This window comes from Methanobrevibacter sp. V74 (assembly GCF_963082495.1).
Classification (GTDB): Archaea; Methanobacteriota; Methanobacteria; order Methanobacteriales; family Methanobacteriaceae; genus Methanocatella.
The window spans coordinates 251,372-309,042 of record NZ_CAUJAN010000004.1 but is presented as its reverse complement, the minus strand read 5'-3'; the positions used below and the strand labels follow the sequence as shown (position 1 = coordinate 309,042).

The window sequence follows — 57,671 nt, the reverse complement described above, 5'->3', positions numbered from 1 at the left end:
CTTCTCTGGCTTTAATAATGTCCCACATGTATTTTTCACCAATTCCCGGAATTAATTCAAGTGAATGAAGTCTTGTACTTACGGAATCTGCCGTGTTAAAGAACTCAACATATTTCTCTTCATTAGCTTCAACAATGTCACGAATAGCATAATCCAATTCGATTCTGCTTGTTGCAGTTAAATTTTCGAAATCTAATTTTCCAAGAACCTTGTATATTTTCTCTCTTTTATCTCTTCCAATATACACGGTTTCTTGCATTTCTAAATCAACACCATTTTTAGGAGATAATTCAAGTAAAGTGAATCTTTCTGTACCAATAGCTTGAGCAATAGGCTTTCCACCAAATTTGGACATATCGGATTTAATATATCCTCGACTTAGGTAATCAAGCACAACAGCATTTTCTTCTTTTTTAACTGTTGGAGTCTTTCCATTTTTATTTTTATTATTCATATTATCACTCACTATTGTTTTTATTATATAACTAAATTAGCTATAACATTAACTTATTCTATAAGTTTAATCTTTAACTATAATAAAGATATCTAAAAAAAGTTGCTTTTTAAGTTAAAATTTAAAAATAAATAAAAAGAGGGAATAGTAAAAATACTATTCGACATATTCATATTGTTCAAGCATCTCAAGGATTTTTTCCATGTCCTCTTTGCTTGTTTTGGTTGCTTCTTTAGCAAAGATTAATCTCATATCTGCTAAATCTTCTGGAACCATATCAACAATATGAGCAGCGACTTTATCTCTTAATCCAAATTCCTCTTGGAGTTTTTTTAAGATTTCATCTGCATCATCAGCAGAATATCTTTTAAACCTTGAAAGATGGTTTAATGTAAGATTTTGTTCGTAATTTAATTCATTATCTTCAGCAAAATCTTCAAGTACTTTTTTAACTTTGGAACTTGGTATGGGTTCGCTTTTGATAATTTCTTTTCCAATCATAGAAATCAGTTTTGTAATTTTAAGTGGTCAGGTCGTACTATTAACTCTTTTGCTTTATTTCCATCTTTTAAAGCGACGAGGTATGCTTTTCCTTTTTGACCCACGATTGCACCGGTTTTTCCATGGAATCTAGGAGCAGGCTGTCCTTTTTGGATGGATGGGTTAATAGTAATGTGAACTATATCTCCTTCTTTAAATCTTTGGAGTCTGTTAGTAATTGGGTTAGTTCTACCAGGTCTTTGTACTTTGGTCATTTTTTTTCTTGATCTACTTTTTAATCCTCTTGATCTTTGCATTATATTACCTCGAATCTGTTAAGTCTGGGTATGAATCTATGTTATCAGCGATCTAGTATTAAATTAGCCCATAAATACTAGTAACATAGAATGTGAAAATAACTATTATCATCAGTGATATGATAATATTACAATTTTAGTTTAATGTTATTAATATACTTTTAGTTTTGATGGTTGTGGGCTCTTTCAAAAACTTAGGTGATTGCACTTTAAAGAAATTCTTACATTATAGTTGGAAGTATTTTTAAAAACAGATTAATATGGTGTTGTTAAGATGGTGTGAAAAGAAGATAACTTCAGTTATCTTCAAATCTTCTTCTATCCATTAGTTCCTGCCGTTTACCTGGGTTCCATCCTCCGGATGCAGATTTTGCACGTCCGACTTGTTGCACGTAACCGGTAATTCTGTCATACCATTCTACATCTTCTTTTTCACCACAGGTAGGACAAGCATTGTTAAGTCCTTTCATTAAAGTTTTACAATTTAAACAGAAGCTCAATGCTGAACTGTAAGCCCAGAATCCGATATCTGATTTTCTTGCGATTTTATTAGTTAAACTCATTAATGAATCTGGATCGGAGTAAGATTCTCCCATGAATGCATGGAATATGTGTCCGCCAGGAGTTAATCTGTGGTATTGTTCTTCAATTTTGATTTTTTCAACTAATGACAATCCAGTATCTACAGGTACATGTGAGGAGTTTGTGTAGTAGTTAGCGTTTCCATCACCTTGCACGATAGCCTGATCGGCATATTGTTTTTTATCAAGTGTTGCAAATCTGTAAGCGGTAGATTCGGCAGGGGTTTGTAAAACAGTCCATCTGAGTCCGGTTTCTTCCTGTAATTTTTTAGCTCTGTCATTAACATATTCGAGACATTTTACACCGAATTTATTAGAGTCAGGGTTTTCAATTCCTTCACCGAACAAGCTCAATAACATTTCGTTAAGTCCAACAAAACCGAAGGATAAGGTTGAGTTTTGGATTCTGTAGTATGAATCTTCACCTACTTGTTGTTTTAAAAACGGTAAAATGTGGAAATCATTTAAACATTTTAATCCTTGTTCTCTTCTAAGCATTAAAGTTTCAACTGCTAAATCCATGTATTCGTCTAAATATTCAAATACCTGAGATTCATCTTTGGATTGGTATCCGATTCTTGGGAAGTTTAAGGTTACGTATGCGAGGTTACCGGTTCTTAAACAATCTTGATCCCAGTCACCAGTCCAAGTATCTTGTAAACATGTTCTGCATCCCATGTAGTTTGCCATTTTTCCTCTGTATTCGGGGAACATGTTTACAAAGTAAGATGAACCGAATTTTGCAGATAATTCATGCACTAGTCTTAAATCATCTTCGTATTCACCGGTCATTGTTTCAGGCCTTAAGGTATAAATAGTATTTGGGAATAAATGAGGTTTACCTTCGTTATCTCCTTCAAGTAATGTTTCAGTGAATGCTCTCTGGATTAATCTAGTTTCATCTTCAAAGTCAGCGTAAGTTCCAACAACCTGGCCTTTTGGCCCGTATGCGGTTTCTTCTTTTAAGAAATCAGGAACACCAAATTCCAATGCCATACTGGTAAATGGAACTTGTGATCCACGAGCTGCGTATGCCATGTTTAAGTTGTAGATAAGCATTTGCACAGACTGTTTGATTTCTTCATAGCTTCTGCCTCTTGCAAATGGTGCAACAAACACGTTCCATAAGGACATTCCTTGTCCACCAGACATGTTTTGCTGTGCTGCAAGCATAATTTCACCAGTGTGGTTCATTAAAGTTTCCATATGGTTTGGTGCACCTGCAATGGAGGTGTGGTCACCTGTACCATCTACTTTAAGCCCGTATTTGATGAAAGTTCTGATATCATGTTGCATACAGTTCATAGGTCTTCCTGCGAAGAATTCCAAATCGTGTATGTGGATGTCACCGGACATGTGTGCATCTGCTAAGTGTGCCGGCAGCATTTTTAAGAGTGCATATTGTTTCAGTGCTTCGTCCGCTACATGCTTGTGGATACTTTCTGGGTTGTGAATCATGTTTGCATTATCTCTGTTACCATTTTCGATTAAAGAGGTAATGTTGTATACTGGAATACCTAAACGAGTGTAACGGCTTCTTAAATCTTCTAATCCGTATTCTACTAATTTGGTGTTAACCATTTCCCTAATCATAGGTGCAGTTAAGTATTCCACATTTAATTTTTTGAGTTCCTTCCATGTTTCAGTGGCAATTTCGAAAGCGGTTTCTTGGCTAGCTCCGGTTTCTTCAATTAATGTGTTAGCAATTTTTGATAAGTCAAATGCTTCGATAGTATCTCTGGAAGTGCGTACTTTTAATTGAGTACTTGCTAAATATTTATTTGCAATTTCAGGATCAATGTCTTCTAAGCATTCGTGCACGATTTTTTTGATTTCTTTGGTTTTAATTCCATCATATAGTTGAGACACTACGGTTGCAATTATTTTGTCTGACTCAAAAAATGGAGTTTCGACCATAATTAATGATTTCATTAATTTTTCGTAACTAAATCTTTCTTTAATTCCGTTGTTTTTTTCTACATTGATTTTAATGGATTCTTGTAAATTATTTCCTAATTCTGATATTTTTTCCATTTTCACACCATTTTTCCATTAATAAAAATTTATATGTCAAATTCTGAGAGGGGTGCCTCTCACTTACTATAGTATTAGTACTCCCTTGTATAATTATTGTTCGCAATTACACGAACTTCTATTTAGTACATAGGATTTAATCATATATAAAATGTCCATCTTGAACCGAACAAAGTTTATATACTCTGAAATATCTTATATTACTGATATAAAAAATCAATAATCCAAGAGAGCATTTGGGAAGTATCTAGAAGAATACATCCAGCGAGCTCTGTTTGGATTTATCACTTTCAAACAACGAGTTAATACCGTATTCTTGGATTTCAAGACGTTGCTCGAGATAATGTGATACGGGATATCTGTTAACCAGATCTCTTGAAATTTCAAGATACTTGGTAACCGATCCTTTTGATACAGATAAAATTAAATTACCTCCACATCTGCATTTTCCGTTAAGGGGCATTCTGCGATATTTGGCTCCACACTTTGTACATCTGACTTTTTGTTTGGAAAATGCACGGGAATTGCCCATAATATCTGGCAGGAAATGTGAAGATAAAACCTTTTCAACAACACCCCGTTGATCAACAGCTCTAATAGTCTCAGCAAGGGAAATTTGTGCTTCTACTTTTTCTTTCATGGAAGGTAGCCTCTTATAAAGGCAAACTGTAGGTCCTGCATGGATGCTTGAAGTATGATGAGAAAACATTAATCCTTCATACTGCTGGGGAGTTCCTAAATGCATTTCAACATTGTCAATATATTCAAGTACATCAGCAGGTTTATGTGGAGTATATGTTTCTTCATAAAACTCAACAGGGAATCTTTCAAAAATATCCAAGTTGTGGGACTCGTCATCTATTTCTTCAGGGTCAATTCTTGAGGACAAAACCAAAGGAGCATCCATACTGCCTCCTCTAGTGTTTGGCAAGTAAGTCTTTGAAAAGTTAATTAAAGCATCTAAAAGTAACATTACAGCATCTTCGTCACTGTCACAGTTCCTACGTTTAGCAGAATGGAAGTAAGGATGAGCATAACAACCTAATGCTTTTGTAAATCCAACAATTCTTCCCAATACTCCGGCGGAGGTATGGGGTGCAAGGCCTGCCACTAAATGTCCAATCAAATCACTTCTTTCTTTAACATTATAAAACGGATCCATATCATAATACCTTGTAAGCTCATCATCAATAAATTGAGCAGTTCTAAGCAGATATTCTCCGCAATTTTCAGATATTACAATATCCTGCACTCTTAACTCAATAATTTGGTCAATATTTTCAATCGGATTTCCATAGCAGTCCTTTTCATAACCCATTTCATGTAATTTTTCAACGCTAACTCCAATTTCTCTTGGGATGAAATGAGTCAGCGGCAAATCAGTTGAATCGTGACGTATTGTTCCATCTTTAAAAGTAAATACTTCATGTTTAGCTCTTAGTATTCCTTTTTCAATAGGTTCAGGTAGTTTTGATTCTGAAATCATACCGACAACACCTTTAACCTCATCAACACGTCTTACTTTAACATTATCAGATGCTTTTTTAAGCATGCTTCCAAGAGGAATATTTTTCTTAGAAGGATTACCCATTTCAGTTGGATGGCCACATTTGGGACAAAGTGCACCAAATGAGCTAATTCCACATTCGGGGTTAGTACATTTCCTTCTTGAAATGTCTATCTTGATATTGCCTTTTTTAGCAGCTGTTGCAACTAATCTTCTAGCTCCACCATTATTGCCAATTGGTATTAATCCATGAGGTGCAGGTTTCATCAACCTTTCTTTTGATTTTTCAGGTCTGCCTACACGGGTGCCAATGTAGGCGGGAGCTTTATTTTTAATTTCAACAGGCGAAACACTATTGACAGCTTCAATAGTAGTTTTCATTTCTGGTAATTTCCGGGATAGTGTTATTAAAAGGGCATAAGAGTGATCTTTATCAATAATTATTTTTCCATCTCTTACAATATGGGGAACACCTATAATTTCCAAAACTCTTTTTGGATAGGATAACTCCAGTTCAATTCCTTCGCCCTGTCTGTAAGTTGATTTGGATTTTTCAAGCAAATCAATTAAAGCATTCAAATCCTCAATGCTCACGTCATTGTAGCAATAAGTGTATTTTGGATGGAGAGGTATACCATAATCCTTAGATAATTGGAAAGCTTCAACAGAGGGGATATAATCATATTCAAGCCTGTGCAAATCCAAGTCATCACTAAAATTTTCACTTCTCATTAATAGCCGAATCCACCATTCTTCAACCCATCCGGATGGGCATAACGGTTGGTTGTTTCTTAAAAACTCACCAAATGCAACAAGCATATCTCCTAGGAACAATATTTCGACAACATCTTTTTTAAGTTCACGTGCCTGTTTAACACTATCAATAATTATTACATCGCCGTTTTTAAGTTTAACAGTTGGTCCTTCAATAGAATCCACCGGAACGACACAATTTCCTTTTCCAGGATATTCAATTTTAAGCTGTGTTCCTACTGCTAAAAATTCAAGCAATGCCATAGTAGCTGGATGAACTCCCATAGTGGCAAGGCCTGTGTTTCTAGATCTTCCATATCTTAATCTAAATGCACCCTTTTCGGAAGGATATCCAAGAATGGGTCTTCCTCCAATAATGTCCTGAATATATTTTGGTTCGCTGGCAACGTCTGAATTTCCACTATCGTCTGAAGAGTCATTTGTTTTAGGTTTTGAATACTCTTCAAGCCAATCCCAGTCAAGACCTAATTTATTAGCGATTTTTTTAATTTTTTTAGATTTCTGGATAACTCCTTCAACCATAGCTAAAAGCGCTCCGCCACGAATATTGTTAGTTTCCACACGTTCTAAATCTCTATGGGACACTTCTACTTTATCAGTTTGCTCTCCTGAAACTTCTACTGGGATATGGGTGGCGGCAAATCTCACTTCTTCTGGCGTTGGTGAGTATTGTAAATTTGTAACTTCGGACTCGTAAAGCTCAACTTCTTCTACATATCTTTCGATTTCATCATCGATTGGTTTAAATTCATCAATATTAATTGCTCTTCTGATTTTATCCCCTAAAAGTACAGCCAATGCAGCAGCTGTACCTCCAGCACTTCTAATAGGTCCTGCAAAGTAAACTCCAATATACTTTGTCCCATCAAAGTTTTCTTTAATTTTTACTTGAGAAATTCCTTCCAGAGGAGCTGCTACCACTCCTTCTGTTAAAATAGCAAGAGCAGTTCTTAAGCCTTGGTCACATCTTTGCTCTTCATTCCATTTTGCTTTTTCACCACTTAATTCGAACTTTCCAGATGCAATTTCAGCGGCAATTTCAAAAGCAACAGACTCCCTGTCCAAATCTGTTTCCAATTCTTTAATTCTTTGCGCTACACCTTCGGGACCTACAAGCCCTTCTACTCTTTCAGCTAAATCCTTTGCAAGTGGTACTTCAGTTTCTGTTTCAACGTCTAAACCCCGTGACCTTGCCATATTTGCAATTTCGTATAGGTGATTGGTTTCTTGTTCTAATCTATCAAAATAATCCATTGTATCGCCACAAGTTACAAAATTAATTTAGTATGTTACTATTAGTTTTCATGATTATTAAAATTTTTTTTAATAATACTTAAATATCTCAAGATATTAATCTATTAGTGTATATCGTAGTTGAATTTATATTAAGTAGTATTGTTATTATGGTGATTTTAATGTCTGATGATAAACCATTAAATGCTATGTATGGGCAAAAAGTAAAATTAGATTTAGATAAATTAAAAAACAAACGTGTAGTTAAAACAGATAAAAAAGTTGTTAAGGAACCAGTTGCTGAAAATAAAGTTCCTGATCCTGTAGTTGAAGAAACTATTGATGAAAAACCAGAGGCTATTGGAGAAGAAAAGTCATTAGTCGAAGAATCTGTTGAAGAGGAAGTTCCTGAACCGGTAGTTGATGAGGAAGTGGCTGATGAGGACATTGTTGAAGATCCTATTGTGGAAGTTGATGAGGAAGTTCCTGAACCGGTAGTTGAAGAAACAGTTGAAGAATCTGGTGAAGAGGATGTTGAAGAACCTAAAAAACAACCAAAACAAAAACCTTCTAAATTAGATGAATTTAAAGATAAGTTAGATGAAAAAGATAAAAAATTATCTAATCAATCAGATGAACTTAACTACTTAACTAACAAACTAATTCCCGATCTTAAAAAGGAAAATGCCGAGCTTAAAAAACTTAAAAATGAATTAACTCGAGCGCTTGAAAAATCCACTAGAAAATACTTTGACCAATTAGATATTAATGCGGATTTAAGTAATAATATTGTTAAATTAGGTGCTGAAAGAGCAGTTTATAAAGTAAAATCTGATAAATTCGAATCCAAACTAGCTAACCTTAAAAAAGATTTGGAATCTAAAATATCTGATCTTAAAGCTAAACTTGATGAAACCGATATTGAAAAACTTTTAAAGGATAATTCTAAGTTATCTAAAGAAGTCAATGAGTTAAAAAGAAAATTGTCTAGTGCAAGAAAAGAAAACATTTCTCTTTCAGAAGAAATTGACAAACTAAGATCTGAAATCCTTAACCTTGGAAATTATAAAGATGAACTTGATGCAAAAAATGAAAAGGAAATTTCTGTTTACAAAGAAGAAATATCTGCTCTTAACACTCAATTAAAAATTAAAGAGAGCACTTATGATAAATTATCTAATGAAAACGGTAAAACAATTTCAAATTTAAGAAAACGAGTCAAAAAACTTGAAGATGCATTAGAAAAAGAATCCAATAAAAAAGGATTATTCACTAGATTCAAATAAATGAATTAAATTTCATTTATAACATTATTTTTTTCATGAAATCTGATAATTATTTTATGAGCGAAGCTATTAAGGAAGCTGAAAAATCTTTAGCTGAAGGAGGTCTTCCTATTGGATCTGTACTTGTTAGGGATGGCGAAATAATATCCAGAGGACATAATCGTCTTATTCAAAACAATTCCGTAATTTTACATGCTGAAATGGATGCAATAGAAAATGCGGGTCGCTTATGTTATGATGATTACAGAAGATGCTGTTTATATACTACATTGTCACCTTGTCCAATGTGTTCAGGTGCTGTAATATTATATAATATTCCCCGTGTTGTAATTGGAGACAATACTACATTGATGGGTGCTGAAAACTTATTAAAATGTAATGATGTTGAAGTAGTTGTATTAAACGATATTACATGTCGTGATTTATTTTTAGAATTCTCATGTAATAATTGTGAAATTTGGGATGATGAACTTAATAAAGTCGGAAACACTACAGAATCAAGATAAAATGGAAATAGTAGTAACAGATGAGAACGATGAAAGATTTATTGAATTCTGCAAATCTTTCGGATGCAGTGTTGAAGGTCCTCAGATAGCTTTACTCTTAAATAATTATAAAAAGACAGTAGGTTGCGCTAGTTTTAAGGCATATGACTCAAAATCTGCTGAAATCACCACCTTATTTTTAAACTCTTATGATAATCGTGAAAAAATATCTTATAAATTAATTAGGCAACTTGAGAAAATAGCTATGGATTATGAATTTAAAAGTGTTGTAGTTAATTTCGATAGTCGCGAAGACATTTTGGTTGAGATATTTGAAAAATTAGATTATCAATTTGTTGATGAACTTTTAATGAAAAAAGAATTTAAAAGTTTAATTTAATGTTAATAGGATTTAATAGTTTCTTTTCAATGTTTTAACATGATATATATTTTGCAATAATACATAGACATATGTAAGTGTTGCCGAAACTATAATTGAAAGTAATGTTGGTCCTAAGACAACCGAATCGAATAATCCGGCCAATTGATAAACCATAAATCCTACAAACCATGCAAACATATTCCATTTCCAATGAATAACATTGTCGTCATGATTTTTATTTAAGTAAAACGAAATCAGTAGCACTGCAGCCATTGGAGCAAACACTGATGAAATTAGGTAAAGAAAACCTATGTAATGATTCATAATTCCTGAAATGGCAATTCCTACACTTAAGATGCTGACTATAACTCCTGCAATTTTGGGATTTAGTCTGCTGTAAATGGATTTTGCAGATTCCCCCGCCGAATTTGTTGCTAACAAGTTTGTAGTCACGGTTGAAAACACCATGATTATGACTCCAGGAGTTCCAAGGCCCATTATGAGTATGGCATCTGCAATGTTTTTTGATCCAATGCTGACAACCCCAATTCCTATGAAATACATCCATAGGCTTGCAAGTGTGTATGCTATTGCTGATGCTGCTGTAGCCTTAACAGGATTTTCAACATCCTTGGTGTAGTCAGATATTACAGGCAACCATGAAATAGGCATTGCAATCGAAATTTCAAAGATATTCCAAAAACTAAGCGCTTGTGAGCTGCTAAAAATCGAATTCACTCCAGCAGGTGTGCTGAACACGAACAATTTAACAGACAATATCACAAGTAAGGCTATCAATACCGACATGACGCTTGTTGTTATTTTTGTTGAACGTTGAAGTCCAATATAAACCCATAGGCCAACAAGTGCTGCAAGAATAGCCGAAGTCATCTCAAAAGATATTGGCAAATTCAGGCTAACAAGGGCAACCGCTCCTTGTGCATTCAATACCGCTACCCATGCAATTAATTGCAATACATTCAATGTTGCAAAAAACTTGGATCCATATTTGCCAAAAGCCGATTTTGTTGTTTCCATTGCATTTATTCGAAGTTTTGCACCAATAAACCCAATGAAAAATAGCAATATTCCACCAAGTACATGTCCAAGGACTAGTGGAAGCCATAATGAATTTAGTGAAGACGCTGAAGCTATTTGAATGCCCGCTTCGATTTCAGAAACTGATATTGCAACACCAAACCATATTAAAGTGTTTGTAAAAATTCCTGTGGGATTTTCCATATTCTACTTCCTAGTGGGAAAATTATTAAAATCACGAACGCTGTTCTGAAGAAATAAAAAGTTAAAAGATTAAGCTTCTTTTCTTAATCTTTTTACAACAAAGTCTTTGTCTAAACTCAACAAGAATGACGCCGCTCTTGGGCCTTGTTTTTGTCCAAGAATCATTTTATAAATAGCTTGGAAACCTTTTTGCGGTTTTAATTCTTGAGCTTCTAAGATTTCATACATTGCATCGTGCAGGTCAGCTGCATCACTGAACTCAGTAGTTTCCATCAAACCGGCTAGGTCAGTTAAGAATTTGTCTTGTTCAGTGGTTAAAGGTAATTTCGGTATACTTTTCTCTTGCACTTGGAATTTAACAAATTTAGGTGCATAAGTATCCAACCAGTAAATTACATTATCAACTCTTTGTCTGTATTGGGCTAATTCCGTTTCAGTTAAATCGCAGAATTCTTTATCTTCAAAGCTTTTAGTTAACTGTGAATTCCTTTTAAGAATGCCGAATATTTTTTCAAGGTCATCACCAGCTATTTGATAAGCATTAACTAAGAATCTAAATGAAGGTCTGAAAGGCAGAGGGCTGCCTTCATTAATCTGAACTATTTCATAGATTTCCTTGAATTTTTTACCTTCTTTTTCAGATGGAGCTTCTATTTCATCGTAGAATACTTTTTCAACTGTATCAAACTGGTCAATGAAGTCTAAGAAAGGCATTTTTGGTGAGAAATCTTTCGCTTTCATAGGTTTTGATCTAAATAAATAGTAATTAAGGCTTTCTGCAGGTCCAACTTTTAACCATTCTTCAGGAGCAAAGAAAACACCGTGGGATTTACTCATGGCTTCCCCATCAAGAGTAATCCATTCGTATGGCACTGGGTATGGTGCAGGATAGTCGAATATTTTTTCTGAAATCACGCTACTTACATCATATGATCCGCCACTTGCTGCATGGTCTTTTCCAAATGGTTCGCAAGTAGTTTTAAAGATTTTCCATCTTGCCGCCCATTCAACTCTCCAGGTAAGTTTACCATTTCCAGATTTAATGTCCATTTCACCGTCATGGCCACATTCGCATCTGTATTTGATGGTATCTCCATTGTAGTCATATGCGTAAGTGGTATTTACTCTATGGCATTCATCACAAATCGGATTGTACGGTAACCAATCGTCTGCTAATTTTTCTCTTCTGTATTCGTTAAAGATTTCTTTGATTTCATCAACTTTTTCAAGTGAAGTTCTAATGTAGTCAAGGTAATCTCCGTTTTTATACATTTCAAAACCGGATTTGGTTTCCATTTCAATTCCATAATCTTCCATCACTGAAAGCAAAGGTTTTTCAAAGTGTTCTACAAAGTTATCACAACAACCGTCAGGGCATGGAATCATTGAATATGGCATCCCCAGGTATTTGTCATAATCTTCAGGTAAAGGATATGGGACTTTTCTTAAAGGATCGTGGTCATCAGCAATCCAGATTGTTTTTGCCTCTTTTCCCATTTCTCTTAATTTTTTACCGATTGCGTTAGCTATAAAAATATCGCATGAGTTTCCAATATGAATGGAACCTGATATGGATGTTCCACTTGCAATAATATGTTCTTCTGTATCTTTTTTAGCCAGTTCAGTAGCTACATTTTCAATCCAATGTGTCATCTATATTCTCCATTATAATAATAAAAATAAGTTTTATATTAATCTTGTTTTTATATTTAATAATATAAAAATATTATATCGATTTGTCTTTTTAAAAAACTCGTGCGGCATTTTTTTGATATTCAGAGATATTCAAGTGATGATAGTAGTTTGTTTAGAATATTAATTAATTTTATTTAAGTATTGGGTAATTATCTATTATTTTTTAAACACAATATTCTAAACTAATTGGGATGCATATCCCCTATAAAACTCTAAGGAAAAGAAAACAGTACGGCCTATAGGTAAATAATTTAAATAGATGATTGTAATCAGAATATGGAAATAGAACATATCTCTGCTTTTATACGATACATGTCGAAGAAAAATACATGCCAGAATAATAAAGGGAATAAATTTTATCTCACATATCAAATAATAAAAAAGAGAATTAAATAGATGGGATATCTATTTAATTAATTCAGAATCAGATTGGTCTAACCATTCGTTCACGATTTTTACTGCACAGTAGTTGCCACACATGGTACAGGTGTCTTCTTCTTCAGGTGGTCTTTGGTCTCTTTTTGCACGTGCAGCTTCAGGAAACATTGCACATTCATATTGTGCTTCCCAATCAAGTTTTTTACGAGCTTCTGCCATCGCGAGGTCTTGTGTGCCGTCGATTCTACCAGTTGCCAAATCTCCTGCATATGCTCCTATTTTAGTTGCAATAACTCCTTCTTTTACATCATCAGGGTCTGGGAGAGCTAAATGTTCTGCTGGAGTTACATAGCAGATAAAGTCAGCACCTGCTTTTGCAGAGGATGCAGCTCCAATAGCCGATACGATGTGGTCATAACCTGGTGCTACGTCACATACGATAGGTCCAAGCATGTAGAAAGGTGCATTTGAACACATTTTCTTTTGAATCATTACATTTGTTGGAATTTCATTAATTGGAATGTGTCCTGGACCTTCAATCATACATTGTACTCCTGCTTCACGGGATCTGTCAATTAATTCGCCTAATATAATCAATTCCTGTATTTGTGCCCTGTCGGTCGAATCAGCAATAGATCCTGCTCTCATACCGTTTGCAAGAGATAATACTACATCGTGTTCTTTTGCGATTTCTAATACGTAATCGAAGTTTTCGTATAGTGGGTTTTCTTTTTCGTTTTCCACAATCCAACCGGACATGAATGATCCTCCACGGGATACAAGTCCAGTTACGCGGCCTTGTCTTTTGAGTCTGGTTAATGTTTCAATGTTAATGCTGCTGTGGATTGCCATAAAGTCAATACCATCTTTTGCTTGTTTTTCAATGGTGTTGAATAATTTATCTTCTTCCATGTAGACTACGGAACCTTCTTCCCTTATAGTTTCAATCGCTGCTTGGTAGACTGGCACTGAACCTACAGGTAGTGGGAACATGTCTAAAACTCTTCTTCTTATTACATCCAAGTCTCCACCAATACTTAACTCCATTAAGCAGTCTGCGCCATGGTCAATTGCAATTTGTGCCTTTTCCACTTCTTCATCGAAATTAACAATGTCGGTTGATGTTCCCACTGTCGCATTCACTTTTGTTCTAAGTCCTGCTCCAATACCTGCAGCTTCAATGTCTCTGTGAACATTTCCAGGTATTACAATAGTGCCTTCTGCCACGGATTTTAAAATAAAATCTTCACTTACACCTTCAATTTTGGCAACATGCTTCATTTCCTCTGTTAAAATGCCTTTTTTAGCATCACTGATTTGTGTCATTATTATCTCTCCACATAGATTTAAAATAGTCAAATTTACTTTATACTCTTATCATATAAAGTTGATAATTTCTTATTTTAATTTAATAGTATTTAAATTAGTAGGATATTTTTTAATTCCAACTTTATTGATTTAAATCAAGTTTTTTTTAAAAAATAGTAAATTTTATGTAGATATAACAAAAATAAAGGTGTTTTGAGAAAAATAAAGTATAATTGAAAAAATAAAAGAATTAATAAAATTCATTCATTCTTTCAAATGCTTCATCAAAAGTAGGCATATTGGTTTGACAACCTTGATGTTCAACGATAAATGATGAAACTGATGATGCAAATTTAGCAGATTCTTCAAGTGATTCTCCATTTAAGAATCTTGATAAAAATCCGGCTCTGTAGGAATCTCCAGCACCTGTTGGGTCAACTGCATCTCTTTTAACAGCATCGATAATAATTTTTTCCTCGTTTGAATAAATTTCACTACCGATATCGCCGCAAGTTTTAACGATTATTTTAGGTCCAAGAGCTCTAAGGCCGTCTAAATCAACTTCAAGTGCATCAAGGATTCTTTCAATTTCATGATGATTTCCAAATAGTATTGTCGTATTTTTAATAACGTCACATAGTTTTTTAGTATCATACATTCCAAGATCCTGACCGGGATCAAATGAAACAAGCAAATCTTCATCCTTGGCTTCTTGTGAACATTTCCAATTAAAATTAGGATCACCGGTAGCTAAATGAACTGCTTCAGCATTTTTAATAGCTGCTGCCGGTACTTTGCTTTCTGCAAATTCACGTGCTGCACCCCAGTAGAAATAACTGATCTGGTCATCATTATCGTCAGTTAAGACAAATGCTGTAGGTGTTGCTTCGCCAGGAACTATAATTAATGAATCAGTATCGACACCTAAATTTTGCATATGTTCATAATATTCGTTTTTTTTGAAATCCCCACCGACAGCTGAAACAAGGGAGGTTTTCAATCCTAACTTCGCTCCAACACAAGCCACATTTGCAGCCGCCCCACCATTAAAAGTTTCCATATTGGTTATGGGAGCTGAAAAATTAGCTTTTGGAAATTTAGGCACTCTTATAATATAATCATGAGCAGAGTGGCCAACCGCTACTAAATCTCTGTTTTTAACCATAATATCGCCTTTTTATTTTTTCAATATAATATTGTGTTTCATCATTATTTAATGCTTTTGAAAGTGCATATGGTCGTTTATATGCAATTTCATAAACTGTAAAAATGAGTGATGTTACTTAATATGTATAATTATCTAATATTCATTTTTTCCAAGGGCATTTGAAAAGTATTAGTGCGACAAGTTAGGGTCTATTTCCCATTTAAATCAGTGAAATTTTATTTCAATCACAGTTATGACGGGATTTTCCCTATTGAAACTTATAATTGAGTGATTGATTATGAGGTTGCATGATATTATGCCTAAATAAATATAAAGCATTCATCATGTTTATGGCTAGGGAAAGAATGAAAAAGGTTAACGACAGTGAACAATTGCAAGCTTCGTAAACCAAACCAATAGGCAGAATGCAATGTTAAATTTAATTTAACTACTATTGAATGTAAATTCATAGAAATAATCAGTTAGTACATGATTATTTAGTCATAATCTTATAGTAATTGTCGGAGTAAAGATTGAACCTTAATTCATTCGCTTCTGAAGTAGATCAACTTGGTAAGCCTCACAAGGTCTCACAACTATTTGTGAGTAAGTGGATTGTGAATGAAACCTAATTCCTTAGGAGGTAGAGGATATCAGAGAAAGCAAAAGCCATTAACAGTCGAAAGACAATAGGAAATTGTGGGAATAATAACTATAATGGATACCGCGCCTTTGTGTGTGGCATGGATAATATGTCAGACTTCTGATTGGCGGAAAACGTGAATATAAAACGAAATGAAGTAATTTATTCAAAGGATTAGTGATAAGATGAGATATGCTCAAAACGATAATGTTTATGGGTCCACAGCACAATACGCTACGGATTGGTCTAGTAATTGGTACAAGGTCGGGAAGTATGTAGATAAGTTACAGAAACGGATACATCATGCCGAAAGCATATGAGATTCAAGAAAAGTTCGAGAGTTACAAAGAATATTGGTGAGAAATTCACCATATGGCAGAAGTAAATAGGACTATTTTATGAATCGATGAATTATTATAATTGAACTTTTGGATTAAGTTCTGCTTGAGCCGTGTGTTCGGCTAACGGACACGCACGGTTCTTAAGAGAGTGCGGATGAGCAATCATCCAATCCTAACTCCCATAGGTGTGAAACCTTGTTTGGCAATATCTTTTTGGGCATCATTAATTAAAAATCTAACAAAATCATCAACATCAGTTTTATCTTCGCTGACCTTAACAACGCTGATTACATGTTGGGTATCATACTTTAAAAGTTCATTTCCTTTAAAATAACTTGCATTTAAAAATGTATATAAATTTTTGGAATTTCTTACCATTTTAAAGGCATCAAATTGAGAGCTGACACTTTCTTTTATGTTATATTTAATATCATAATGTTTTAAACTGTTCCAGGCAAGTCTTTGAGCAGATCCGTTAACATTGACAAAATCCAATCCCTCCAAATCAGATATGCTTTCGATATTTTTTGATTGGGGATTTGCAACCAAAACAAGATAGTCATAAGCTATTGGCATAAAGTTGATGTCTCGCTCATAGGCGATTAATGGGTCATCCAACGTTAGGATATCAACGGCACCTCTTTTTGCAAGTTCAAAAGCATCTTCATCAGAGCTACTGTAAATATTGATGTCAAAAGGTGTTTCGATACTTTCTAGAAGTCCGGTACTAATGTGCCCTCCTGCAATGTTAATGTTAGATGGCTTTTCAATTTGAATGAGATATTTTTTAAATTCTTCAAGTAAACTCAACCCTTCCGATGTTAATATGGTGCCGTTTCCAACCTTTCTGGTAATTTCAACACCTAACTTATCTTCAGCTTTGAGTAATCTCCTATTAAATACTGTATGGGATATATTTAATTCTTTAGCAGATTTTCTTTGGGATTTAGTTCGAGAAAGTGAGTCTAGGCTTTGGTATAATTTATAATCGTAAACATTGCCATTTATCTCTAAACTAATTAAGCCTTTACTTTCGAATTTCATTAATTATATATAAAATTGTAACTATAATTAATATTATTGATTTATGAGTTGGATAAAATGGAAATAATGAAAACCTCTATTGAAGCTATATTGAATAATATAAAAACTGCGGAAGAATTTTTAGATGACAAGTCTATTGAAAAATTTGAAGAAATCATCGTAAACTCAAAAAATATATTTGTCACTGGAGCTGGAAGGTCAGGTCTTGCTGCAAAAGCATTTGCAATGAGATTGATGCACCTTGGGTTAAGTGCATATGTAGTTGGTGAAACTATCTCTCCTGCCATTTATGAAGATGATTGTATTGTTGCTATTTCAGGTTCTGGTGAAACTAATACTATAGTTTCCGCTGTTAAAATTGCTAAAAATAGAGGTTCTAAAGTTTTAGCTTTAACGTCTTATCCTGATTCCACTTTAGGTCAATTAGCAGATACATTTATTCTTGTTAAGGGAAGAACAAAAAAAGAAGTTGATGATGAGAATTATATTAAACGTCAAATTCATGGTAATTATACTTCTTTAACCCCTTTAGGAACTGCATTCGAGCTAACCACTTTAGTATTCTTGGATGCTATCGTCTCCGAGTTGATGGAAAAGATGCATCAAACTGAAAGTGACCTAAAAGCAAGACACACTGTATTAGAATAAAATCCTATTTTGGTTATTGTATATATTACAACGTTGGTCTCTTAAAAAGCCGACTAAAGTAATATTTCCTTTTTTTGCAATATTATATCCTGAATTGGCTGGAGCTGCATTCGATGCAAGTATTGGAATTCCAGCTCTTGTCATTTTAATGACCATGTCTGCAGGCATTCTTCCACTGTAAATTACATATGAATTTTTCAAATCAAAGTCATTTAATATTCCATGACCTATTACTTTGTCAACTGCAACATGGCGGCTCACATCTTCTTTTACTATAAATTGATCTTTATAGACAATTCCCGCTACATGTGTTCCCCCTGTGGCCTGCCAAATTTCCGCGTTATCTTTTAGCTCTTCAATTCTTGATATTAATTCATGAACATCAACCTGAAAATCAGATTCAACTGCTTTTACTTCATCAATTTTGCTTCTCCATCCTCCTGCCGAGTCTGAACAAAGGACAGTTTCGTTTGTTTTAAGCAATGTGTCATCTATTTCAACATTAATTTGCGGTCCGTCTATTTCAATTTTTTTAATATCTTCCAGATCCCTAACCATGTTTTCATTAAATAAATATCCAACTGCAAATTCTTTCAGAGAATCTTCTATTGCAGAGAGGCTGCGTGAAATATTTCTGTTGATTGTTAGTGTGATTGTTTCATCCTTTACAACTTTTTCTTTTGTGTTTTTTACAACACCTTTTTTGAAATTTATTGCATCAACTTCTTCAATTTTCATTGTATCACCATTAAATTATAATTATTGATTATCGTATATGTATTATTTTGTCAATGCCTTAATTTGCTATATGCAATTGTTTTTTGTTAAACGCCTCATAATTTTTTGGCATACCTAAATTTTAATCATTACTTTTTCTTTTTAAAATTTTCATTAATTTCATGTATTTTTCAGCAATTTTAAGCAAAATCAGTCGAATTAAAGCTTATTTCATATGGTTACTTTTATTGAGTGATTAAGCAATAAGCAATTTTATGTAGTTTTTTTATAAAATAAGTATTATTAATCTGTTGTAAAGTATATTATCATTAATTATGGAGTAGCATATTAAAAAAATAGAATTTTCATGTGTGCATATAATCCATCATGATTTATCATTATATTAAATTTTAGATGGATATAGTATTTAAATATTTCTTTTACATTCGAATAATAAATCCTTTTTATATAAAAAATCTAAATATACTACTATAATACTGATTGAACTAAATTGTGGGTTTCATTAAGTATTATAAAATTTAATATAAAGGGAATAAAAAGAGGTTGATATAATGAGTTCATCTTTTAAAAGTCCAGTAGATGTTGCGAAAGCAATTTCCGCAACCGCTGGTTCTAAAAACTCTGCAAATGTGGTTAATGTAATATTGCTCTCATTTTTAGCAGGAGCTTATATTGCATTTGGTGGTTTATTAGCTGTAGTGGCAAGCGCAGGCATGTTAAAAGCAGGCGCACCGATTGGTTTGGAAAAATTCGTATTTGGTGCAGTGTTCCCTGTAGGATTAATTATCGTAGTTCTTGCAGGATCTGAATTATTCACTGGGAACATACTGTTCATGTCTATTGGTGTTTTGGATGGTACTGCATCTATTGGAGGTCTTGCTAAAAACTGGGTACTTAGTTGGGTTTTCAACTTTATTGGTGCATTATTTGTAGCATATGTTTTAACTGTAATGGGAGGAATCACTCCTACTGATACTGCTGCACCAGCATATGCGATTTCTGCAAAAGCGATTGCTGTAGCAGAAGCTAAAGTTACCATGCCATTTTCAGTAGTGGTTATTAAAGGTATTGGTTGTAACTGGCTTGTATGTTTGGCTGTATGGTTAGCTAATGCATCTGACGATATCATTGGTAAAATTGTAGGTATTTGGTTCCCAATCATGGCATTTGTATGTATTGGATTTGAGCACAGTGTTGCAAACATGTTTTTCATACCATTAGGTATGTTTTTAGGTGCTGAAGGTGTAAACTGGGGAACTATCCTTATTAATAACTTAATTCCAGTAACTATCGGTAACATTATCGGTGGTGCAGTATTTGTAGCATGTATTTACTGGTACACTTTCTTAAAAGAATAAGCTAGTAAACTTAATTTAAGGAGCTTTTTAAAAGCTTCTTATTAAATTATTTCATAAAAAATATTTTGGAGATTATAAAATGGTTGAGATTAAATATGTACCAACTATCTGTCCATACTGCGGTACAGGTTGTGGACTTAACTTCGTTGTAAAGGATGGTAAGATTGTTGGTGTAGAACCTTTAAAAAGACACCCTGTAAATGAGGGTAAAGTATGTCCAAAAGGAAACTTTGGATACCAATTTATTAATAGGGAAGACAGATTAACTACTCCATTAATAAAAGAAAATGGTGAATTTAGAGAAGCTTCTTGGGATGAAGCATTGGATTTAGTTGCTAAAAAGCTCAAAGAAGTGTCTGATGAAGATCCTAATAAAGTAGGATTCTATGCATGTGCTCGTTCACCAAACGAGAATATTTATATTACTCAAAAATTAGCAAGAGTAGCTTGTGGTACTCAAAATGTAGATCATTGTGCACGTATTTGTCACGGACCTACTGTTGCAGGTTTAGCTAACACTTTTGGATCAGGGGCTATGACTAATGGATTCGACAGTATTAAAGAGGCTGACTACATTTTCTGTATTGGTTCAAACAACATGGAAGCACACCCATTATTTGGACGTAAATTGATTCAAGCTAAACAAAATGGTGCTAAGTTAGTTGTATTGGATCCAAGATTCACTCCTACTGCAAAAATAGCAGATGAATATGTTCAATTCGAAACAGGTACTGATGTTGCATTAATGAATGCCATGATTAAAGTCATAATTGACAATGACTTGCAAGATGATGAGTTTATCGCTAACAGGACAAAAGGTTTCGAAGAAATGAAAGAAACAGTGCAAAAATACACTTTAGACATGGCTTCTGAAATCACTGGAATCAAACCTGAAGTAATTGAGCACTTGGCTATTGAATATGCATCTGCTGACAAAGCAGCTATTGTATACTCATTAGGTATCACTGAACACTCTCATGGTGCAGATAATGTTATGTCTACTGCAAACCTTGCAATGTTGACTGGTAACATTGGTAAGCAAGGTACTGGTGTAAATCCATTAAGAGGACAAAACAATGTACAAGGTGCTTGTGATATGGGGGCATTACCTTCTGATTATGTAGGCTACAGAAAAGTTAAAGATCCAGAAACTACAGCATGGTTCAATGAATACTACAGCGGGGAAGGTTATGAAGTAAACTTGCCATCCACTCCTGGTTTAACATTGGTAGAAATGATGAACGCTGCTCATGCTGGTGATTTAAAAGTGTTATACATCCATGGAGAAGACCCAGTTCTTTCTGATGCAGATATTGCTCATACTAAAGAAGCTCTTGCAAACTTGGAAATGTTAATTGTACAGGAATGTTTCTTAACTGATACTGCACAATGTGCTGATGTTGTACTTCCTGCAGCTGGATGGGGTGAACAGGAAGGAACCTTTACTAGTGGTGAGAGAAGAGTACAATGTTTACACAAAGCTCAGGAACCTCCTGAAGGCGCATGGTTAGATTGGAAAATCATGGAAGAAGTTGCAGTTAGAATGGGTGTACCAAGATCCTTATTCCACTACGAAACTTCTGAAGATATCTTCAACGAAATCAGAGAATGTGCTCCTATCATGGCAGGTATGAACCGTGAAAGATTAGATACTCCTGAAGCACTCCACTGGCCTTGTCCTTCTGAAGATGACCCATGTCAACCATTAATGCACAAAGAAAAATTCGCACACCCTGACGGTTTAGGAATTTTCCAAGCATTAGAACACGTAGGTCCTGTTGAAACCGTAGATGAAGAATATCCATTATTATTGACTACTACAAGAGTATTGTTCCACTACCACGCAGCAATGACCAGAAGATGTGAAACCTTATCTAATGAGGTTAAAACTGGATTCATCGAAATCAACACTAAAGATGCTGAAGCAAGAGGAATTTTAAACAACGAAGTGGTAAGAGCATTCTCCAGAAGAGGGGAAATTGCTATTCCTGCACGTGTAACTGATGATATCAGAGAAGGAATTGTAAATATTCCTATGCACTTTGCAGAATGCGCTGCTAATGTATTAACCAATTCCGATTCTTTCGACCCTAAATCTAAAATGGTTGAATTAAAGGCTTGTGCTATTCAAGTTGAAAAATTCGATGAAAAATTCGAAATTAAAAACGAGCTTTACAAAGAAGGTACAGATACCACTACTAAAGCTGAAAATATATCAACTACCACTGTGCAAGTAGGTAAATAATTGGGGAGTAGATTTAAATGAGCGCAAAAATGAATGATATGTACTACGCATACTCTGCTATTGAAGATATCAAACAAAAAGGGGAGTACGGTGGAGTTGTAACCACTATCATGAAATATTTATTGGAAGAAGGCATTGTTGATGGTATTGTAGCGGTTACTGAAGGGCACGATCTCTATGATGGTGTACCTACCCTTATTACTGATCCTGCTGAAGTTATTAAAACTGCGGGTTCAATTCACTGCGGTACTTTAAACATTGCTAAATTCGTATCTAAATATTTGGATGGTGCAAGGGACATGAAACTTGCAGTTGCATGTAAACCTTGTGATGCAATGACCATTCGCGAATTAATGAAAAAAGGCAAAATCATCGAAGACAACATAATCATGATTGGTGTTAACTGTGGTGGAACTATGTCACCTGTTCCAACAATGAACATGATTAGGGATGTTTATGAACTCGATCCAAAAGATGTTATCAAAGAAGAAATTTCCAAAGGTAAACTTATTATGGAAACCGCTGATGGTGAAAAAGGAATTGCAATCGGTGATTTAGAAGAACAAGGTATGGGAAGAAGAGAAAACTGTCAAAGATGTAATCTTAAAATTCCATCCAACGCTGACTTAGCTTTAGGTAACTGGGGAGTTATTGGACCGTTAGTTGGAAAAGCTACTTTTGTAGAAGTCTTTTCCGATAAAGGTGCAGATGTATTAGGTAAAGTTATTGATGCTGGTTTAATTACCACTGAAGAACCACTTGAAAAAGGTATCAAAATCAGAGAAAACATCAACAATTTCATGCTTAAAGAATCCTTAGAGAAAAAAGAAGTTGATTACGCAGGTACTACTGGAGATATTATTGATGTATTTTATCAATATGAAGATGAGTTCTCTAAATGTATGAAATGTTATGGTTGTCGTGAAGCATGTCCATTATGTTACTGTGACGACTGTTGTCTTGAAACTGAAGGTCCTGAATGGGTGCCTGGTGGATATACTCCTGCTGCTCCATTTTTCCACTTAACACGTTTGGTACACATGGTTGATGCATGTACTAACTGCGGTCAATGTTCTGAAGTTTGCCCATGTGAAATTCCAGTTGCTAAAGTATGGAGTACTGTAAACAACAAAGTTAAAGACATCTACGGATATGTCTCAGGTATGGGTAGTGATGACCCACTTCCATTTACCGATCATGTATCCAAAGCTAAATGGTTATAAGGATTTTCCCTTATTACCTTTATTTTTTTTTTTTTTACCAATACTCAAATAACTGTGTTATAATTTTTTTTAAAAAAATATAATTATAAATTAAAGGGTTCACGTTGATTAATTCCTTTAATGAAAATTTCTTCTATTTGTTCTTCACTTTCACCATTTCTAACATGTGAAATAAGCTCAACAAGATTATCATTTCTAAGCAAGCATGGTTTGATTTTACCGTCTGGAGTTATTCTTAATCTAGAGCATTTTGAACAGAATTTGGCATTATCAACAGGTTTAACTACCTCAATTTCGCCCCCGTTAATGTAATACTTTTTACGTCCTTGCATAAATTTACGTTCATACATATCATCAGCTATATCCGCTATCTCATTTTCAATGCTGTCCAAATTATAGTGATATTCTTTGCTGAATTTGTCTTCATCACAGTTTTCACTTTCAATCAATTCAATAAGTTGAAGAACAATATTGTTTTTTTTACAGAATTTAAACATTTCTTTGATTTCATTTTGGTTAATGTCTTTCATAATAACCATATTGATTTTAACAGGATACAATCCAACTTCAACGGCTTTTAAAATTCCTTTTTTAGCATCTTCAAGGTAATCTTTTTTAGTAATAAACTCGTATGTATCTTTGTCTAGTGTATCAAGGCTGACATTAACACGATCAAGACCTGCCTCTTTTAAATCTTCAGCATATCTCTCTAAAAGTATGCCGTTTGTTGTCATTGATATGTCTTCAAAGTCAAGACTAGCTATTTTTTCAACGATTCTCACAATATCTTTTTTAAGTAATGGTTCACCGCCTGAAAGTCTGATTTTGCGAACACCGATTTTTTTAGCGACTTTGCAAATTGTGTATAACTCATCAGCAGTCATTTCATCTCTTGAGCGAACCATTCCATCATGATGGCAATATAAACAATTCACATTGCACCTGTTTGTTATTGTGATTCTTAGTGAAATAATGGGTCTTTCATATTTGTCTAAAACTACATTTTCAAGCATTTTAAATCTCTTCCACTTTGATTTTTATTTTATTGATTTTTGAATCTATTTTTAGACTATTAACAATTGCATAAATGGTTTCCTTTAGAATGCCTTGAGTAAAATCATTTATTTTAACATCATGGTTATTGGTTTTAAGAATTATATTGGCATCAATCAAATCTTCTGTAATGTTGGATATTTCAATATCGATAAGTTTAGCTTCCTCTTTGGTTTTAATTGATTTTATCATTCCTTTTATGGAATTTGCAACAATATTTTCACTAAATCCATTGATTTCAAGTATTTCATCATTTATGTAAATGGCGCATTTAGCTTCAATTGGATTTTGCGGAGTATTGTCATTTGGAATAAGTATTTCTATTTTTCCAACATCCCTTACTCCAAAGTCCTTGAGATTTAATGTATTTATGACTCCGATAACTTCTTGTTTTAGATAATCACTTACAAATCTATTAAGGCCAATTACATGACCATCTATTGATAAGTAGCTGTGGATTTTATCTAAATCATCAACACTTAAATTTCCTTGACGAATTTCATTTGCAATTGCTTTTCCATTATTAAATCCACAGTTATTTAGAAATAATGTATCAATTATATCATGACTTCTTTCTTCAATAATATTGCATAATTCACTCACGCCATCTGCATCAATTGTAAATGAATCTATTTCTTTTATGGTATATTCGTCTCTGACATCTGGGGAGGTTATTATTTTTGGATAGTTGTAATCTTTAAATCCTTCAATGATTACAAAGTCAAAGTCATCAAAATGTTTTAGCAGGTATAATATTCTATTTAAGTCATGCTCTTTTTTTGAGTTAAAAAAAGTTGTTGATCCAACACCGACTACTAAATTGGCTCCGGCTTGTTTATGTTTCCATGTATCGGTATTTTCTTTATCCATTTCTATTGAATGGTGTGAATGTTTGATAGAGCATACATTGTATCCTCTTTTTGTCATTTCTTCTATAACTTTTACAGTTAATGAAGTTTTACCGGTATTTTTTTTACCAACTATAGATACTATTTTCATATTCAACTCCCCTTAATCCATTATTATGTTGTTTGTATTAATTAAAAATTTCTAATGTCATTTATGTGTAGTTACTACACATTTAGGTAAAACTAAAAATTAGTGGCGATTTTCCTTGAATTTGTAATACTTTTTCGTTAATTTTGTATTAATTATTTTGTGTAATTTCACTAGTTTTTTAAAAATTTAAAGATTATAATTTGTTTAAGATAGCTATAAACTTTAAATTATCTTATTTAGTAGGATTTACGTATAATTAACTTTTATTTTATGAAATAATTTAATTAAATTAATTTTAAAAATTTTAAATGTGTAGTTTTCCCACAGTAATATTTAATTATTTCGGCTTAAATCTAGTAGGCAACTATATTTATATAAGAAAACATATGTGTTATCATTACACATTGGTGGTTTTCAAATGCCCAAACATATTGCATCTGGTCTTAAATATTTGGCTGCGGTCAAGTTGAAGGATGCTGGTGAAAGTCATCAAGCGATTGCTGATGAGTTAGGTGTTGATAGATCTACCATATCACATTACTTGAATGGTAGGAACTTATCTTGGAACTCTATTGATGTTGCAAGAACAATAACCGAATTATGTCCACGTGATTTCTTGAATATGACCGAGGCAATATTTGACGAACCAGAACAGAGTCGAAAAATTGTGAATATTTGCAGAGAAAGAAATTTCGAAGTAATTATAGATGATTCTTGTATTGGTTGCGGTTTATGTGTAAATGCATGTTCAATGAAAGCTATTCAATTAGAATCATTGAAAGCACATGCAGACTCCATACAATGTTGTGGTTGTACGCTATGTAGCGACGAATGCCCAACTGATTCTATAAAAATTTTGGAGATTGAGTATGATTAGAAATTTAAAAGAGGTTAAAGACAACAACTTTGACATCACAAGATCAGCAGAAGAAGTTAGAAACTTATCTTTCAATGATCATGTTTGTTTAGGATGTGGAATTTGTGAATTTACTTGTCCTGTTGAAGCAATTACATTAAATCCAATTGCTATCGACGCACGTAACAGAATTTCCAACGATATCTATTTCAGTGGTCACGACAAGATTGCTCAAAACTTCCGTGAGGATTTCGATGTTCAAAGAATAAGCATTGACGAAAGTAAATGTGTATTATGTGGTATGTGTAGTGGTTTATGTCCTGTTGACGCTTTAGTATTAACTATTGATGGCGTACCAATTAAAGAAATTGATGCATATCCTCATTACAACGCTTTCTCAAAAATTGATGATGACGAATGTATTTACTGTAAAAGATGTGAAATTGCATGTCCTCGTGATGCTATTGTCATTGATAGAGTTTTACCAAGCCGTGCAGATTTAGTGACAGGTGAAATCGAAGTTGATGATGATGAATGTATTTATTGTGGGGTATGTGAAGAATTATGTCCTGCAGAAGCAATTGTCGTTGATAAAGAAACTGGTAAAGAGTCCATTGTTATAGACAAAGATAAATGTGTATACTGTTTAGTATGTAAAAAATCTTGTCCTACTAACGCTATTAAAGCTGTTTGCAGATCCTGTAGTTATGGAGAATATGATTTAGATCCTTCTAAAGCTGTTGTTAAAGGAAACTCTGTCATTGACTCAGAACTTTGTGTATTCTGTGGTTGGTGTGAAGGAGTATGTCCTACCGATGCAGCAAAACATAAAAAACCATTCCAAGGTTCTATTGAAGTTGATCAAGAAAAATGTCAAGCTTGTGGAGCTTGTGTCGATATTTGTTCTTGTAATGCATTAGCATTCCCCACATCTTCTGGTCCTGGTTCTAGATTAGATCATATCATTGCATATGATGAATATTGTGTAAGATGTAAAGCATGTGCAAATGCATGTCCTAACGGAGCGATTACTGTAAAAAGAACTGAAATTGACCACACACCTATTGGCTCAACTACTTGGAAAGAAGCTTTAGATGCAATTAAGGACTAGGTGATTCGATGGAACTTAAAGTTAATCAAGATAATTGTTTAGGATGTGGAATTTGTGTAATTTCATGTCCTGTTAACGCTGCTATCAGTCCGGAAAATGCTGGTGGTAATGGTGCTAAGACTGAAGAAGTTATTATGATGGTAGAAAACGGATTTATTAAACTTTTCAGTAAAGATAAATGTGAATTGTGTGGGACATGTCAAATGTTTTGCCCAGTAAATGCCATATGGTTAGAATAGGGGGATTAATTTATGTATTATGCTAATACTTATTTAGAAAAACCTGTAGTGCCTGATGTAAAAATTACTGGTGAAGGAACTACCGATGTTTTAAAATGTATGTTAAACACCGGTTCTGACATTTACCAAGGCGCTTGTAAAAAAAGAGGTTCTACTTTAAAAGAGGAATACAAAAATGCTTCTGGTACTTGTTATATGGATCCTAGAGATATGGCAAAATTAGGTGTAAACAACTGGGATACTGTACTTGTAAAAACTGATTTTGGGGAAGTAGTAGTAAACTGTGCAGTATCAAGAGATGCACCTCACGAAGGAACTGTATTCATTTGTAAAGGACCATGGGCTAACACTATTGTAAGTCACGATACTTACTGTTGTTCTGACCCTACTTATAAAGGAATCAAATGTACTGTTGAAAAAACAGACAGAAAAGTATTACTCATGGCTGATTTAATGAGATGGGTATACAAAAAATATGTTGACGAAGAAGATGACGATGTTGTTGAAAACATGGAATCTTTAGGTGAATTACCTGTTTATCATGGACGTAAATGGAAGGAGTTGAGTGACCATGACTTATGAACCGCCTATAACTGATTATGATTACATTGTTGAAAATTGTACTTGTGCATTCTGTGGTTGTAACTGTGATGATTTAGATTATTTGATTAAAGATAATCACGTAGTTGCTGTAAGACACGCATGCAGATTAGGAGCAAGTAAAATTATGGAAGATATGGACCAAAGATTGCTTGTTCCAATGATTAGGGATGAAAATGGAGAACTTAAAGAAGTTGACTGGGATACTGCTTTAGATAAAGCTGCTGAATATATTGCTAATTCCATCAGGCCTGTATTTTACGGTTGGTCTGAAACATCTACTGAATGTATGAAAGAAGGAGTAGCATTAGGCGAATATATTGGTGCAGTATTAGATAACCAAGCTACTATCTGTCACGGACCTTCTCTCCAAGCTGTACAAAATGCAGGTTACCCTATTCAAACCTTAGGGGAAGTTCAAAACAGAGCAGATGTTGTTGCTTACTCTGGAAGTAACGCTATGAACTCTCACCCAAGGCACATGGCAAGATATGCTGTGTTCTGCAGAGGATATTTCAGACAAAGAGGAAGATTCGACAGAACCGTTGTTACCATGGATCCTAAATTCTCAGATACTGCAAAATGTTCTGACAAATGGATAGGATTTGAACAAAACGGAGATTACGGTTTCTACAATGCTATTAGAGCAGTTCTCAGAGGAAAAGAATTATACCAAGATGTAATTTCTGGAATTCCTAAAGAAGATATTTACGAATTAGCAGAAGAAATGAAAAATGCGGAATTCGGTGTTCTCTTCTTCGGTTTAGGTTTAACCCACACTTTATCAAAACAAAGAAACATTGATATTGCTATTAAAATGGTTCAGGACTTAAACAAATACAGTAAATGGGGTCTTACTCCAATGAGAGGTCACTTTAACGTAAACGGATTCAACATTTTCATGGCATTCGAATGTGGTTTTGCTTTCGGTGTTGACTACTGTAGAGGTTACCCAAGATACATGTTAGGAGAAACTAACACTATCGATTTATTAGTAAGGGAAGAACCAGATTGTTTCATGGTTATTGCAGCTGACCCAGGTGCTCATTTCCCTAATGGTGCAAACCAACACTTAGCTAACATTCCAGTTATTCAAATCGATATTCACTGGGGACCATCAACTGAATTAGCTGATGTAGTATTGCCAGGTTCATTCATCGCTGTAGAATGTGCCGGTACCAGTTATCGTATGGATGGAGTTCCTATCTACATGAAAAAAGCAATCGACAAACCAGAAACCTGTCGTGACGACGAATGGATTGTCCGTGAATTAAAAGAAAGAGTAATGAAACTCAGAGAAGAGCCAAATGTAGCTCCAAAATATGTGCCAAATCCAAACGCACTCTAAAGGTGATATAATGGAATATATTCTTAAAAACGGTATTGTCTACGACCCTGTTAATCAAATCAACGGAGAAAAAAAAGATGTCATGTTTAAAGATGGAATTATTGTAGATGATGTTTCCGCTGATGCTAAAGTCTTAGATGTTACTGATAAAATTGTCATGCCGGCAGGTATTGACCCTCACTCACATGTTGCAGGTCCTAAATTAGTAGTAGGAAGATTATACAGACCTGAAGATTCTAGAAGAGGTGTTACTCAAAAAACTAAAGTATTAAGATCAGAATCTGGTTTCTCCATCCCAAGTTGTCCTGCAACTGGTTATAGATATTCAAGATTAGGTTACGGTACTGTTGTAGAAGCAGCTATGCCTCCTCTTGAAGCAAAACACACTCACGAAGAAATTGCAACTATTCCACAATTGGACATCCCAGCCATGCCGTTATTCGGTAACAACTGGTTTGTACTGGAATATGCTAAAGACAATAATATTGAAGACTTATCTGCATTTATTTCAGCATGGTTAAAAATATCCAAAGGTTACGGAATTAAAATCGTAAATCCATGTGGAAGTGAAGCATGGGGTTGGGGTATGAACGTACATGGTTTCAACGATAAAGCACCATACTTTGATGTAACTTCTAAAGAAGTTGTTATTGCACTTGCAAAAGCAAACGAAATGTTAAACTTACCTCACTCTATACACATTCACCCTAACGACTTAGGACACCCTGGTAACGTACCAACTACTCTTGAAACTATGGATGCTGTAAAAAACATTAAAAAAGGATCAGGAGCAGCTGAAATCAGAAACCAAACTATGCATGTATGTCACTTACAATTCCACTCTTACACAGGTAACAGTTGGAAAGATGCAGCATCTGGTGCTGAAGAAATAGCTAAATATGTTAACAAAAATGATCATGTTACTTGTGACGTAGGTCAAGTAACTTTAGATGAAACTACTACTATGACTGCAGATGCTCCTATGGAATATGACTTATTCAAATTATCTGGTCTTAAATGGACTAACAAGGATATTGAATGTGAAACTGCAGCTGGTATCATTCCATGTATTTACTCAGGTAAAAACCCAGTTAACACTTTACAATGGGCTATTGGTTTAGAATTATTCTTACATATTGATGACCCATGGAAAGTATGTTTAACTACTGACCACCCTAATGCGGGACCATTTACTAGATATCCTAGAATTATCTCTTGGTTAATGAGTAATCAAAGAAGGATGGAAATGATTGAAAACAGAGAAGTTCACAAATGGGCAGAAAAAAGAACTACCCTTGCAACTCTCGACAGAGAATACGATTTCTATGATATTGCAACTATTACAAGAGCGGCTCCAGCTCAAATCTATGGATTCACTGACAGAGGAGCACTTACTCCAGGATACAGAGCAGACATTGCAGTATATGACATAAATCCTAATGAAATTGATCCATCTAGACAAGCTGCTGATATCGAAAAAGGTTTCGATGTTGCTCAATACACTATTAAAGATGGTCAAATCTTAGTAAAAGACAAAGAAATTGTTAAAGTTAAAGAAAGTCAAAACATTTGGGTTAACGTAAAAGGATGGGAACAAAAAGAACAAAAAGTCATTGACAGTATTATGCCGTTCTTTACTCAATACTACTCAGTTAAATGGGAAAACTATCCTGTACACGATCACTACGTATCCAACCCAATTAGAATAGACGTTGAAGGTAAATAGGGGTGTTTATTGTGAAAACAATTACATTTGATCAAATTAAAACTTCTTCAATCGCTTTAGAATTTGATGAATTAATTCCTGATGAAATTTATTCATGGACTGAAGCCGATTTCGCAAAATATCAAGTACCTATCGGAAACTCCAGATTCCCAATTACTGACTTCTTCAAAATAACCGTTGAAGGGGATGCAATGGGTGCTGATGATGTAGAAATGATTTTAAATGGAGATTTAAACAGAGTAAAATACATCGGTTGTAAAATGAGCGGTGGTAATATCGTATGTAACAGTAGTGTGGATTTACACGTTGGTGCAGAAATGTCCGGTGGATCTATTCTTGTTAAAGGTAATGCAGCAGCTCACGCTGGAAGAGAAATGTCCGGCGGTTATCTTGAAATCGAAGGAAATACCAAAGAATTTACTGGCGCTTCTTACATTGGTGAATGGAGAGGTATGACTGGTGGACAAATCGTTGTTGGAGGTAATGCTGGAAAACAATGTGGTGAATGTTTAACTGGTGGAAGGATTCACGTTAAAGGTAACTGTGATATCTTAGCCGGTATCCACATGACCAAAGGTATTATCGAAATTGACGGTGATGTAAACCGTTGGCCTGGTGGACAAATGAAAAACGGTAACATCATTATTCACGGATTCCTTGGAAGATTACTTGAAGGTTTTGTTCTTGACGGTGTTGTAGTTGATCCTGAAATAGAAGGAATCGCATTCCCGGGCAAATATATTAAATATACTGGAGATATTGGTCTTAATGGTAAAGGCAACCTTTACTTAGATGCCGAAGCTAACAAAGAAAAATTAGCTAGCTACGGTGAATTAGACGACGAATATACTTCAATCAGAGAATACAGGAATTTATAATTCCTTTTCTTTTCTTTTTTTTTTTAAGATAGTGGTATTTATGGTAGAAGAAATTCAAATGACTTTAGAAGAATCAATTGAATATGTTAGGAATAATGTTAAGGTGAGAGATATTTTGGAGATTTCTTATAGTCGTATTTTTGCTCCAGGTGAAGTTTTAGGGATCACGGAAGAGGATGAAATGACTGGAGAAGGTCTTAGGGTAGGCCTACAGTTAACTGGTGAAATCTTAAATCAATCTATTGAAGTTGATTTTAATGAGATCGGTGAAGATCTAATTGAAATGAGACATATCCATGACGATAAAGAACTCATTATTGAGGTTCTTTAGATTGTTCTTTTTTTATTTAAAATTTTTTTGTTCGTATAAATACAAACATTTATATGCTGAAAAACATATCTTAATATATCGGAGTTGATTATCATGAAAGAATTAGAACTTACAACAGAAGAGGCAGTTAAATACTTAAAGGAAAATGTAAAGATTCATGATAAAATAGAAATTTCATACAATAGAATTTTTGCAGAAGGAGAAATTTTAAATGTTGATTTTTCCGAATATTTTGGAGAACCAGGTTTCAGGATATTGGTACTTCTTGAAGAAAGCGATCTTGGAGCCACTGTCGAAATAGATGTGTATGAGGTTGAAGAGGATATAATTGAATTTGTTCACTATCCTAAAAATGGTGAAGAGGTGGATGTAACTGTAATTTAATTACAGTCTTTCCATTTTTTCAAATGGAAGTAATTTTTCCATAGCTTTAACTTCAATATCAATACCTTTTTCTTTTACAGCACCAATAGAGTTAAGTCCCCCACCAGTTATAACTCCAAAATTATAATTATCAACTTTTGAATTATAAACTAGCTCTCTTGGCTTTCCGATTTTATAAACTGAAAATCCGATATTATTTAAAATATTTAATAATTCCACGGTGTATTCTCTTGTAATATATGGAATTTCTTTTACACTAGCTAATATTTTATTCGGACCTGTGCTTCCTGAGATGTCTGTCATATTTTTTGATAAAAATATCTTATGGGGATCTAAGGTCGTTCCGTTATATGATATTAACTCAATGAATAATGGCGGTTCGGTTAACTCAAGCAATCCGCTATATTTTGGATTGCTCATTATTCCGTTGTTTATTAAAATTCCATCAATACTTAAACTACAGATTGTAGCTATGCCCACTTTATTAACATCATTCGGATGATTTACAAGTCTAAAATAAGGATTTATGTATTTTGGATTGTTATTGTATGTATCCTCCATAATCCTTAATGCTTCATCAATGTCATCCTTATTAACAAATGATACATTAGCTATAATCTTTCCCTTTTGTTTTTCCATGTCAAAATTAACTTGCTGGATTAAATTCCATGACTTTGAAAGTAAAAATGATATTTTAGGATGTTTTTCAACAGAAGGTGTTGCTAACTGTTTTTTGATATCTGGGGTTATTGGTTTTAGTGAATTGAATGGCGCGATATCTTCAGCTATATTTATATGGATGTCTTCACCTGATTCTTTGATTGCACAAAATGGAGTTATGCCTCCAGTTATTGTTATTCCAACCATTCCTTCGGGAACGGGCAGGCCTAACAAATCTTTTCCTTCATCAGATATTCCAATTACGCCTCCTATTCCAATTCTATCCAATTGTTTAATCACGTCTATTGTTTTTTCTTTTGCAATTCCTGGAATTAATCTGAAGTTTGCAGGTATTATTCCGCTACCTTCATGGACTAAATCAGTTACAGAGGTCAAATTAGCATTTGAAAATGCATCCAGAGGACTTATAGATGTTTTTTTGTAAGATATGATTTCTGTGAAATTTATAGGGCGATTGTCTTCAATTTTTAGAAGCCCTCCATATTGTGGTTGTGATACAATGCCATGGTTTAGAAGCACTCCGTCAATCGTTGTTCCGCAAATTGTAGTGACATCAATTTTCCCAGTTTTTTTGTCTTCATTTAAATGAACGTAAGGACTAACAGAAAGACCACTTCTGAAAATTTCTTTCATTATATTAAACGATTCTTCATTATAAAGAGTCGAGGTATTGACAACCACATTTCCCTTTTGTGTGTTATAGGAGAAGTCAGTCAAATATATCATTTCCTCAAATCTTGAGTAAATGAAGTCAACTTGATCATAAATTAATCCTTTTTCAAGCTTGGCACGACCTAAATCAGTTATTATTCTTCCAGAATAACCTTTCTTTTCAGTATATCCTTTTTCATCCAAAATTTGCATGTGATATCTGACAGCACGTTCACCTAAATCAAAACCTTTCTCTTTTAACTCATCAGCAATTAACTTAGATCCTGTAGGTTTTTCTTGTTTTGCAAGAATTCTTAAGATTTCTATCATTCGATGTTCTGATTCTGACATGAAAAGCCTCACAAAAAAATTAATATGTGGATTAGATGTCTAAATATTTTTTCTGTTCATATCCAAATACCTGAACACGGTATTCGTCCCATTCTTTATATTTCAACTCTAAGAACTTTTCACTTATGTGTGGTCCAAGTGCATTTAATATAAGCGGGTCTTCTTCAAGGGCATGGTAAGCTTCCCATAAGCTGGTTGGCAATATTTTGATTCCCCTTTCTGCAATTTCCTCTTCGCTCATGCTGTAAATGTCCTCTTCTACAGGACTTCCAGGGTCGATTTTGTTTACAATGCCGTCAATTCCTGCTTCAAGCATCACTGTAAATGCAAGGTAGGGATTACATGCAGGGTCTGGTGACCTGTATTCAATACGTGTTGCTTTTCCACGTGCTGCAGGAACTCTAATCAAAGCAGAACGATTTCTTAAACCATAAGCCATGTATACTGGAGCTTCATAACCTGGCACTAAACGTTTATATGAGTTAACAATAGGGTTTGTAATTGCGGTAATTGCTGGAGCATGTTTGAATAATCCTCCTATGAAGTGGAGCGCATCTTTTGAAAGACCGTTTTCCGAGTCAGGATTAAAGAATAAGTTTTTATCTCCTTTAAATACGGATTGGTGGCAATGCATTCCACTACCGCTTACGCCGAAGAATGGTTTGGGCATGAAGGTTACTCTATAATCCATCTGGTCAAAAGTAGCCATATTGTCTACAATAGCTTTAATAGCTTGTTTAAAGGTGATTACTGCATCAGCAGTTTTAAGCGCATCTTTAAATTTAAATGCAATTTCGTTTTGCCCCGGTGCTACTTCGTGGTGGGACGCTTCAACTTCAAAGTCTAAGTCCTCTAGGTTTAAAGTTAGCTCTCTTCTGAAATCAGTTCCCTTATCTAGAGGTTCAACATCAAAGTAACTTGCCTCATCGTATGGAGTCGGGTATCCATTTTCATCAATATCTACAATAAAAAACTCTGGTTCAGGACCGATATTGTATTGCAGACCCATATCGGCAATATGTTTAAGGGATTTTTTAAGCAATCCTCTTGGATCTCCTATAAACGGATCTCCATCAGCTGTCCATACATCACAAATAAATCTGCAGGTTGCAGATTCTTCCGGCCTCCAGGAAAGTCTTGAATAAGTGTTGATGTCTGGTTTTAAAATTAGGTCACTATCATTAATTCCAACAAATCCTTCGATAGAAGATCCGTCAAATAGCATTCCTTCGTTGAATAATCCATTCATGTCTTCGCCATTAAATGGAATAACTATAGTTTTTACTCTTCCATTAATGTCAACAAATTGTAAACGGATAAACTTAATGTTATCCTCTCTCATTTTTTCGGCTATCTTTTTAATTTTTTCTTCTGAAATGTCACTCATTATTATAGCTCCAATGTTCAATAGTCGGAAAACATCTTCCTATTAGAAGTATATTTTCCTTTTGTAGTATATAAACTTTTATATGTATTTGTATATTGGGATTTTTAGTATATTAATGTATAAGTTTTATTTTTTTTTCATAAAAATAATTCATCAAATTTTAAAAAATAATATTTTTCTGTTCAAATTCATTCATAAAATATATAAAAATTTAACTTAATGTTAAATTTCTATTAAATTAAATGAATTCAAATCTAAAAGGTCAAAGGTTAGTAGCTTCGGACTGACAGTAACTTTTCCAAGGCCGGTTATAATTTTATAAGCTTCCATGGCTTGCATGCATGAAACTAAATTTGGAGTTGGGCCAAATACTGGAGGAGTATGTGATGTCACATTTTTCAAACTTTCCATAACCTCCTCTGTTAAGTCCTTGCCACATGATGGAAGATTGAACATTTTCTCATAACTTTTAGTATTTGGAAGAAATGTTGTAACTTGGCCTTGTGTGGCTTCAACAGCACCATGAACAAAGGGAATCTTATGTTCACGGGATTTTCTAGATACAATAACTCTTGTTAGGACATTATCAAGTGCATCCATAACAATACTTGAGTTTTCAATGAGTTTATCTATGTTTGCCGGGTTTACATGCTCTGTATAATATTCAACATCGATTTCGGGGTTAATGGATTTAACTCTTTTGGCTGCGGCTTTGCTTTTTTTTTCATTTAATGTTTCTTGTGTGGACAGGACTTGCCTATTCAGGTTAGATACATCAAAAACATCCTCATCAACTAAAATGAGTTTGCCGACACCCAATCTTGCAAGCATTTCAATGGTCATTCCACCAATGCCTCCGCATCCAATAACGGCAATTGTCGAGTTTTTAAATTTTTCTTGATCTCTTTTATCTATAAGGGTCATCTGACGGGTTAACATTTCCCAATATTGTGACATATTATCTACCTAATAATGATTAAACTCTTCGCCAAAGTAATCATGTACTTTTCTAAGTTCTTCTGGAATATCCAGCATCTGTGTACAGAATGGCAGGCATTCTTCACAACCAATACAACTGTCTGCTCTTGAATCATCATCAATTAAAGAAAAATACTGCATTGCACTAGCTTTAGGATTTCCCATCATGTGTGCAATGTTATATTCGGCAAAACAGTTTATAATGTTCACACCATGAGGACAAGGCATGCAATAGCCGCAACGACTGCAGTCATTCCCAATAAACGTCCTGTAAGTTCTTGCAACTTCACGTATCAATTCCAGGTCGTTGTCTGATATTTCATCTAGTTTTGAAGCTATTTCGATATTTTCTTTAACTTGTTCAAAACTTGTCATGCCGCTTAAAACACAATCAACATCATTGCGGTTCCAGAGGTATTGGAAAGCCCATTGGATAGGAGTTCTTTCAATTTCGGCCTGATTCCACAAAGCATTTACCTCGCTTGGAATATTCTGAACCAGTCTGCCTCCTCTTAAAGGCTCCATAATCTCACTTCCAACATTGATTTGCCTTAAATAGTTAAGCCCCATTGCTCCTGACTGGTAATATTCATCTAAATAGTTCATTTGGGTTAGGCATACTTCCCATTTGGGATATTCATCAAGAATTTCAATCAGGTAATCCACTTCAATATGTGAGGAAAATCCAACATGTTTGACTTTGCCTGAACTTAAACAGTCATCTAGGAAGTCTAAAACATTTAAATCTTTAACTTTATACCATTCTGGAACTGTTAGGGAGTGAAGCAGGTAAATATCGATATAGTCAGTTTGGAGCTTTTCAAGCTGTTCATCCAGATATCTGTCGAAATCCCTGAAATCTTCCATTAACCAGGAGGGGGATTTTGTCTGAAGCAACACTTCTTCTCTTAGGGAATTTTCACTTAAAAATTCACCAACAAAGTTTTCACTTTCCCCATTATCTCCTAAATTTTCGCTGTGATAAGAATAAGCTGTATCAATTAAATTAATGCCATTTTCAATAGCGTATGAAAGCATTTTCGCCGATTCTTCTTTATAAATGTCTCCATTATTCGCTTTAGTCGGAAGTCTCATCGTTCCAAAACCGAGTCTGGATACTTCAAGGTTTGTTTTTCCAAGTGTGTTGTATAACATTTCAATCCCTTAAATGCTATTCTGTTAAAATAAATATAAAATTGTTATGTTTTTGGGAAAATTGTTATAAAAAGAAGTTAAGATGAATATATTCCTGGGATTTAGGATGCCGGGGGCGGGATTCGAACCCGCGATCTCACGGTATCCCAGGAATAAGCTAGAGCACTGCTTTATTACCCTATGAGCCGTGCGCTCTAACCGGCTGAGCCACCCCGGCATCTAACAACTATATATATTTTAATCATTACATTTAAAGTTTTTGTTTTTTGGCCGGATTTTGATAATTTTCCCGTATTTTTTTTAAAAAATCTTGGCCTATACTTTGTTCCACTAGTTTGATAGCAATTGAATTAGGATATGTGGAAGTTGTATCTGAGAAGGTAGAAGTGAATCAGGATTATGGTCCTGATTTTTGCCGACAAGAATATGATGCTCAAGCTAAAGCTGTTGCTATGGCTGAGAGAAGGTTATCATATTTTTTAATTTCACTTGTTCCTTATTTGACAGTCCGGCAGTCGTGTTTTTCGCATGTTTTCAGTTTAAAAACGCTTTTTTGAAATATTTTTTATTCAAATTGCACACATTACATTTTTTATCTTATCTAAACATATTATGCAAATTGCACAAATTATATTTTTTATTAAATTTAAACAGGTTATGCAAATTACATACATTTAATTGTGATAAAACCAAAAATATTTATCAGGTGATTATATGAATGAACTGGCATGGGGAACTAATAATGACTTAAATGATAATCAATTTTACAATAGGGTTGAAGATATTGAATTCATTTCCAATTTACTAAAAAGCAGCCGATATGGCACATCTCCCTCAATTTTACTGACAGGCCTTCGTGGTGTTGGCAAATCTGCATTAATGAAAAAAATACAGAAAAATTTTCGAGACGAAAACTATTTGATTGTTTACATTGACTTGTCCGCCTCAAACGCTTATCAAACAGACGAATTTTCAAGAGAATCCATCATAGAATTAATCTATGACCAAATCATAAATGAATGTAGGGAATCTGGAATTACAACTGTTGATAAGAAGATAGAAAAGTACATTAAAACTCATGATGTTGCTTTAAAGGAAATAGTAAATATTAAGGGGTATCCGGTGCCATTCTTATGGACTAAAAGGAATTATAAAAAATTAGCTAATTTTGTAATGGAACTGCCTCAATACTTATATGATGAATATGATGAAAATATTAATGGAATATTCCTGTTTTTCGATGAATTTCAAATTATTAAAGAACTGGGAGATGATTTAACTGATTTTCTATGGTATATGAGAAGTTTCATACAAAAACAAAACAATGTTTCTTATGTATTTTCAGGAAGTATGAGTGTTAAAGATAGTCTTATTGAAGAAATTGCAGGTAGCAACGGAGCATTTGGAGGAAGAATTCTTACAATTGAGATTAAACCGTTTTCATATGAAACAACAAAAAACTACTTAAACGATAATGCGGAATACTTGAAATTTACAAAGGATGGTTTTGACCAATTCTATAATTGCACAAAAGGAATACCATTTTATATCAACATATTTGGAAATTTGCTGCCTAGAAATGTGGATTTGGATTCAGCTTCAGTCAAAGAGAATTTCATTAAATTTTTACCGGTACTGGCTATGCATTTTTCAAATTCCTGGTTTAGATTAAGTCTTCAGGAACAAAAAATTTTAACAACACTTCTTGATGAATCATTAAATAGGTCAGGAATTGCTAAAAAGTTAAGGGTGACTAGTGGCGCGATAGGCAGATCACTAAACAGACTACAAGATAATGGATTAATCGAAATGGAGGATAACAATTATTGCATACCGAACTTTGTTTTTAAAGCATGGCTGAAAAATGAATATGAAACCAAAGGAGTATATCCATATAAAAGCATATAGTTTAAATTTCATGATAACCAATGTCTGGAAATAAAGAGTATAGTCAATTCAATTCATTTAAAAAAATATGAGCATTCTATGGGATTGTCAATTTGTTAGGTCTTCATTTCGTCTTTTTATCCAGCTATCTTTTGTGTATTAATGCACTCCATAATCCTGTTTTATAACTTCTTTTTTCATATTTGGGCATTGTATTACCATTGAAATTCTCTAATTTATTATTTGTACTTTCTAATTTGTCTTTATAATTTTTTTCAAGGAATTTTAGAAATTTTTGATATTCTGAGGAAAAGTTCTTTTTCAAAATATTCGGCTAAATGTTCTGGATAATGTTTTGAATAATTTAACTGAAAACATTCAGTATTAACATAGAAGATGTGGATAAGTACAAAACAGAAGCACAAATATTAAAAGAAGAAAATAAAAATTATAAAGATAATCTAAACGAGTTATGGGATGAAATTAATAATATGAAAGAAAGAGAAAAAATATGGAATGAATATACTGCGAGGGATTAAATCTGTAAATGAGTGTCCGCCAAAACTCAAAAATTAATTTTTGACAAACACAAATTAATGCTTCGATTGTAAAATAAAGAAAATTTTATCTAGATGAATTTACTTTTGGCAGACACCTAGATGAAAATAATTAACATAGTTAAATTTATACCATTTAATAACCTATTTATTAATCATATTATCAAGTGAAGGTTTAATAAAAATGGAATTATTTGGAATAACTTTAAATACAAGAATGGTGATTTGGTTTGGTTTACATGGATTAATAATAGTAGATATTATTTTAATCACAATAGCTATGATTTTCACATTACCATCAAATATTGCCAGGGGTATTCAATCATTCGATTTTGTCGTGTGTATTCTTTTATTAAGTGAATGGACAATTAATTTCTATTTATCCAAACCTAAAAAAGTTTTTTTAAAGCAAAAGGACAATATAATTTCGTTAATTGCATCTATTCCATTTGATGTGATTTTACCTGCTGTTATTCCAGGAGTGAATCTTTTAAGGTATCTTAGATTACTTAAATTATTAAGAATAATGGTTTTATTCAATAAATTATTTAATGGAATTTCAAATTTCATTAAAAAAACTAATATGGATAAAATAATTGGTGGAATTGTTTTCACAATACTACTTTTCACAATACTAATATATGTTTTTGGTAATAATTATAACTTATTTGATAGTTTTTATTTTGTTGTAGTAACATTAACTACTGTTGGATATGGAGATATAACTCCCAATACTTTCAATGAAAAATTAATTACAATTATTTTAATTTTTATCGGGATTTTAGTGTTTTCTACAATTACTGGTGCGATATCTTCCTTTTTAACTGATAGAATACTTGATGATGAAGAGGAGGATATAAGTAATAATTTCAAGATAATCTTTGATGAATTAGATAAAACACATGGAGAAAATCAAATGCTGAAAGAAAATATTCATGATTTAAAAAAGGATATGGATATTTTAAAAGAGATGTTAAAAGAAAAATAAAACAATTTTACATGGGGTTAGAAGTTTGCCATTATCACAATCAAAATTAAATGTCGATAAAAATGAAATAAAAAGAGGAGAAAAAATATTAAAAGATATTATGGGCGGAAAACTAGTTAAAAATCGTAAATTCGCTAGAAAACTGGCTTTAAACGGTTTTACAGTTAAAAATATTAATAAAACATGGAATAAAATCAACGAACAAATTAAAACAGAATTAAAAAATGGGGAATTAAACCTAGATGATATTGAAAAAAGAATTGATGAAATAATTTTAGAAATTTCTGGTAATTCTCATATAATCACAACAGAAGAAGAGTATGTAGAATTGTATGAAAAAAAAGCAAATGGAAAAACAAGAAGAATAAACAAAAATGTTAGAAGTCAACAAGACAGGATAAAACAAGAAATTCTTAGTAAAAGAAAAATTAGTATTCAGTTACCTTATCAGTCTAATGGTGTTAATTCTACTATAATTGGTGGTGCAGTATTTGGAACTGCAGGTTTAGGATTAGGTGCATTTGATGAAGGAAATATAAAATGGAAAAGAACAGAGTTAATATTAATGGATAATGGATTAAATGTTAAATCTAATGGTGCTGTTGCATTATATGAAGATATTAAAAGTGTTGTATTAGGTAAAAGAGGTTTTATTCACACTATCATGACAATCATTACTCATGATAAGAATAATTTAATATTTAAAGTCGCTAGTGAGGATTCTACTGTTTTAAAAGAAATTATTGAAGATAATCTTACTTCAAATATATGTTCAAGCAATGATGATATTTTGTTTAAATATGCTGAATTGTATGAAAAAGGTTTATTAACTAAAGAAGAATTTGATTTGAAAAAACAAGAATTATTTAATAAAGATTCTAAAAGTGTAGAGGAGGAAACTCCTCGATTCTGTGGTAATTGTGGGGAAGTTTTGAATATGGATGATAAGTTTTGCACAAATTGTGGAGCTAATTTAGATCACCATTAAACTTTTATATTTTTTGTACAATTTATTATTTTTTATTATTTTTTATTATACATGCCTAATAATATGTCTTCCAATCTATATATACTTAATTATTCTTAAAAATTACTATAACAAATTTTAAACAAATTATAAGTTAATTAAATAACAACAAGTTACTAAAAAACTAAATCTAATGAAAACAATCAAAGAAAAAAATACGCCAAAAATGAAAAACTCAAAAACAAAAAAATAAAAACACACCCAATAAACTTTTGATTAAAAAACCCAAAAACCATCAAAAAAATGAAAAATAAAAAAATAAACACAAAATACACACTCAAGACCTAACAATTGACAGTCCCATTTTTATTATAGTTAAATAAATAAGTTTTCAAATCATCATGAATAAATGCACTTGTAAATACTTAAATAAACATGATGTCGTCATGATAATTTTAGACAGCACCGGATAAAATGGGTGGCGGTATATGTGTTGCTATACTTACAGGAATACTTTGGAAATATCCATTTTCCGTAGTTAAATGTTAATTAAAGAAAATCGAATAATCCATTCCCCATTTGAGTTTTTCCATCAATATTAAGCCCAAAACCCAAAAGATTTAAATGTCTGGAATTCAAACAATAATATGGAGAATGGGCTGTTTTATTATTATTGATAATAATTATTTTCCATTACACTATTCATAATTTATTATTGGGATTTTTAAATAATGCCAAGTATTTTTTCAAGTGTAAAAAAAAGCAAGCAGTTGAATCGCTTAAATGTAAAATCCAAGCATTTTATGAAAAAACTTTAACAAAAATAAAAGTTCGAGTGAAAAGGAAAATTGATAAGAAACGGATTAAAAATTATTTAAATAAAGTACAGGGTTCTTTTTAAAGGTGATATAAATGGTAGAATATAATGATTGTAATGAAAAAGCAGATGATGAGGATGCATGGTTTGCTTGCACATTTTGTGATGAAAAAGTATATACTGAGTATGTAGAGTTTGTTTGCCCATATTGCGGTGAAACTGATAGGGGAGAAGGTTTTTACACTTGTGAAAATTGTGAAACACTCTTTGATCATGGAAAGGATTTATGGATATGTGAATATTGCCATAATAAAGGAAAAGAGGAAGATGAAGAAGAAAAATATTGTCCGGAATGCGGTGAACTCTTAGAAGATCCAAATTTTTGTTATAGTTGCAGTTGGCCAAATAATCAGGGTTGGATTGGAGAACACTACGGATAATAAAGCTAAAGCTTAAATAATGCGATAAATACAGTAATTATAAAAATCAAGCTATTGGACAGTTCACCGGGGAATATTTTTATAATTTAAGTGCATATATTAATCAAAAAAATATTTTATCACTTAAGTTTTTGAAAAATGTCACCAATTAAAAAGTTATATTTAATTACTTTTAAATTTAATAAAATATTATTTAACAAATTTTCAATGATGATATTATGAGTAAAGTAAAAGATATCTCACTTGCACCTGAAGGTGTAAGAAAAATTGAATGGGTTCAAAAACATATGCCTGTTTTAGAACACATTAAACAAGAATTTTTAGAAACTCAACCATTCAAAGGAATAACAATTGGCTCATGTTTGCACTTGGAACCTAAAACCATTAACCTAGGATTAACTTTAATGGCTGGCGGTGCCGAAGTGGCAATGACTGGTTGCAACCCATTATCTACTCATGATGATGCAGTAGCTGGAGCTGCTGACTTAGGCCTGAACGTTTATGGTTGGAGGGAACAAGACGATGAAGAATACTACCAAACCATTAACATGGTACTTGATCACAAACCGGACATAATCATTGATGACGGTGCAGACATGATTATGGTACTTCACAATGAAAGAACTGAACTCTTAAGTCATATTAGGGGGGCATGTGAAGAAACCACCACTGGGGTCCACAGACTTCAGGCAATGCATGCTGATGGCGCATTAAAATTCCCAGTTATTGCTGTAAATGATGCCTATACCAAATACTTATTTGATAATCGTTACGGTACAGGACAATCCAGTTTTGACGCGATTATGGGAACTACCAATATGGTAATTGCAGGCAAGACAATTGTCGTATGCGGATACGGTTGGTGTGGAAGAGGCCTTGCTTTAAGAGCGGCAGGTCTTGGTGCCGATGTAATCGTAACTGAAGTTGATCCAATCCGTGCACTTGAAGCTAGAATGGACGGATATCGTGTAATGACCATTCGTGAAGCTGTAAAACAAGCTGATTTAATCATTACCGTAACAGGCAATGCCGATATTATCTGTGGTGATGACTTTAAATACATGAAAGATGGTTGCATGCTTGCAAACTCAGGTCACTTCAATGTTGAAATCAATAGGGGAGATTTAGAGGTAATCTCAACTGAAGTAAAAGAAGTACGTGAAAGTATTGAAGAGTTCACCATTAAGGATGGACGTAAAATTTACTTATTGGCCGATGGAAGACTTGTTAATTTATCAGCTGCACGTGGACAAGGTCATCCTGCTGAGATTATGGATATGAGTTTTGCCGTACAGGCACTGTCCGCTAAACACATTTTAGACAATGACTTGTCTGTTGGAGTTACTAAAGCACCTGATGAAATCGATTATAATGTAGCTACTATGAAATTAGAGGCTATGGGCATTGAAATAGATTCTTTAACAGATAAGCAAAAAGATTACATGAATAATTGGCAGGAAGGAACATAGATTTTCCTTCCAAATACTTTTTTTTCACATGTCTTATTTTAGATATATTGACAATGGTAGGGGACCAACCAAATTATTCATTGGTGGAATTCATGGAAATGAAGGTTTAACATCTCGCAGGTTCTTAAAACGCATTAATGAAGATGACCTATCGGATGGGCAGTTTTATTTTTACAATTTTGACAAAACTCCATATATTTCCACTATTAAAAAAGAATATTATGAGTCTGAATTAGGTTTGAAAATCTTAGGTTTAATAAATTATTTCCGCCCTGATTTTTACACAGAACTGCACTGTTATGATCTTAAAAATCATGATAAACTAACCTCAATGGAGAGGTATGAAAAAACCGGAATTCCTCCATTGATTAAACTTGGAAACCATGTGCTTGTATCCTCAATATCTCCTTTAATTCGTATGACTTATTTTTCAACTGATGCTGTATGTAAAACATTGGAATTTCCATGCTTTGAGAAATTAACTCCGGAATTAATTGAAAAACACAATTTTAATATGGAATTAGCTATTGAAACTTATGAGGATTTGCTTAAATTAATTTTAAAATCACCTTCACGGAATTATTTTGAAAGGGAAATGATGAAACATCACCAGAGGCAAGTTGAACTGGCTATGAAATATGCAAAAAAAGTTTTTGGAGAGAATTTTCCTCCATATTGATATTCTTTGTTTCTGGAATAGTATATGGAGTATCCAAAATCCAATTAATTGTCTTTTTAATGGAATATGGTCTCTTTTAAAAATTTGTCTCTGTATTGCTTTTTGATTAATTTATGCACAATTGTTTCACGATAAGCTATTTATAAGCTTTAAGTTATAGAAATAACTCCGATGGCAGGGAAATTTTGTTTAAAGTGAAATCGCATACTGAAATAGGGGTTTGATTAATTTTATATGGGCCAATCATTACATGATGGTATTTTCAATCAATTAGAACTTTTTTGAAAATGAAAAAATAATTAAAGATGTTGGCTATTGTTAATGCAATCAATAATAATTAAAACCATGCATCAAGGCTTCCTTGGGATGAATTTAAGTTTTTAAGTTTCGAAGAAGCTTTTAATACTCTGTCTTCTGAAAAACCATGCTGGTAGCATAAAAATTCAATAATCTTATCTTTTTTTGCTTTTTGCCATCTTATTTCATAATCGGTATTTACATTATGCTCTAGGAATATTTCACGAACTTCTTTTAAGTCATGTGTGGATTGACTTTGAAGTTCATCTAGTTTTTCCTGTAACATTCCGTTGTGGGCTAATTTAAGTGCGGTTTTCGCACCAATGCCTTTAAGGCCTTCACAAAAATCAGTTCCAATTAGAATCCCCATGTCTACTAATTGTTCATGGGTAACATTTAATTGTGACAGCACTTTGTCTAGCTGGTAATATTCAAGGTTTCCTAGATTTGAGCTAACTGCAAGATTTCTTACAACTCTTTTAGCTCCAAACAATAGACAATCGTAATCTTGGGAGGCAACTGCATATGCATCTCCATTGGATACAAGATAAGCTGCCTGTGCTTCTCCTTCACCTTTAGCTTCAACATATGGAATGCCCATATATGTTAACAGTTTTTTAGAGGAGTCAATAATTTCTGGTGAGAGTTTGGATGATCTCATTGCAAATTTTCTTGCTTTTTCAGTGTCTCCTTCTTTTAGAGCTTCTTTATAAATTTGTTCTGCTTCATCTCTTACTTCCCGCCTTTTTGCTTGTGTTTCACTTTTAAGTTCAGGTGCTTTTCCATCAAAGATATAAATAGGTTTAATGCCTTTTTCAATCATTGAAGAGTTTCTATATAATATTCCACTTAAATGTGAGGTTACATTGCCGTTTTCATCACTTAATGGTCTTCCGTCACGTTGCCTAATGGTCGATAGGAATTGATAAAGTGTATTGAAGGCATCAATCGAGACGATTCTTCCTTCTAGATCTTTGAAATTAATCGATTCCGGTTCAACAATATCTTTAAGTTTCACACCCATTTCAATCACCTGAAATAGCTAATTGGGAATACTTCTTTAATCCACATCAATATTTCATCATGGTGGATTATAATGTAATCACGTGCCAGCATGTCCTCGTCTGTTTTGAAAATCTTTTTTAGAGTTTCATTTGGTTTTTCTATGAATATGTTATTTACTTCACGTCTGGATTCAATATGGTAATTTTTTAAGATTCTACCAATCGGTATATCTGCCCTAATCAAATCTGCACAAACTTCTTTGGAGCATCGTTTTAACGGTATATGCGAGATGGCATATATCAAAGGATTACCGTTTCTATGCATTATAACTTCTCTAAAATTAATCTCCTCGCCTTCGCCAACATTCACTAATCTTGCATGATTTTCATCTGCATCTTCGAAATGCTGGTCAAGTGTTTTAAGGGTAATTTTACCGTACAATACATCTAAAATTGCGGTAATGGATCCGTCGGTTGTTAGTAGGATTTTTTGTGTATTCGAGAAATTTTCGTCGTGTTTTTCTTCTAGTTCTGTTATTTTTTCGATGAGGCTTTTGTTGGCCTCATTTTTATCGGGGGTCATTTTAATTACCTATAAATCTTTTGGATTTGTAATAACTCCAGTAATGGCTGATGCCGCTACTACTTTGGAGCTGGATAAGTATACTTCAGATTTAGGATCTCCCATTCTGCCTTTAAAGTTACGATTGGTAGTGGAAATGCAGGATTCTCCTTTGGATAAAACGCCCATATGTCCTCCAAGACACGGACCACAGCCAGGATTACAAATGATGGCTCCGGCATCAATAAATGTATCAATGAAACCTAGATGCATCGCCTCTTTGTATATTTCTCTTGAAGCTGGAAGAATTAGCAGTCTAACGCTGTCGTCAATTTCATTGTCTTTTAAAATTTCAGCGGCTTCTTTTAAATCTGAAAGTCTTCCATTAGTGCATGATCCAATTAGGCATTGGTCAATTGATGTTCCATCAATTTTTGAGATGTCCTTTACATTATCCACATCATTTGGACAGGCAATTTGCGGTTCTAAATCACTAATGTCAAAATTGAGTTCTTTTTCATAAACTGCATCTTTATCAGACCTAACAATATTTAATTCAGACTCTTTTTTATTTGTTTTTTGGCAAATGTATTGGATTACTTCATTATTCGGTTCCATTATGCCATTTTTAGCACCCATTTCAATTGCCATATTACACATGGTCGCTCTTCCTTCAACGCCCATATTTTCGATAGTTTCACCTGTAAATTCTGCAGTCTTATAAGTTGCGCCAGCTATTCCTACATTGCCGATAATGTTTAGTATGATGTCTTTAGGAGCAATGTATTCATTCAGTTTTCCTGTAACATTTATTTTAATGGCTTGAGGAACCATAAACCATGTTTTGCCAGTTGCCCAGACCATTGCAAGGTCAGTTGCTCCCATACCAGTTGAAAATGCTCCGAATGCACCATAGGTGCAGGTATGCGAATCAGCACCAACGATAACTTTTCCAGGTTCGACAAGACCCATTTCAGGAACTACCTGATGGCAAATTCCCTCCCCATGAATGAAGTTTTTTGTGATATTTTGCTCGTTTATAAAATTCCTACAGACTTTTTGAAATTCTGCCGAACCGATAGTATTTGCAGGGACATTGTGGTCAAAGATAATGGCTATTTTTTCCGAATCCCATACTTTGTTGGATATTTTTTCAAATGTTTTAATTGCAGGGGGGCTTGTTCCATCATGAGACATTGCAAGGTCAACTGGAATTTCTATGATTTCTCCAGGGGTTACTTCATGGCCCGCTTTTGCAGATAAGATTTTTTCAGTAATATTCATATTATTGCCTTATCTTTTAGTATTTTTAACAATTTCCTTGAATACTGTGTCGTTAATGTATTTGCCTTCTTCCCTTTGTTTTTTAACTTGTTTTACAATTTCAATTAACTCGTCATCACTCACATCAAGTTCACATTCATTTAATTTAGCTCTTACAGCTCTACATCCGGAATGTTTGCCGAGCACTAATTGACGTTTCTGTCCAACAAGCTCAGGTATATAAGGTTCATAGCATAGCGGCTCTTCAATAACCGCATCAACATGGATTCCGGATTCGTGTCTAAATACATTGTTTCCAACAACAGGTTTGTTGTATGGAATCGGAAGTCCGCTGGCGTTTGAAACAATATTTGACAGTTCTGTAATGTATTTTGTTTTAAAACCTAAATCTTTACCATAAAGGATTTTCAAAGCCATAATTATTTCTTCAAGTGAAGCATTGCCTGCTCTCTCACCAATTCCATTTACAGTTGTTGAAATACCTTTAGCACCGGCCAAGACTCCTGTAATTGAGTTTATGACTGCAAGGCCAAAGTCATTGTGGCAGTGAAGAGCTATGTTGATGTCCAGGTCTTTTACAAGTTCGCGAACCATATACTCGATACCCTGAGGTGTTATTGCACCTGTGGTGTCTGCAATATGAACTCTGTCAGCTTTACATTCCTGCGCTTTTGAATATATCCTTTTTAAAAATTCAATATCGGTTCTGGTTGCGTCTTCTGCGGAAAATGCAACATATAATCCATGATCTTTAGCATAATCAACTGCAGTTTCACATAAGTTAATGGCATCTTGACGTGTAATGTGCATTTTGTGGTCTAGGTGAATGTCGGAGGTTCCAACAAATGTGATTATTCCGTCAACATCACAATCAATCGCCGCATCAATATCTTCCGGCTTTGTTCTTGTCAGGGCCAAAATTTTAGCATCAAGACCTTCATTGGCTATTGCTTTTACTGATTCTCTTTCGCTTTGTGAAACAATAGGAAATCCAGCTTCAATTTGATGAATTTTTAATTGATCCAATTTTCTAGCGATTTCCAATTTTTCATTAAGGCTAAAGCAAACTCCGGGAGTTTGTTCACCGTCTCTTAAGGTTGTATCATAAATTATGAAATCGTCGGGAAATGTAATTTCACATTCTTTATTATAATGACTTATAAAATATTGCAATATATCACTTCGTTAAGTTAATATTTAATATTATTATTTAGTCATTATTTAAGTTTTCTAAAAGTTCCAAATAAGAGGTTCTCTCAAAGCCTTCTGTGATGCCTAATTTTTCAAAGAGTTTGAAAATTTTATCTTGGGCTTCACTGTAGTCAGAATTGCCCTCTAAAGCTATTTCTATTTCCATATATGGCCTTAATCCTTCGACATCATCAAGTGAAATTTCAAAGTTCTCAAAAGTGTAGTATTGACGATTTTTCCTAACGCGCCTTACTTCTTTAAAACCAATCTCTTCAAGGATATCTCTGGCTTTTCTTGCACTTTCTATTGCCATCTCAACTTCTTTTCTGGTTTTTGCTTTATCGTTGAGTTTTGGGCCTTTATAGGTTATGAAAGTGTCATTGTTTGTAGACCTTATTCTTAGGGCTTCATCACTTCTGGCAAAGTCTACAATTGGGCTTGCAAAGTATATGTCTTCCTGAAATTCCTTTTTACTTTTTTCAGCACCTAGTTTTTCTAGTTTTTCTTCCATTTCTTTAAAATTATTTATTTCAGCTTTTACTTCAACTTCAATCATGATATCAAATGTACTTTTGTCAGCATTGATTATTATATATAATGATTAGTGAACATCGGTGGTTGATTTGGTGTTTATTGCAATTTCATTTTTTAATAGCCGGTTTTTATAAAATATTATTGAAAAGTAGCAACATTTATAAACAGGTTTTTTCAATACATGTTTTTGATTTTTATTTATAAATAAACTTTTATTTCGAAAAGTCATTATTTTGCTTTTTTTTATAAAAAGTCTAATCTATTTTAAATAAACATAACTTTATATACTATTTAAATAAAATATTTAATTAGTGAAAATTTAATTTAATATTTTTGTTTTCTTAAATTTTACTTACTACTTTTAAAAACAAATTGGAGGTTTTAAATTGACCGATGTTGATATTAAAATTGAAAACATTGTTGCTTCTGCAAGCATTGGAAAAGATATTGTCTTAACTGAAGTATCTGAAGCTTTGGAAGGGGTTAATTTTAATCGTGAACAGTTTCCGGGATTGGTATTTAAACTCAAAGATCCTAAAACAGCAGCATTAATTTTTAGCTCTGGTAAGCTTGTTTGTACTGGAGCAAAATCTATAGATGATTCTAGATTAGCAATTAAAAAAACTGTCGACTTGATGAGGAGTATTGATACTGAAATTCCTCACGAATTCGATATTAAAATTCAAAACATTGTGGCTTCTGCAAACTTAGAATCCACATTAAACTTAGAAGCAGTCGCTTTAGAATTGGAAAATACTGAATACGAACCTGAACAATTCCCTGGTTTGGTATACAGATTATCTGACCCTAAAGTTGTATTGTTATTATTTGGTTCTGGTAAAGTGGTTTGTACCGGTGCTAAAACCAAAAGCGACGCTAAACTTGGTGTCGAAAGAGCTTACGATAGATTAAGTGAGCTAGATTTATTATAATTGGTGGTATGATTGATTAAACTTGTAGTATTTGACTTAGATAATGTTATTATTGATGGTGAAGCAATAGATGAGATAGGAAAATTAGCAAATGTTGAAGAAGACATAGCTGAAATTACTGAAAAAGCTATGCAAGGTGAAATAGACTTTGAAACTTCTATTAAAGACAGAGTTCAACTTCTTGAAGGAACTTCAATTGAGGAAATCCAAAAAGTTGCTAGCGAACTTCCATTAATGGCTGGTGCTCTTGACACCATCAATGGCTTGAAGGAAAAAAATATTGATGTGGCTATCATCAGTGGTAGTTTTGATGTAGTGGCTAGCGAAGTTTGCGACAAACTCGGAGTTGAAGCAGTTTACACTAACAGTTTCACAGTCGAAGATGGTAAATTAACTGGCGAAGTGACTGGTCCTTTAGTTTCTGGTTCTAAATTAGATGTATTAAAAGACCATGTTGAAAAAGCAGGAATTGCACTTGAAGATGTAGTTGCTGTTGGAGATGGCGCAAACGACATTTCTATGATTGAATCAGCTGGTTGCGGAATTGCATTCAATGCAAAAGATTCTGTAAAGGAAATAGCTGATGTTGTAGTAGAAGAAAAAGACTTAACCAAAGTCTTAGATAAAATCCTTAATCAATTAACCGCTGAAGAAGAAACTGTTGAAGAAGCCGAAGATGCTTCTGAAGAAAAACCTGAATTTGTTCTTGCCGACACCATGGAAGGCGTAAGAAAACAAAAAAATGAAAAAGAAGCTGAAATCGCAAAAGCTGCTGATGAAAGGGAAGAGTTCAATAAAATAGCTAGAGAACACCGTAGAATTAGAGATGAGTTAAATGCATCTTTAAAGGAAAACTTAAACAAAGCTATTGAATACAAAAACGAGCGTAATGAAATCAATAAAGATGTTGAAGCTGCTAAAAGAGCTCGTAATGAAGCAAACATCAAAATCAAAAATATTGAATGGAATTCCGGTAAACGCGATAAAGTTAAAATAGAAAATGAAATCAAAAAAATCGACAAGATCATTGAAACTCGCGTTTTAGATATCAAGAAAGAAAATCAGCTTGTTAAAAATGCAAATGATTTAAGAAAACAATTAATGGACATTCATGAAGATGAATCTGTTAAAGCTGAAGCTGATGAATTGAGAAAACTGTCTGAAAAAGAACATGAAAAAGTTATTGAACTTTCAGAAAAAGCTCAAACAGCTCACGAGGAAATGCTTAAATATTTCAGAAAAACAGATGACATCAGAACTGCAGCAGATGAAGCACATAAAAACTTCATTGAAGCACGTAAAAATGCATCCGCTAAACATGAAGAATTTAAAGCTATCTTAAGTGATATTCATGTTATCAACAAAAAATTAGGTTCCAACAAACCTAAACGTAGAAAACCTGATAACAAAGGATCTTCCGGCCCTAATAAAAACCGTGAAGAAAGACAAAGGGCACAGCAAATCTTTGAAAAATTCAAAAAAGGTGGAAAAGTATCTACCGAAGAGATTTTGCTCTTGCAAAAATACAACATAGGTTAAATATAATTTAACCTAATCATTTTCTTTTTTTTAAGGTTTAATATGGCGGAAAAAAAAATAGAAACTTGTTTTATCTGCGGCAAGAAATTCGATATGAATAAAGCCGACTTGGCATATTATCGCAATGGCCAATTTCCGATTTGTGATTTCTGTGCTGATTTCTATCGTTTTTATAATGATGATTTAAGTACGAAAAAGGATTGACTCCTTATTTTTTAAAATGTTATTTCGTGAGATTTACTCACGTGTGGTATAAATTTTACTTTCTAATGCTGTTGTAATGGAAGATAACAGGCATTTAGTTTTTAAATCAGTATAGTGGATCTTTTTAAGTTTATTTACTTTACTTAAAAGTAATTTATTCTCTTTTTTGGTAAACGGAGAGTTTTTCCAAGTATATGTCCAATGTAGGAGGTGAGGATTCACGCTAACGTTTTGCACTTCTTTTGAAAAGCCATCGGTACATTTCCTACAGTAAATATAGGATTCCATCAATTCGTCAAGCAATCTGACATTGACGGTTTTTGTAATTGATTTATCATTTGGCAAATCACGAATATAATAGTCATAGCACATGAAATTATTTAAGAATACTATTCCTTCAGCTTTAAGGAACGTTTCAAGGGCAAATGCCATGTCATCTCCTGAAACAAATGGCTGGAAACGAATGCCATTATCCATGATTAAGTCCCTTCTATAAATTTTACTCCACACTGACGGGTGCATTTTCAGAATATCCGGTTCCTGTTCAATATTATCTACCTTTATAATATCGAGAGGAGTGTCTCTTGGGTATGTTACTTCTAATGTTTTGCCATATAGGAATCTCTCAACAAAATTGTCCCAAAGGAAATCCGGAACATTAATGAAGTTTTCAGTTTCAAAAACCTCATTCGGGTAGTGCTTTTCTATCTCATCTTTATATGGGGAGTATGACTTTTGAACTTTGCCTCCGTATTCGAATATTCTTCTAAAACGGCCAAAAGCTATTTGGGCATCATTGACTTTAACTGCTTGGTATAGTGTTTCAATTGCATCTGGAGTGTATCTGTCGTCCGGATCAAGAAACATTATATAGTCTCCGGTGCATGCTTCAATACCGGTGTTGCGGGGAGTATATGCGGCGCCGCTGTTTTTTTCATGATGGATGGCATGACAACAATCATAGTTAGCATCGTATTCATCTATTATCATGTTAGATTCATCAGTTGAGCAATCATTGACCATTATGATTTCTAAATTTTCATTACCTATGCTTTGGTTAATTAAAGAGTCAATTCCACCTTTGAGATGGTCTCCAACATTAAAAATAGGTAAAATAATACTAATTTTGTCATTCATTTTAATCTATATAATAATTGTTTTTCAATATTAATAAAATTAATTGGATTATTGTCACTGGATGTGGATTTTTATAAAATATTTCATTTTTTAATAAGTTTTAATAATTAAAAGATATTAAAATATGTATGTTTATCGTTTCTTAGTGAATGTTTAAGAAACTGACTTTTAATAATTCATAAATGGTGAAATAATGAGCGAAGTATATAGGACATTTACATCTGAATCAGTAACTCAAGGGCATCCGGATAAAGTTGCTGATATAATTTCTGATGCAATATTGGATGCATATATGGCACAGGATAAATATTCACATGTTGCATGTGAAACTTGCGTAACAACCGACTTTTGTATGGTATTTGGTGAGATTACATCAACTGCTGATATTTCAGGTGATGAAATTGAAAAGATTATAAGAGATACAATCATTGAAATTGGTTATGATAGTCCTGATTTAGAATTTGATGGGCATGATTGTATAATTTCAAATAAACTTCATTCACAGTCTCCAGACATTAACCAAGGTGTAAACAGAGGAGAAGATGAAGAAACTGGTGCTGGAGATCAGGGTATGATGTTTGGCTATGCAACCAATGAAACCGAATCATTAATGCCATTCCCAATTGATCTTGCTCGCAAACTCACAAATAAATTAACAGAACTTAGGGAAAGTGGGGAGATACCATATTTAAGGCCTGATGGTAAGGCACAAGTCTCAGTTAACTATGATGGTGATGGAAATGTTGTTTCACTTGATGCGGTAGTATTGTCAACTCAGCATGACGAGTCTGTTTCAGACAATCAGGACAGACTGAAAGAAGATATTCGTGAGAAACTCTTTAAAGAGGTTATTCCCCAAGAGCTAATGACTGAAGACACTAAAGAACACATTAATCCAACAGGCAAATTTGAAATTGGCGGACCTCATGGTGATGCCGGTTTGACTGGCCGTAAAATCATCGTAGATACTTATGGTGGATATGCAAGACACGGTGGAGGGGCATTTTCAGGAAAAGACTGTACTAAGGTAGATAGGAGTGCATGTTACATGGCAAGATACATTGCTAAAAACATTGTAGCTAGTGGACTTGCTGAAAAATGTGAAATCCAATTGTCTTATGCAATTGGGGTGGCTCAACCAACTTCGGTCATGATAGATACCTTTGGAACCGGTGCAGACATTGGTGATAAGACAATGGAAGAAATTGTACGTGAAAACTTCAGTTTAACTCCAGATGGCATCATCGAATCTCTTCACCTGAGAGACACTACCTACAAACAAACAGCTAAAAAAGGTCATTTTGGTATTGAAGGGCTTCCTTGGGAAGAAACAGATAAAGTTGACGTTTTAAAAAAGTATATTAAGAATTAATAGGTTCGGAAACTTTACTTTCCATATGGGAGGGAAGTTTCACCATGTTTTTCATTAAATTCTTTTTTAACACTTTCGGAATAATGTAGATAATCATTATCTTTAAAAACCTTCACTGGGAGCATTTTCTAGAATAAGAAGAAAATAACCAATCTGGATTGAACATTTATAACAAAATCTTTTTTAATTTTATACTCTTTTTTCTAATGGGCTAATTTTTACCTAGAATTTCTTTTATCACGTATTTATCATCATTATCAAAGACTTTTAAGAGGTAAACAACTGTTAAGTAAATCATTATTCCAATAGGTATGGCTATCCACATATTTAAGTTTAAGAAGTAGAGTGCGATTCCTAAAACTATTGATCCTATGGTGATTTTTATTAAATCAGTGTATAGTTTTTTATTTGGTTTATGGCCAATTTTATGGATTATATATTTTTGGATTATCACAATCAAGATATCACTTAATACGGTTGCAATTGCAGCTCCTATAAATGAAAATTTTGGGATTAAAATAAAATTTAAAATGATATTAAATACTGCAACTATAGCGTAAATTTTTGTAACAGTTACTTCTTTGTGTGATGAATCTAATAGTATGTTTCCGGGACTAGCTATAAATAATAGACAGACAGTCCATATTAAAATTGATAAAATTTGTGCAGAGGCATAATATTCTTGTCCATATATTAATTGGACAATATCTGTTGCATAAATTTGTGTTGCTATTGATAGAGGAATCATAATTAACATTAAATATTTAATTGATTTTTCATATATTATTGTTAAAATTTTTTCATTCTCTTTAAAAAATTTACTCATTACTGGAAATATTACTGCAGTATATGCAGTATAAAATACTGTTAAAACAGTAATTAATTTGTATGCTGCATTATACACTCCCGTAGCATAATTGCCTGAAATATGGGTTAACATTACAACATCTATTGAGAAGTAAATTGAGTATAATAAACTTGATATAGCAAAAGGAAGCGAATATAATGTTATTTTTTTACAGAAAGTTGTATCTAATTCAAATTTTGGTTTTGTAATTTTTTTATTTAGATAATAATATTCAAAAGTTAATGTAATAAAATTAGCTATTAAATAAGAAATTGCGATTCCAATGATTCCTAAATCCGTGAAAATTGCAATTAGAATAAATATGAGTAATAAAGAATTTAATAAAGTATTGCCTATTCCTTGATATTTTCCTTCTTCAAATGCTTGGAATGCTCCATTTAATAAATTAATGAATGATTTGATTATTATTTCTAGGGTGAAGAGTAATGTCACTGTAAGTGTAATCTCATCAGATTTCATTATTAATAATAATATACATGTCAAAAATAATGTACCTATTGCAAAAATGGATTTTAATGGAAGTGCATTTCCTAGATATTTTGGGGATGATTCATAATTTGTTGCAATATGGCGAACAATATGGGTGCTGATGCCCCAATCACTAGTAATTGATAGAATAGCAGTTAATGAGGTGGCAAATCCTAAAATTCCATATTCCTGAACTCCAAGGTA

Annotated in this window: 52 protein-coding genes and 1 tRNA gene (2 of these 53 running past the window's edge); 28 read left to right on the top strand and 25 right to left on the bottom strand. The window is 33.4% G+C overall.

Translation table 11 applies throughout. The annotated features are described in order from the left end of the window. From Q9969_RS08650 to polC, 5 genes are all read right to left on the bottom strand, one after another. Positions 1 to 454 carry the 5' portion of a DUF655 domain-containing protein gene (locus Q9969_RS08650; protein WP_305515348.1) on the bottom strand. The gene continues 173 nt to the left of window position 1, outside the view, so the window shows 454 of its 627 coding nt (coding positions 1–454); the start codon lies at positions 452 to 454; its stop codon lies off the left edge, out of view. 156 nt (positions 455 to 610) lie between these two features. Beyond that, positions 611 to 955 (bottom strand): RNA polymerase Rpb4 family protein, encoded by a 345-nt coding sequence (locus tag Q9969_RS08645; protein ID WP_305515349.1) that lies wholly within the window; start codon positions 953 to 955, stop codon positions 611 to 613. Between the two features lie 5 nt (positions 956 to 960). Then, positions 961 to 1,251: a 50S ribosomal protein L21e gene (locus Q9969_RS08640; RefSeq protein WP_305515351.1), complete on the bottom strand. Its 291-nt coding sequence runs from the start codon at positions 1,249 to 1,251 to the stop codon at positions 961 to 963. A 296-nt stretch (positions 1,252 to 1,547) separates the two neighbouring features. Then, complete coding sequence (gene nrdD / locus Q9969_RS08635; RefSeq protein WP_305556415.1) at positions 1,548 to 3,866, bottom strand: anaerobic ribonucleoside-triphosphate reductase; 2,319 nt, start codon at positions 3,864 to 3,866, stop codon at positions 1,548 to 1,550. Between the two features lie 247 nt (positions 3,867 to 4,113). Next, on the bottom strand, positions 4,114 to 7,401 hold the full coding sequence (gene polC / locus Q9969_RS08630) for a DNA polymerase II large subunit (RefSeq protein ID WP_305556412.1): 3,288 nt from the start codon (positions 7,399 to 7,401) through the stop codon (positions 4,114 to 4,116). 161 nt (positions 7,402 to 7,562) lie between these two features. On the opposite strand from polC, the gene Q9969_RS08625 reads away from it, so the two are divergent. The 3 genes from Q9969_RS08625 to Q9969_RS08615 are packed head-to-tail and all read left to right on the top strand — an operon-like array spanning position 7,563 to position 9,551. After that, a complete protein-coding gene (locus tag Q9969_RS08625) occupies positions 7,563 to 8,666 on the top strand; it encodes a hypothetical protein (RefSeq protein WP_305556409.1) in 1,104 nt (367 codons plus the stop codon). A gap of 35 nt (positions 8,667 to 8,701) precedes the next feature. Beyond that, positions 8,702 to 9,172 carry a nucleoside deaminase gene (locus Q9969_RS08620; protein WP_305556401.1) on the top strand — a complete coding sequence of 157 codons (471 nt, stop codon included), beginning with the start codon at positions 8,702 to 8,704 and terminating at the stop codon, positions 9,170 to 9,172. A gap of 1 nt (position 9,173) precedes the next feature. Then, complete coding sequence (locus tag Q9969_RS08615) at positions 9,174 to 9,551, top strand: hypothetical protein (protein WP_305556385.1); 378 nt, start codon at positions 9,174 to 9,176, stop codon at positions 9,549 to 9,551. A 12-nt stretch (positions 9,552 to 9,563) separates the two neighbouring features. Here Q9969_RS08615 and Q9969_RS08610 read toward each other — a convergent pair whose 3' ends face one another. The 5 genes from Q9969_RS08610 to Q9969_RS08590 form a co-directional block, all read right to left on the bottom strand. Next, positions 9,564 to 10,775, bottom strand: coding sequence for a cytosine permease (locus Q9969_RS08610; RefSeq protein ID WP_305556382.1), 1,212 nt, complete (start codon positions 10,773 to 10,775; stop codon positions 9,564 to 9,566). A gap of 69 nt (positions 10,776 to 10,844) precedes the next feature. Next, positions 10,845 to 12,428: a lysine--tRNA ligase gene (gene lysS, locus Q9969_RS08605; protein ID WP_305515365.1), complete on the bottom strand. Its 1,584-nt coding sequence runs from the start codon at positions 12,426 to 12,428 to the stop codon at positions 10,845 to 10,847. 447 nt (positions 12,429 to 12,875) lie between these two features. After that, entirely contained in the window at positions 12,876 to 14,174 is a 1,299-nt protein-coding gene (thiC, locus tag Q9969_RS08600; RefSeq protein WP_305556379.1) for a phosphomethylpyrimidine synthase, read from the bottom strand. 232 nt (positions 14,175 to 14,406) lie between these two features. Beyond that, complete coding sequence (locus Q9969_RS08595) at positions 14,407 to 15,321, bottom strand: carbohydrate kinase family protein (protein ID WP_305515369.1); 915 nt, start codon at positions 15,319 to 15,321, stop codon at positions 14,407 to 14,409. A 1,128-nt stretch (positions 15,322 to 16,449) separates the two neighbouring features. Then, positions 16,450 to 17,331: a LysR family transcriptional regulator gene (locus tag Q9969_RS08590; RefSeq protein WP_305515371.1), complete on the bottom strand. Its 882-nt coding sequence runs from the start codon at positions 17,329 to 17,331 to the stop codon at positions 16,450 to 16,452. Between the two features lie 57 nt (positions 17,332 to 17,388). Between Q9969_RS08590 and hxlB the strand changes: the two genes are divergently transcribed. Next, positions 17,389 to 17,979, top strand: coding sequence for a 6-phospho-3-hexuloisomerase (hxlB, locus tag Q9969_RS08585; RefSeq protein ID WP_305515705.1), 591 nt, complete (start codon positions 17,389 to 17,391; stop codon positions 17,977 to 17,979). On the opposite strand, the gene fdhD is transcribed toward hxlB, so the two are convergent. After that, complete coding sequence (gene fdhD, locus Q9969_RS08580; protein WP_305515373.1) at positions 17,971 to 18,717, bottom strand: formate dehydrogenase accessory sulfurtransferase FdhD; 747 nt, start codon at positions 18,715 to 18,717, stop codon at positions 17,971 to 17,973. The two genes, hxlB and fdhD, sit on opposite strands and share 9 nt — an antisense overlap. A gap of 551 nt (positions 18,718 to 19,268) precedes the next feature. Here fdhD and Q9969_RS08575 point away from each other — a divergent pair. The 3 genes from Q9969_RS08575 to Q9969_RS08565 all read left to right on the top strand — a co-directional run bounded on the left by Q9969_RS08575 (position 19,269) and on the right by Q9969_RS08565 (position 23,543). Continuing rightward, positions 19,269 to 20,075 carry a formate/nitrite transporter family protein gene (locus Q9969_RS08575; protein ID WP_305556370.1) on the top strand — a complete coding sequence of 269 codons (807 nt, stop codon included), beginning with the start codon at positions 19,269 to 19,271 and terminating at the stop codon, positions 20,073 to 20,075. Positions 20,076 to 20,154: 79 nt separating this feature from the next. Continuing rightward, positions 20,155 to 22,320 (top strand): formate dehydrogenase subunit alpha, encoded by a 2,166-nt coding sequence (gene fdhF, locus Q9969_RS08570; protein WP_305515377.1) that lies wholly within the window; start codon positions 20,155 to 20,157, stop codon positions 22,318 to 22,320. Between the two features lie 17 nt (positions 22,321 to 22,337). After that, complete coding sequence (locus tag Q9969_RS08565; protein WP_305556356.1) at positions 22,338 to 23,543, top strand: Coenzyme F420 hydrogenase/dehydrogenase, beta subunit C-terminal domain; 1,206 nt, start codon at positions 22,338 to 22,340, stop codon at positions 23,541 to 23,543. Positions 23,544 to 23,626: 83 nt separating this feature from the next. On the opposite strand, the gene moaA is transcribed toward Q9969_RS08565, so the two are convergent. Continuing rightward, positions 23,627 to 24,556, bottom strand: a complete 930-nt coding sequence (gene moaA / locus Q9969_RS08560) for a GTP 3',8-cyclase MoaA (RefSeq protein WP_305556353.1) — start codon at positions 24,554 to 24,556, stop codon at positions 23,627 to 23,629. 1 nt (position 24,557) lies between these two features. Beyond that, positions 24,558 to 25,595, bottom strand: a complete 1,038-nt coding sequence (mobB, locus tag Q9969_RS08555; RefSeq protein ID WP_305515312.1) for a molybdopterin-guanine dinucleotide biosynthesis protein B — start codon at positions 25,593 to 25,595, stop codon at positions 24,558 to 24,560. A gap of 418 nt (positions 25,596 to 26,013) precedes the next feature. Here mobB and Q9969_RS08550 point away from each other — a divergent pair, with 418 nt between their 5' ends. The 9 genes from Q9969_RS08550 (at position 26,014) to Q9969_RS08510 (ending at position 33,068) form a co-directional block, all read left to right on the top strand. Then, positions 26,014 to 26,472, top strand: coding sequence for a 4Fe-4S binding protein (locus Q9969_RS08550; RefSeq protein ID WP_305515310.1), 459 nt, complete (start codon positions 26,014 to 26,016; stop codon positions 26,470 to 26,472). Next, positions 26,465 to 27,562, top strand: coding sequence for a tungsten-dependent formylmethanofuran dehydrogenase subunit FwdF (gene fwdF / locus Q9969_RS08545; RefSeq protein ID WP_305515308.1), 1,098 nt, complete (start codon positions 26,465 to 26,467; stop codon positions 27,560 to 27,562). The genes Q9969_RS08550 and fwdF overlap by 8 nt, the downstream gene beginning before the upstream one ends. An 8-nt stretch (positions 27,563 to 27,570) precedes the next feature. Beyond that, positions 27,571 to 27,801: a 4Fe-4S binding protein gene (locus Q9969_RS08540; protein WP_305515306.1), complete on the top strand. Its 231-nt coding sequence runs from the start codon at positions 27,571 to 27,573 to the stop codon at positions 27,799 to 27,801. A gap of 12 nt (positions 27,802 to 27,813) precedes the next feature. After that, entirely contained in the window at positions 27,814 to 28,383 is a 570-nt protein-coding gene (locus Q9969_RS08535) for a molybdopterin dinucleotide binding domain-containing protein (RefSeq protein ID WP_305515304.1), read from the top strand. Beyond that, the gene (locus tag Q9969_RS08530) at positions 28,373 to 29,749 is read left to right on the top strand and encodes a formylmethanofuran dehydrogenase subunit B (RefSeq protein WP_305515302.1); all 1,377 of its coding nucleotides are present in this window, start codon (positions 28,373 to 28,375) and stop codon (positions 29,747 to 29,749) included. The genes Q9969_RS08535 and Q9969_RS08530 overlap by 11 nt, the downstream gene beginning before the upstream one ends. 7 nt (positions 29,750 to 29,756) lie before the next feature. Beyond that, the gene (locus Q9969_RS08525) at positions 29,757 to 31,475 is read left to right on the top strand and encodes a formylmethanofuran dehydrogenase subunit A (RefSeq protein ID WP_305556852.1); all 1,719 of its coding nucleotides are present in this window, start codon (positions 29,757 to 29,759) and stop codon (positions 31,473 to 31,475) included. A 2-nt stretch (positions 31,476 to 31,477) separates the two neighbouring features. Then, positions 31,478 to 32,353: a formylmethanofuran dehydrogenase subunit C gene (locus Q9969_RS08520; RefSeq protein ID WP_305515300.1), complete on the top strand. Its 876-nt coding sequence runs from the start codon at positions 31,478 to 31,480 to the stop codon at positions 32,351 to 32,353. Between the two features lie 40 nt (positions 32,354 to 32,393). Further along, positions 32,394 to 32,684, top strand: coding sequence for a DUF2097 domain-containing protein (locus tag Q9969_RS08515; protein ID WP_305515299.1), 291 nt, complete (start codon positions 32,394 to 32,396; stop codon positions 32,682 to 32,684). A 93-nt stretch (positions 32,685 to 32,777) separates the two neighbouring features. Continuing rightward, a complete protein-coding gene (locus Q9969_RS08510) occupies positions 32,778 to 33,068 on the top strand; it encodes a DUF2097 domain-containing protein (RefSeq protein WP_305515297.1) in 291 nt (96 codons plus the stop codon). Here the strand turns inward: Q9969_RS08510 and Q9969_RS08505 are convergent, their stop codons facing one another. The 5 genes from Q9969_RS08505 to Q9969_RS08485 all read right to left on the bottom strand — a co-directional run bounded on the left by Q9969_RS08505 (position 33,069) and on the right by Q9969_RS08485 (position 38,488). Beyond that, positions 33,069 to 34,751 carry a DUF128 domain-containing protein gene (locus Q9969_RS08505; protein WP_305515295.1) on the bottom strand — a complete coding sequence of 561 codons (1,683 nt, stop codon included), beginning with the start codon at positions 34,749 to 34,751 and terminating at the stop codon, positions 33,069 to 33,071. It abuts the gene before it with no gap. 31 nt (positions 34,752 to 34,782) lie between these two features. After that, the gene (gene glnA, locus Q9969_RS08500) at positions 34,783 to 36,138 is read right to left on the bottom strand and encodes a type I glutamate--ammonia ligase (RefSeq protein ID WP_305515293.1); all 1,356 of its coding nucleotides are present in this window, start codon (positions 36,136 to 36,138) and stop codon (positions 34,783 to 34,785) included. 222 nt (positions 36,139 to 36,360) lie between these two features. Next, on the bottom strand, positions 36,361 to 37,095 hold the full coding sequence (locus tag Q9969_RS08495; RefSeq protein ID WP_305556350.1) for a HesA/MoeB/ThiF family protein: 735 nt from the start codon (positions 37,093 to 37,095) through the stop codon (positions 36,361 to 36,363). Positions 37,096 to 37,104: 9 nt separating this feature from the next. Next, a complete protein-coding gene (locus Q9969_RS08490) occupies positions 37,105 to 38,271 on the bottom strand; it encodes an aldo/keto reductase (RefSeq protein WP_305556344.1) in 1,167 nt (388 codons plus the stop codon). 107 nt (positions 38,272 to 38,378) lie between these two features. Then, a tRNA-Met gene (locus tag Q9969_RS08485) sits at positions 38,379 to 38,488 on the bottom strand. 118 nt (positions 38,489 to 38,606) lie between these two features. Here Q9969_RS08485 and Q9969_RS08480 point away from each other — a divergent pair. The 8 genes from Q9969_RS08480 (at position 38,607) to Q9969_RS08445 (ending at position 46,075) form a co-directional block, all read left to right on the top strand. Continuing rightward, a complete protein-coding gene (locus Q9969_RS08480) occupies positions 38,607 to 38,828 on the top strand; it encodes a hypothetical protein (protein ID WP_305556332.1) in 222 nt (73 codons plus the stop codon). A gap of 157 nt (positions 38,829 to 38,985) precedes the next feature. Continuing rightward, positions 38,986 to 40,179, top strand: coding sequence for an ATP-binding protein (locus tag Q9969_RS08475; RefSeq protein ID WP_305556328.1), 1,194 nt, complete (start codon positions 38,986 to 38,988; stop codon positions 40,177 to 40,179). Positions 40,180 to 40,556: 377 nt separating this feature from the next. Continuing rightward, positions 40,557 to 40,697 carry a hypothetical protein gene (locus Q9969_RS08470; protein ID WP_305556314.1) on the top strand — a complete coding sequence of 47 codons (141 nt, stop codon included), beginning with the start codon at positions 40,557 to 40,559 and terminating at the stop codon, positions 40,695 to 40,697. A 202-nt stretch (positions 40,698 to 40,899) separates the two neighbouring features. After that, a complete protein-coding gene (locus Q9969_RS08465; RefSeq protein ID WP_305556300.1) occupies positions 40,900 to 41,703 on the top strand; it encodes a potassium channel family protein in 804 nt (267 codons plus the stop codon). A 25-nt stretch (positions 41,704 to 41,728) separates the two neighbouring features. Next, on the top strand, positions 41,729 to 42,691 hold the full coding sequence (locus tag Q9969_RS08460) for a zinc-ribbon domain-containing protein (RefSeq protein ID WP_305556284.1): 963 nt from the start codon (positions 41,729 to 41,731) through the stop codon (positions 42,689 to 42,691). Positions 42,692 to 43,582: 891 nt separating this feature from the next. Next, positions 43,583 to 43,927: a hypothetical protein gene (locus Q9969_RS08455; protein WP_305556269.1), complete on the top strand. Its 345-nt coding sequence runs from the start codon at positions 43,583 to 43,585 to the stop codon at positions 43,925 to 43,927. A 218-nt stretch (positions 43,928 to 44,145) separates the two neighbouring features. Next, positions 44,146 to 45,396, top strand: a complete 1,251-nt coding sequence (locus Q9969_RS08450; protein ID WP_305556257.1) for an adenosylhomocysteinase — start codon at positions 44,146 to 44,148, stop codon at positions 45,394 to 45,396. Positions 45,397 to 45,424: 28 nt separating this feature from the next. After that, positions 45,425 to 46,075 (top strand): DUF2119 domain-containing protein, encoded by a 651-nt coding sequence (locus Q9969_RS08445; RefSeq protein ID WP_305556254.1) that lies wholly within the window; start codon positions 45,425 to 45,427, stop codon positions 46,073 to 46,075. Positions 46,076 to 46,412: 337 nt separating this feature from the next. On the opposite strand, the gene fen is transcribed toward Q9969_RS08445, so the two are convergent. The 5 genes from fen to cyaB are packed head-to-tail and all read right to left on the bottom strand — an operon-like array spanning position 46,413 to position 50,969. Then, positions 46,413 to 47,396 carry a flap endonuclease-1 gene (gene fen / locus Q9969_RS08440; RefSeq protein ID WP_305515278.1) on the bottom strand — a complete coding sequence of 328 codons (984 nt, stop codon included), beginning with the start codon at positions 47,394 to 47,396 and terminating at the stop codon, positions 46,413 to 46,415. A 5-nt stretch (positions 47,397 to 47,401) separates the two neighbouring features. Then, a complete protein-coding gene (locus tag Q9969_RS08435; protein WP_305556251.1) occupies positions 47,402 to 47,959 on the bottom strand; it encodes a chorismate pyruvate-lyase family protein in 558 nt (185 codons plus the stop codon). A gap of 9 nt (positions 47,960 to 47,968) precedes the next feature. Next, positions 47,969 to 49,222, bottom strand: a complete 1,254-nt coding sequence (gene hacA, locus Q9969_RS08430) for a homoaconitase large subunit (RefSeq protein WP_305556248.1) — start codon at positions 49,220 to 49,222, stop codon at positions 47,969 to 47,971. 9 nt (positions 49,223 to 49,231) lie between these two features. Beyond that, a complete protein-coding gene (locus Q9969_RS08425) occupies positions 49,232 to 50,395 on the bottom strand; it encodes a homocitrate synthase family protein (protein ID WP_305515273.1) in 1,164 nt (387 codons plus the stop codon). A gap of 37 nt (positions 50,396 to 50,432) precedes the next feature. Continuing rightward, positions 50,433 to 50,969: a class IV adenylate cyclase gene (gene cyaB / locus Q9969_RS08420; protein ID WP_305556245.1), complete on the bottom strand. Its 537-nt coding sequence runs from the start codon at positions 50,967 to 50,969 to the stop codon at positions 50,433 to 50,435. A gap of 364 nt (positions 50,970 to 51,333) precedes the next feature. Here cyaB and Q9969_RS08415 point away from each other — a divergent pair, with 364 nt between their 5' ends. Genes Q9969_RS08415 through Q9969_RS08405 form a run of 3 tightly spaced genes read left to right on the top strand, consistent with a single transcriptional unit; the run spans position 51,334 to position 53,622 of the window. Next, a complete protein-coding gene (locus tag Q9969_RS08415; protein WP_305515269.1) occupies positions 51,334 to 51,879 on the top strand; it encodes a TATA-box-binding protein in 546 nt (181 codons plus the stop codon). A gap of 12 nt (positions 51,880 to 51,891) precedes the next feature. Next, positions 51,892 to 53,418 carry a phosphoserine phosphatase SerB gene (serB, locus tag Q9969_RS08410; RefSeq protein WP_305556242.1) on the top strand — a complete coding sequence of 509 codons (1,527 nt, stop codon included), beginning with the start codon at positions 51,892 to 51,894 and terminating at the stop codon, positions 53,416 to 53,418. 42 nt (positions 53,419 to 53,460) lie between these two features. Further along, positions 53,461 to 53,622 carry a hypothetical protein gene (locus Q9969_RS08405; protein ID WP_305556239.1) on the top strand — a complete coding sequence of 54 codons (162 nt, stop codon included), beginning with the start codon at positions 53,461 to 53,463 and terminating at the stop codon, positions 53,620 to 53,622. 33 nt (positions 53,623 to 53,655) lie between these two features. On the opposite strand, the gene Q9969_RS08400 is transcribed toward Q9969_RS08405, so the two are convergent. Then, positions 53,656 to 54,759 (bottom strand): glycosyltransferase, encoded by a 1,104-nt coding sequence (locus Q9969_RS08400; protein WP_305515263.1) that lies wholly within the window; start codon positions 54,757 to 54,759, stop codon positions 53,656 to 53,658. A 193-nt stretch (positions 54,760 to 54,952) separates the two neighbouring features. Here Q9969_RS08400 and metK point away from each other — a divergent pair, with 193 nt between their 5' ends. Next, positions 54,953 to 56,131: a methionine adenosyltransferase gene (gene metK, locus Q9969_RS08395; RefSeq protein WP_305556236.1), complete on the top strand. Its 1,179-nt coding sequence runs from the start codon at positions 54,953 to 54,955 to the stop codon at positions 56,129 to 56,131. A gap of 211 nt (positions 56,132 to 56,342) precedes the next feature. Here the strand turns inward: metK and Q9969_RS08390 are convergent, their stop codons facing one another. Next, positions 56,343 to 57,671, bottom strand: the 3' portion of a protein-coding gene (locus Q9969_RS08390) for a flippase (RefSeq protein ID WP_305556233.1). The gene runs 102 nt beyond the window's last position; 1,329 of the gene's 1,431 nt are visible here — the last part of the coding sequence; its start codon lies beyond the right edge, outside the window — the gene reads right to left on this strand; it ends in the stop codon at positions 56,343 to 56,345.

What these genes read in the sequence shown, in the direction of transcription:
- nrdD (WP_305556415.1), bottom strand. Translation starts at nt 3,866, where the DNA reads ATGGAAAAAATATCAGAATTAGGAAATAATTTACAAGAATCCATTAAA.
- thiC (WP_305556379.1), bottom strand. Translation starts at nt 14,174, where the DNA reads ATGACACAAATCAGTGATGCTAAAAAAGGCATTTTAACAGAGGAAATG.
- Q9969_RS08610 (WP_305556382.1), bottom strand. Translation starts at nt 10,775, where the DNA reads ATGGAAAATCCCACAGGAATTTTTACAAACACTTTAATATGGTTTGGT.
- Q9969_RS08445 (WP_305556254.1), top strand. Translation starts at nt 45,425, where the DNA reads ATGTCTTATTTTAGATATATTGACAATGGTAGGGGACCAACCAAATTA.
- fen (WP_305515278.1), bottom strand. Translation starts at nt 47,396, where the DNA reads ATGGGTGTGAAACTTAAAGATATTGTTGAACCGGAATCGATTAATTTC.
- Q9969_RS08495 (WP_305556350.1), bottom strand. Translation starts at nt 37,095, where the DNA reads ATGTCACAATATTGGGAAATGTTAACCCGTCAGATGACCCTTATAGAT.
- Q9969_RS08575 (WP_305556370.1), top strand. Translation starts at nt 19,269, where the DNA reads ATGAGTTCATCTTTTAAAAGTCCAGTAGATGTTGCGAAAGCAATTTCC.
- mobB (WP_305515312.1), bottom strand. Translation starts at nt 25,595, where the DNA reads ATGAAAATAGTATCTATAGTTGGTAAAAAAAATACCGGTAAAACTTCA.
- hacA (WP_305556248.1), bottom strand. Translation starts at nt 49,222, where the DNA reads ATGAATATTACTGAAAAAATCTTATCTGCAAAAGCGGGCCATGAAGTA.
- Q9969_RS08565 (WP_305556356.1), top strand. Translation starts at nt 22,338, where the DNA reads ATGAGCGCAAAAATGAATGATATGTACTACGCATACTCTGCTATTGAA.
- Q9969_RS08405 (WP_305556239.1), top strand. Translation starts at nt 53,461, where the DNA reads ATGGCGGAAAAAAAAATAGAAACTTGTTTTATCTGCGGCAAGAAATTC.
- Q9969_RS08535 (WP_305515304.1), top strand. Translation starts at nt 27,814, where the DNA reads ATGTATTATGCTAATACTTATTTAGAAAAACCTGTAGTGCCTGATGTA.
- Q9969_RS08450 (WP_305556257.1), top strand. Translation starts at nt 44,146, where the DNA reads ATGAGTAAAGTAAAAGATATCTCACTTGCACCTGAAGGTGTAAGAAAA.
- Q9969_RS08515 (WP_305515299.1), top strand. Translation starts at nt 32,394, where the DNA reads ATGGTAGAAGAAATTCAAATGACTTTAGAAGAATCAATTGAATATGTT.
- fwdF (WP_305515308.1), top strand. Translation starts at nt 26,465, where the DNA reads ATGATTAGAAATTTAAAAGAGGTTAAAGACAACAACTTTGACATCACA.
- Q9969_RS08640 (WP_305515351.1), bottom strand. Translation starts at nt 1,251, where the DNA reads ATGCAAAGATCAAGAGGATTAAAAAGTAGATCAAGAAAAAAAATGACC.
- metK (WP_305556236.1), top strand. Translation starts at nt 54,953, where the DNA reads ATGAGCGAAGTATATAGGACATTTACATCTGAATCAGTAACTCAAGGG.
- cyaB (WP_305556245.1), bottom strand. Translation starts at nt 50,969, where the DNA reads ATGATTGAAGTTGAAGTAAAAGCTGAAATAAATAATTTTAAAGAAATG.
- Q9969_RS08530 (WP_305515302.1), top strand. Translation starts at nt 28,373, where the DNA reads ATGACTTATGAACCGCCTATAACTGATTATGATTACATTGTTGAAAAT.
- Q9969_RS08550 (WP_305515310.1), top strand. Translation starts at nt 26,014, where the DNA reads ATGCCCAAACATATTGCATCTGGTCTTAAATATTTGGCTGCGGTCAAG.
- Q9969_RS08615 (WP_305556385.1), top strand. Translation starts at nt 9,174, where the DNA reads ATGGAAATAGTAGTAACAGATGAGAACGATGAAAGATTTATTGAATTC.
- lysS (WP_305515365.1), bottom strand. Translation starts at nt 12,428, where the DNA reads ATGACACATTGGATTGAAAATGTAGCTACTGAACTGGCTAAAAAAGAT.
- fdhF (WP_305515377.1), top strand. Translation starts at nt 20,155, where the DNA reads ATGGTTGAGATTAAATATGTACCAACTATCTGTCCATACTGCGGTACA.
- fdhD (WP_305515373.1), bottom strand. Translation starts at nt 18,717, where the DNA reads ATGAAAATTGAAGAAGTTGATGCAATAAATTTCAAAAAAGGTGTTGTA.
- hxlB (WP_305515705.1), top strand. Translation starts at nt 17,389, where the DNA reads ATGGAAATAATGAAAACCTCTATTGAAGCTATATTGAATAATATAAAA.
- polC (WP_305556412.1), bottom strand. Translation starts at nt 7,401, where the DNA reads ATGGATTATTTTGATAGATTAGAACAAGAAACCAATCACCTATACGAA.
- Q9969_RS08490 (WP_305556344.1), bottom strand. Translation starts at nt 38,271, where the DNA reads ATGTTATACAACACACTTGGAAAAACAAACCTTGAAGTATCCAGACTC.
- Q9969_RS08510 (WP_305515297.1), top strand. Translation starts at nt 32,778, where the DNA reads ATGAAAGAATTAGAACTTACAACAGAAGAGGCAGTTAAATACTTAAAG.
- moaA (WP_305556353.1), bottom strand. Translation starts at nt 24,556, where the DNA reads ATGCTTGAAAATGTAGTTTTAGACAAATATGAAAGACCCATTATTTCA.
- Q9969_RS08645 (WP_305515349.1), bottom strand. Translation starts at nt 955, where the DNA reads ATGATTGGAAAAGAAATTATCAAAAGCGAACCCATACCAAGTTCCAAA.
- Q9969_RS08620 (WP_305556401.1), top strand. Translation starts at nt 8,702, where the DNA reads ATGAAATCTGATAATTATTTTATGAGCGAAGCTATTAAGGAAGCTGAA.
- Q9969_RS08455 (WP_305556269.1), top strand. Translation starts at nt 43,583, where the DNA reads ATGGTAGAATATAATGATTGTAATGAAAAAGCAGATGATGAGGATGCA.
- Q9969_RS08505 (WP_305515295.1), bottom strand. Translation starts at nt 34,751, where the DNA reads ATGTCAGAATCAGAACATCGAATGATAGAAATCTTAAGAATTCTTGCA.
- Q9969_RS08475 (WP_305556328.1), top strand. Translation starts at nt 38,986, where the DNA reads ATGAATGAACTGGCATGGGGAACTAATAATGACTTAAATGATAATCAA.
- Q9969_RS08590 (WP_305515371.1), bottom strand. Translation starts at nt 17,331, where the DNA reads ATGAAATTCGAAAGTAAAGGCTTAATTAGTTTAGAGATAAATGGCAAT.
- Q9969_RS08595 (WP_305515369.1), bottom strand. Translation starts at nt 15,321, where the DNA reads ATGGTTAAAAACAGAGATTTAGTAGCGGTTGGCCACTCTGCTCATGAT.
- Q9969_RS08465 (WP_305556300.1), top strand. Translation starts at nt 40,900, where the DNA reads ATGGAATTATTTGGAATAACTTTAAATACAAGAATGGTGATTTGGTTT.
- Q9969_RS08435 (WP_305556251.1), bottom strand. Translation starts at nt 47,959, where the DNA reads ATGACCCCCGATAAAAATGAGGCCAACAAAAGCCTCATCGAAAAAATA.
- Q9969_RS08400 (WP_305515263.1), bottom strand. Translation starts at nt 54,759, where the DNA reads ATGAATGACAAAATTAGTATTATTTTACCTATTTTTAATGTTGGAGAC.
- glnA (WP_305515293.1), bottom strand. Translation starts at nt 36,138, where the DNA reads ATGAGTGACATTTCAGAAGAAAAAATTAAAAAGATAGCCGAAAAAATG.
- Q9969_RS08540 (WP_305515306.1), top strand. Translation starts at nt 27,571, where the DNA reads ATGGAACTTAAAGTTAATCAAGATAATTGTTTAGGATGTGGAATTTGT.
- Q9969_RS08625 (WP_305556409.1), top strand. Translation starts at nt 7,563, where the DNA reads ATGTCTGATGATAAACCATTAAATGCTATGTATGGGCAAAAAGTAAAA.